The organism is Streptomyces sp. NPDC002130 (assembly GCF_040296465.1).
In the GTDB taxonomy this organism is placed as follows: domain Bacteria; phylum Actinomycetota; class Actinomycetes; order Streptomycetales; family Streptomycetaceae; genus Streptomyces.
On record NZ_JBEOXI010000025.1, the window covers coordinates 1 to 51247 of the forward strand.

Below are 51247 nucleotides of genomic sequence, written 5' to 3' on the forward strand. Positions count from 1 at the left end.
CTTCGCCCAACCACACTCTCCCCCCCCCCGCCGCTCTGCGGTGGGGGCGGGGGGCGCCGCCCCCCCCGCGGCGGGGTGGGGTGCCCCTGTGAGCGGCGGGGGCGCCCCACCCGGCCGACCGGTGTGCGGGGCGCCGGGCCTCAGACGTCCTGACCGTTGCCGCTGCCCGTCGACGCCTTGATGCCCTTGGTGATGTCGTCGAGCACCGTCTCCTTCTGGTCCGCGTCGACGCCGAACCGCACGACGACCATCAGCTTCGCGTTGGCGGGGGAGGGGAACGCGAGCGACTCCACGATGCCGTCGGCGCCCTTGCTCGTGACGGCCTTCCAGCGGACCAGGTAGCCCTGCTGCCCGGCCACCGTCACGGCCTTGGAGTCCAGCACGTCGTGGGAGGTGATCCCGCCGTAGGACTTGCCGCCGTAGGACTCCTCGGCGTTCTTCGCGATGTCCGCCTTCGCGATCTCCTCTGCGGTGGCGCCCTTGGTGCCCAGCGCCAGGGCCGGGGCCGAGTAGGCGCCGCCCTTCGTGCAGGTCGAGGAGGTGTCGCCGGGGCACTTGTAGGACTCGTCGGACGTCACCTGGGCGCCGGCGTCGGCCTGCTGGCCGTACCAGCCCTTCGGGATCGGCAGGCTGATGCCGCTGACCGCATCGGTCACCGACCCGCTCCTGATCTTCGGCGGCTGGGACTGCTCGGGCCGCGGACTCTGCCCACCGGACCCGCCGTCGCCCCCGGACCCGCCGGATCCGCCCGAGCCGCCGGACCCGCCCGGTCCGCCGAACGGCCCGCCCTGGCCCCCGGGCGTGCCCGGCCCGCCGGGCCCCTGCGAGGTGGGTGAGCCGCCCCCGCCGCCGTTGTCCGCCAGCGCGTACACGCCCACACCGATGCAGGTGAGGACGACCACCGCCGCGCCGACGGCGGCACCTATCCGCAGCCGCCGCCCTTTGCCGCCCGTAGGCGCGGCCGGATAGGAGGGGTAGGCGGGATACCCGGCAGCCGCCGGGTATGCGCCGCCGACGGGCTGTCCGCCGGCCCCCGGCTGCCCAGCAGCACCTGGATGTCCGACGGACCCCACGCCCCACGCCCCGGCCGGCTGCCCGCTCGTGGGCTGCGCGACGCCGCCGGGCCGTCCGGTGGTTCCCGGGGACTGGGCGCCTGAAGGATGTTCGACTGCGGGCTGTGTGGCGTCGCTGGGCGGCCCGGGGGTTCCCGGTGCCTCGGCGGCAGTCGGCGACCCGGCGTCGGCCGGTTCTCCGGCTCCCTGCGGGTCGGCCGGTGTCGTCGAGGTGTCTTCAGGGGGCGTCCGGTCCGTGGGTGCAGGACCGGCGGACGCCGGACCTGTCGGGGGACCCCAGGTCGCGGGCGGCTGCGCCGGGCGGATGCGGTCCGTCCAGGCCCGGCCGTCCCACCAGCGCTCGGTGGCGGGCCCGTCACTTGTCTGTCCGGGATCGGCGTACCACCCGGGAGGAGTCTCCTGCGTCATGCCCCCACCGTATGAGGCGTCGGTGAAAGAGGCATGAGAGGAGTCGGAACCGGCTATTCCAGCAGCAGCCGCGTCGGCCCGCCGGGCCGCCCGTGGCGGAAGCCGCAGCCAGCCCGTCCCGCACTCGCGTCGGGAGCGATGGCGACAGCATCGCAGGGCCCGGGCCCGCCATCAGCCCGGCACCCGCACCACCCTGGTCAGCATCACCGCCCGCCGCCTCGAATCCTGAATTGGCCAGCACCGTCGCCACCAGCGCCTGCTGGGACGTCGCGCCCGGCGAACTCTGCAGATACGACGGCAGTACGACGAGGAACTGTAACCGGCCGCGGCCCAGCCCATGATCCGCCGCGCGCCCAGCATGACGGCCCGACCACGTCCCGCGGCGGGGGAGTCTCCGCGGCCCGCTCCGCCACGAACACCGGCGTCTCGTCCAGCCGCAGCCTCAGCCGCAACGCGTCCAGCCCCAGCGGCAGGGTGAGCAGAAACGGCAGCGGCCAACCCCACGCCCCCAGCTGCTCCTCCCTCAGCACCGGGCGAGCAGCGCCGCCGCCCCCGCCCCGGCCAGCAGCCCCAGCGCCACCGTGAACGACTGCCACGACCACCACCCGGGAAGGTCAGCAGTCAGGGCGCCAGGGCGCCCGCCTGCGCACAGGTCGGCAGCACGCCGATCAGCGTCGTCGCCACCGTCGCCAGCACGATCACCAGGACCAGCACCGGACGCCGCCCGATCCGGTCGCCCAGACGGCCGAAAAGTGCCGCCCCGACGGGACGGAAGCCTCGGCCTCGCTGCCGCCCTCCGGCGTGAAGAACCGCGCCGCGACGATCGTCGCGAAGTAGCGGTAGACGTCGAACTCGTACCACTCGATGCAACTGCCCACCGACCCCGCGACCAGCGCCCGTCGGCCGCGCCGCACATCCCCCCGTTGCTGAATGGACGTCAGCTCTCGTGATTTTGCGCGGCGTTGACTCGAAGGCGGCTGGTGACGGGACAAGTGCGTCGCCCGGCCGCACCCGGTGTCACCCGTCACGGCAAGAGGTGCCCCGAGCACCCTCCACTCAGGCAATCGGGCGGCTACGCTCGATGTCTGTACGTCGTTCGGGCGACTTGGGGAGGTAGCGGGATGACGGAGGTACGGCCCACGGCCGCCGCCTCGGCTTCCCTGTGGGAGCGCGACGAGGAGGTCGCCGCCGTCGAGCGGGCGGTCGACAGCCTGTGCGCGGACCGTTCCTCGTCCGGCGGACTGCTGGTCTTCCGCGGCGAGGCAGGACTCGGCAAGACCGCGCTGCTGGCCGAAACCCGCCGCATCGCCGAGGCCCGCGGCTGCACGGTCTGGTCCGCGCGCGGCGGCGAGACCCTCAGATCGGTCCCCTTCAACGTGGTACGGCAGTTGCTGCAGCCGGCGCTGGTGTCGATGCTGCCGGAGGAGGCCCGTGAGTACCTCGGCGACTGGTACGACATCGCCGGCCCCGCCCTCGGCATCGCGGAGCCCGGCGACCGGCAGGCCGACCCGCAGGGCGTGTGCGACGGCCTGGTCGCGGCCGTGCGCCGGCTCTCCCGCCGCGACTGGCCGCTGGTGCTGCTGATCGATGACGCCCACTGGGCGGACCAGGAGACCCTGCACTGGCTCGCGGGACTCGCCGAGCGCATCGACGAGATGTCCGTCCTGGTCGTCGTCACGCGCCGCCCCGAAGAGGTCCCCGGCGCGAGCGCCCGCCACCTCGACACCGTCGCCGCCGCCGCGCACGGCCCCGTCACGACCCTGAGCGCCCTCACCCCGGACGCCACGGCCGGACTCACCCGCGCCACCCTCGGTGCACACGCCGACGCCGCGTTCTGCCGCGAGGTCTGGGCCGTCACCGCGGGCAACCCCTACGAGGCCGTCGAACTCCTCGCCCGAGTGCAGGACAGCGACCTCGAACCGGTCGAGGCCCGGGCCGGCGAACTGCGCGCCCTGAACCGATCCGCCCGCGGCGGCGGCCTCGTCGCCCGCCTCGAGGAACTCGGCATCGACGCCACCAGGTTCGCCTGGGCCGCCGCCATCCTCGGCACCGGCATCTCCATCGACCTGGTCGCCAAGCTCGCCACCCTGCGACCGGACGACGCCCGCCGCTGCGCCGAACTGCTGCGCACGGCCCGTATCCTCACCGCGCCCGACCCCGCGACCGGCCCCAGCGCCGACGGCGACCTCGAATTCGTCCACCCGCTGATCGCCACCGCCGTCTACAACTCCATCCCCGACGCGCTGCGCACCGCCATGCACGGCATCGCCGCCCGGATCGTCTCCGACGAGGGACACGGCGCCGCGGCCGCCGCCCGCCACCTCCTGGAGGTCCACCCGGACGACGACGAGGAACTCGTCGGGCAACTGCGCGAGGCCGCCCGCGAGCACCTCGCCGTCGGCGCCCCCGACGCGGCCCGCCGCTGCCTGGAACGCGCCCTGAAGGAACCGCCCCTGCCCGAGTCGCACCCGCAGGTGCTGTACGAACTGGCCGAGGCCACCTTCCTCACCGCGCCCGCCCGCACCATCGGCCATCTGCGGACCGCGCTCGGCATGCCCGGCCTCCAGGGCGGCCAGCGGGTCGACGCCGTCTTCCGGCTCTCCCAGGCGCTGCTCCACAACGACCAGCTGGAAGAAGCCGTCCGCACGGTCGAGGCGGAGGCCGCCCGGCTCCAACCGGGCCCCGACCGGATGCGGCTCCAAGCCGCGCAGTTCATGTGGGAGGGACTGCACGCCGGCGAGGCCGCCTCACCCGGCCGATCCCAGCGGCTCGCCGACCTCGCCCGGCCCTGCACCGGCCGGGACAACTCAGAACGTGCCCTGCTCATCCTGCGCGGCTTCGACGCCTTGATGCACGGCGAGAGCGCCGAGGAGGTGGCCGAGCTGTGCGACCGCGCCCTCGTCAACGGCCGCCTCGCCCCGGGCCTCGGCTGGACCGACACCGAGTGGGGCATCGAGCTGCTGCTGATGCTGGCCAACGCCTACGGCTTCACCGACCGCCTCGACCGCGCCGAGACCCTCTACAACGAAGCGCTGCGCGCCTACGAGACGGCCGGCTGGAGCGGCGGCCATCTCGCCCTGGCCCACGCCTACGTCGGGATCGGCCACCGCAGGCGCGGCCGGCTGAAGGAGGCCGAGACGTCCCTGCGCGAGGCGCTGCGCCTGGCCGAACGCGTCGGCCGCGGCCTGCCCCTGTACTGGTCCGCGACCTGCAGCCTCGTCGACACCCTGCTCGCCCGCGGCCAGGTCGAGCAGGCCTGGGAGGTCGCGGAACAGCACGGCTTCGCCCCGCCCTACCCGTCCACCATCGTCCTGCCCGATCCCCGCTCGGTGCGCGGCCGGCTGCTGCTGGCCGTCGGCCGTACCAAGGACGGCATCAACGAACTGGAGGCCGCGGAGAAGGCGGCGGCAGCCCGTGGCCACCACAACCCGGTGCTCGTCCCCTGGGCGACCGACCTCGCCCGCGCCCTGCGCACCGAGGACCCGGCCCGGGCCGCCCGGCTCGCCGTCGACGTCCGCCGCCAGGCCGAGCGCTTCGGCACGGACACGGCGATAGGGGAAGCCCTGCGCTGCGCCGCCGACCTGGAGACGGGCCAGCGGGCGGTCCGGCTCTACGGCCAGGCCGTCACCTACCTGGAGGCCTCGCCCTGCCAGTACGAACACGCGGCGGCCCGCATCGAGTTCGGCATCGCCGCCCGCTCGGCGGCCGACCTGCACCGCGGCCTGGACCTGGCGGTCTCGTGCGGGGCCGACGGACTGGCGGAGCGGGCACGTGCCGCGCTCAGGGCCGGTGTCGGCCCGGCGTAGTCCAGACGCGGAGCAACGGGCCGGTCCGTGCACACGCCGCCACGGCAGGCACGCGCGCGCGACCGCCCGGGCTCATGACCCGCCAGGGTCTCCGGCACGCGAGGCAGGCGTGCGAGGCCGGGCCGTGCTCGTGACCCGCCAGGGTCTCCGGCACGCGAGGCAGGCGTGCGAGGCCCGTCCGGGCTCATGACCCGGCAGGGTCGCCCTCCGGCCCTCAGGAGGTGCCGTCCTCTTCCGCCAGCACCCGCTGGGCCGTCGCGAACGCCGAGTTCGCCGCCGGCACCCCGCAGTACACGGCCGTCTGGAGCAGCACCGCGCCGATCTCCTCCGGGGTGAGGCCGTTGCGGCGGGCCGCGCGGACGTGCATGGCCAGCTCGTCGTAGTGGCCGTGTGCGACCAGCGCGGTGAGGGTGATCATGCTGCGCTCACGGCGCGACAGCGTCGGGTCGGTCCAGATCTCGCCCCAGGCATAGCGCGAGATGAAGTCCTGGAAGCGGGCCGTGAACGGTGTCTGGCGGGCCTGTGCCCGGTCGACGTGATGGTCGCCGAGCACCTCGCGCCGTACGGCCATGCCCAGGAGGGCGCCCTGGCCGAAGTGGGCGCGCAGGGCGGTCAGCACGGCCTGTGGGCACTGGGCGGGCGCCAGGTGCGAGGCGCCCGGCAGCTCCACGAGCGTCGCACCCGGCACGGCGTCGGCGATCTCCCGCAGATGCGCGGGCGGTGTCGCGGGATCCTCGCGGCCGGCGACCAGCAGGGTCGGCACGGTGATCTCCGGCAGCCGGTCGCGCAGGTCGAACGCGGCGAGCGCGTCACAGCAGGCGGCGTACGCCTCCGGGTCGGCTTCCCGGTGGTCCCGGACCAGGCGCGGCACGGTGAAGTCTCCGGCGAACCAGCGCGCGCCGGCGTTGTCCGCCAGCCCGGCCAGCCCTTCCCGCCGCACCAGCGTGGCCCGTTCCTGCCACGGCCTGGACCCGTTGAAGTGCGCCGACGAGCAGATCGCGGCCAGCGACGTCAGGCGCTCCGGGTGGTGCACCGCGAGATGCAGCCCCACGGCCCCGCCCAGCGACACGCCCGCGTACGCGAACCGCTCGATGCCGAGGGAGTCGGCGAGCGCCAGCACCTGCTCGGCGAGGTCGCCGACGCTCGCGCCCGCCCGGACGAGACCGGCCGCCGAACCGCCGTGCCCGGGCAGGTCCCAGCGCACCACCCGATGAGTGATCGACAGCTCGGGCGCCACGTCGTCCCACAGGGCGTACGACGTGCCGAGTGAGGGGCCGAGCAGCAGCGGGGGAGCGGAGGCGGGCCCCTCCGCATGGTGGTTCAGAAGTGTCAACGTCGCTCCAGGGCACGGTCGGTGAGGACTCCGGCGGAGCCCGTGTAATGGGCCGGATCGAGATCCACCTCGGCCAGCTCGGGTGCCTCGGCCAGCGGTTGCCCTTCGGAGGCCAGCCGCGTGAGGAGCTCCTTGGCGCGGGCGCGGCCCAGCACCGGGGTCAGTTGGGCGGACAGCCGCTCCGAGACGATCAACCCGCGGGTCAGATCCAGGTGTTCGCGCATGGCATCGGGCCTGACCCGCAGCCCCTCTACCAGTTCGGCGGCGTCCCGGGCGGCACCGCCGACCAGCCGCAGCAGATCCCGCAGCGGTTCCCACTCGGCGTGCCAGGCTCCGGCGGGGCGTTCGTCCTCCGCGGCCATCGCCCCGTACAGGGTCGCCGCGAGCTGGGGTGCCCGTCGCGCGGCGGAGGCGATCAGGGTGGACCGTACGGGGTTGGACTTGTGTGGCATGGCGGACGAACCCCCGCCGCTGCTCTCCGCGACCTCGGCGATCTCGGTGCGCGACAGGGTGAGGACGTCCACGGCGAGCTTGCCGAGCGCGCCCGCCGTGAAGGCCAGGCACCCGGCGAGGTCGGCGACCGGCGTCCGCAGGGTGTGCCAGGGCAGGCCGGGTGCCCGCAGGCCGAGTTCCCGGGCGTACGCTTCCGGCAGCCCGGCCGGGTCGCTCGCGCCGTACGCCCCGAAGGCCGCCAGCGTCCCCGCCGCACCGCCGAGTTGGGCGGGCAGCGATTCCCGGACGGCCCGCACCCGGTCCCGCGCGTCCAGCACCAGTGACCGCCACCCGGCCGCCTTCAGCCCGAAGGTGGTCGGTACCGCGTGCTGGGTGAGGGTCCGCCCCGGCATCGCGGTGTCGCGGTGTGCGGCGGCCAGCCGGGACAGCGCCTGTTCGGTGCGGCCGAGGTCGGCGAGGACCACGTCGAGGGTCCGCGCTGCGACCAGCATCGTCGCCGTGTCCATGATGTCCTGGCTGGTCGCACCCCGGTGGACGTAAGGCCCGTACGCCTCGCCCACGGCCTGGGTCAGATCCGCCACCAGGGGGATGACGGGGTTGCCGCCCGCGCGGGCGCGTTCGGCGAGGGACCGTACGTCGAAGGCACCGGCATCGGCCGCCTGGGCGACCGCCGTCGCCGCCTCGGCAGGGGCGAGCCCCATGGCGGCCTGGGCGCGGGTCAGCGCCGCCTCCGCATCGAGCAGCGCCCGCAGATACGCCTCGTCGCCGGCCGCGGCCGCGGCAGCCGAGTCGGCCCACCCGGGGGCGAGCAGGCCGGTGTCGCCGGGGTGCGCTGTCACTGGAACTCCAGGAAGACCGTTTCGCCTTCGCCCTGAAGGCGGATGTCGAAACGGTACGTGCCGTTGCCCTCCGCCGCGGCGATCAGCGTGTCGCGGCGAGCTTCCTCCAGCCCGGACAGCAACGGATCGGCGGCGAGCACCGCCGCGTCGCCCGGCAGGTAGATCCGGGTGTACAGGTGCACGAGCAGCCCGCGCGCGAACACGCACACACTGAGGTACGGGGCGCCGCGCCCCCGTGCGCCGGGCCGCAGCGTGCGCGCGTACCAGTGGCCGTTCGCGTCGGTCTGGATGCGCCCCCAGCCCGTGAACTCCACGCCGTTGCGCCCGAGGAAGCCTCCGGAGGCCGGGTCGCGCCGCATGGAGCCGTCGGCCGTCGGCAGGTTGCCGTCGGGGTCCGGTCCCCACAGTTCGATCAGGGCGTCCGGCAGCGGGTTGCCCTCGCCGTCGGTGACGTAGCCGTGCACGGTGACGGTGTCCGGATGCCCGAGCGGCGCGATGTCCTCGCCGCCGCGGAACGGCAGGGCGTGGCCGTAAAAGGGTCCGACGGTGTGCGACGGGGTGGGCAGCACGGCGTCGGGACGGCTGGTGTCGATCTTCGTCATGGCCGGTCAGCGCCCTTCTTCGATCCAGGTGGCCTGCGGGCCGTCCAGCACGATGTCCCAGTGGTAGCCCATCGAGAACTCCGGTACCGACAGGCTGTGGTCGTATGTCGCGACCAGCCGCTGCCGGGCGGCGTCGTCCGTCACGGACTGGATGATGGGGTCGTAGGGGAACAGGGGGTCGCTCGGGAAGTACATCTGGGTCACGAGCCGCTGGGTGAACGCCGTGCCGAAGAGCGAGAAGTGGATGTGCGCCGGCCGCCAGGCGTTGACGTGCTGGCGCCAGGGGTAGGGGCCCGGCTGGATCGTGGTGAAGCGGTAGTGGCCGTCGTCGTCGGTGAGGGTGCGGCCCACACCGGTGAAGTTGGGATCGAGCGGGGCGTCGTGCTGCTCGCGCTGGTGGGCGTAGCGCCCCGCGGAGTTGGCCTGCCAGATCTCCACGAGCTGGCCGCGCACCGGGCGGCCGTCGCGGTCCAGCAGCCGTCCGGAGACGGTGATGCGCTCGCCGATCGGCTCACCGTCGTGCTGCCGGGTGAGGTCGTTGTCGATCTCGGTGATGTCCCGCTCCCCGAAGGCGGGGGAGAACAGCTCCACCAGCTCGGGATCCTTGCTGACGTCGATGGTGACCGGCGGCTGCTTGGGGTGCCGGAGCACCGAGGACCGGTACGGCGCGTAGTCGCGGCGCGGCTGGTGCTCGACGGGCCCCCCGTCGGCGAGCCGCTTCTCGTACGCGGCCCGCTCGGCCGCGATCTCCTGATCGATGTCGTGCTGAGTGAGAGTCATGGAAATCCCTCAGGTTGGCCGCGCCCCGTCAGGGGCGCGGGGCTGGATCGATATGCGGCTCCGCCGCGCGGGCGCGACCAGCCACCTACGGCCCGCAGCCGCAGGGCTAACGTTCCAGGACGAGGGCAAGCCCCTGGCCCACCCCGATGCACAGCGTGGCGACTCCGACGCCACCGCCCTGCCGGGCCAGTTGATGAGCGACCGTCCCGGCCAGCCGCGCCCCGGACGCACCCAGCGGATGCCCCAGCGCGATCGCGCCCCCCAGCGGGTTGAGGATCGCGGGATCGAACTCGGGCCACTCGGCCACACACCCCAGCACCTGCGCGGCGAACGCCTCGTTCAGCTCCAGCACGGACAGGTCGCCGAACCCCCTGCCCGCCTTGGCCAGCGCCCGGTTCACCGCCTCCACCGGCGCCAGCCCGAAGTACTGCGGGTCGGTCGCGGAGACACCCGTCGCGCGGACCCGGGCCAGCGGTTCGCCGCCCGTCGCCCGCAACCCCTCCTCATCGACGAGCAGCAGCGCCGCCGCACCGTCGTTCAACGGGGACGCGTTGCCCGCCGTGACCGTGCCGCCCTCCTGGCGGAACGACGGCTTCAGCCTCGCCATCGCCGCCAGGGAGGCATCCACCCGGACACCTTCGTCGGCGGCGAAGACCACCGGCTCACCCTTGCGCTGCGGGATCGTCACGGGCGCCAGTTCACCGTCGAACAAGCCCTCCGACTGCGCCCGCGCCGCCTTCTCGTGGCTGCGCAGCGCGAACTCGTCCTGCTGCTCCCGGCCGATCTTGTGCTTGTCCGCGATGAGTTCGGCCGACTCGCCCAGCGGGATCGTCCACTGCGGCTCCATACGCGGGTTGACCATCCGCCAGCCGAGCGTCGTCGAGTACAGCTCGGTGTGCCCGGCCGGGAAGGGCTTGTCGTTCTTCGGCAGCACGTACGGCGCCCGGGTCATGGACTCGACGCCCCCGGCCAGCACGACGGACGCGTCGCCGAGCGCGATGGCCCGGGCCGCCTGGATCACGGCCTCCAGGCCGGACGCGCACAGCCGGTTGACCGTCACGCCCGGGACGGACGTGGGCAGACCCGCGAGCAGCGCGGCCATCCGGCCCACGTTGCGGTTCTCCTCACCGGCCCCGTTCGCGTTGCCGAAATACACGTCCTCGACCCGGGCCGGGTCCAGCTCCGGCGTGCGGGCGAGGAGTTCGCGGACGGCGTGCGCGGCCAGGTCGTCCGGGCGCACGCTCGCGAGGCTCCCGTTGTAGCGGCCGATCGGCGTGCGGACCGCGTCGAGGATGTAGACGTCCTTCACTTCAGGTCCTCCGGCACGGTCAGTTCGGCGTCGGTCCTGGTGACGATCTCCTCGGCGGTCACGCCCGGCGCCGTCTCCACCAGCACGAGCCCGTCGTCGGTGACGTCGAGGACGCCGAGGTCGGTGATGATCCGGTTCACGCACCCCTTGCCGGTCAGCGGCAGGGCGCACTCGGTGAGGATCTTCGGCGAGCCGTCCTTGGCGGTGTGTGTCATCACCACGATGACCGTGCGGGCGCCGTGCACCAGGTCCATCGCCCCGCCGATGCCGGTGATCAGTTTGCCGGGGACGGCCCAGTTGGCCAGGTCGCCCCGTTCGGACACCTGCATGGCGCCGAGCACGGCCACGTCGATGTGTCCGCCCCGGATCATCGAGAAGGACAGCGCCGAGTCGAAGAAGGAGGCGCCCGGCAGGACCGTCACCGTCTCCTTCCCGGCGTTGATCAGGTCGGGGTCGACGGCGTCCTCGGTGGGGTAGGGGCCGGTGCCCAGGATGCCGTTCTCCGACTCGAGCACCACTTCGACGCCGGGGGGGAGGTGGTTGGGGATGAGTGTGGGCAGGCCGATGCCGAGATTGACGTACTGGCCGTCCCGCAGCTCCCGCGCCGCCCGCGCGGCCATCTCCTCACGCGTCCAGGCCATCAGGACCTCACCGTCCGCTGCTCGATCTTCTTGTCCGCCGCCTGTTCGGGGGTGAGCGCGAGCACCCGCTGCACGAAGATGCCCGGCAGGTGCACCGCGTCCGGGTCGATCCCGCCGGGCTCCACCAGCTCCTCCACCTCGGCGATCGTGACCTTCCCGGCCATCGCGGCCAGGGGGTTGAAGTTCCGGGAGGACTTGTTGAAGACGAGGTTGCCGTGCCGGTCGCCACGCGCGGCCCTCACCAGGGCGAAGTCGGTGCGGATACCCCGCTCCAGCACGTACTCGGTGCCGTCGAACTCCCGGACCTCCTTCGGTGGCGAGGCGAGCGCCACCCCGCCCTGGCCGTCGTAGCGCCAGGGCAGTCCGCCGTCGGCGACCTGCGTGCCGACGCCGGCCGGGGTGTAGAACGCGGGGATCCCGGCGCCGCCGGCCCGCAGCCGCTCGGCCAGCGTGCCCTGCGGGATCAGTTCGACCTCCAGCTCCCCGGCCAGGTACTGCCGGGCGAACTCCTTGTTGGCGCCGATGTAGGAACCCGTGACCCGGGCGATCCGGCCGGCGGCCAGCAGCACCGCCAGGCCCGACTCCATCGCCCCGCAGTTGTTGGAGACCACCGACAGCCCGGCGACGCCGCGCTCGTACAGCGCCTCGATCAGCACGTTCGGCACACCGCTCAGCCCGAAACCGCCCACCGCGAGCGACGCGCCGTCCGGCACGTCGGCCACCGCCTCCAGAGCTGTGGCGACCACCTTGTCCATCCGAGAAGCCCCATCTCTTCCAAGCGACCCGACCAGATTAGTCAGGGCACTGAGTATTTCTGCGAGCCGCCCCTCACGCTGCCACCGAGACGGTAGGGCGTCAAGACCTCGGCACATGCGCCGTCGAACCTTTGCGAGACCGGCAGACAGTGGCCGTCGTGTTGAGTATCGTTCAGTGCACCGACGAACGAGTAAGGGGTGCACATGGCGGCCGCGGACCTCACCACCCACCCCGGGCACCTGGCCCGGCGGCTGCAGCAGGCGCACTACCTGCTGTGGAACGCGATGGTCTCCGAGGAGATCACCTCGCCGCAGTACGCGGTCCTCAACACCCTCGTCGCCGAGCCCGGCCTGGACCAGCGCACGGTGGGGGAGCGGGTGGGGCTCGACCGGTCCACCATCGCCGAGGTGATCAGCCGGCTCAGTCGGCGCGGACTGCTCGACAAGGTGCGTGACCCCCAGGACGGCCGCCGCTCCCTGCTGCGCCCGACGGACGAGGGGATGCGCACGCATCGCAAGCTGACCGTGCGCACCGCCCGGATGAACCAGGTGTTCCTCGCCCCGCTGACCGCCGACGAGCGAACCGTGTTCTTCGACCTCATCCGACGGGTCGCGGACGCGGCCGAGGGGCTCCGCAATCCCGAGGAGCCCCTGGCGGCGCCCCGCTGAGGGGGGCGGCCCGGGCGTAGAAGGCGGACAAGGCCGGGCCGGGACGTAGAACGGCGGACAAGGCCGGGCCGGACGTGCAGGGCCGGTCAGGGCGTCTTGGCGAACACCACCCACACCGGGCCCTCGGCGAAGTTCACCGGGGCGTCGTCACCCGTGGTGAACGCGGTGCCGTCCGTGGCCTTCTCCCGCTTCCAGTCCACGTCCCAGGCGCGTCCGTCGCGCAGCACCTGAGCCTTGCCCGAGCCGACCGTCTCGGTGTACGGCGTGTTGTTGCCGAGGAAGTCCCGGAAGGCGGACTCGCGCACCTTCACGTACTGCACGACCACCGTCGCCGCCGCCATCCGCTCGCCGTCGGCCGTCGTCGCGGGCGTGCCGTCCATGCCGACCAGCCAGCGCTCGCGGGAGTCCGACCAGGTGAAGGTGAAACGGGCGGCCGGGTAGCGCACGGTCCGGGAGTTCGTCGCCGTGCCGCCCTCAGGTGCCGGACCGTAGTGGAAACCGGTGGTCAGGGCCGCCTCGCCCGGGGGCTTGGGCACGATCCGCTCGGGCCGCAGGAAGAGGTTGTGCGGGGCGGGTCTGCCCGAGCCGCGAAAGTACGCGTCGGCGGCGTTGCCCGGTGTCTCCGCCCGCAGCGGCGCCTTGTCGATCAGCGGCAGGAGCTTCTTCTGCGCGCCGGAGAAGGCGAGCGTGGGCCGGTCGAACTGGCGCAGCAGCTCCAGGTCCGACTCGCGTGCGCTGCGCACCGGCCCCACCGTCTCCGGCAGCCGGGTCGCGTAGACCGCCATCAGCCGGCTCAGCCCGCCCTCGACCTGCTCCGCGTAGACCACATCGGCCGCGTCGACGCCCGTGTGCGGACGGGCAGCGGCCGCGTTGTCGATCTTGACGACGAGTGCGGAGGGGCCGGTGGCCGACGGGGAAGCGCCCTGTTTCGACTCCTTCGGGGAGCCCCGTCCGTCGTCGCCCGGCCCGCTCTCGGCGGTGCAGCCCGCCGCCAGGGCGGCCGTCACCGTGGCGGCCAGCAGCGCCGCCGCCGTGGCGGCACGCCGTCCGTGCGCCCCTCGTCTCGTGCTCACCGTCGCCACCGCGCCCCATGTCCTCGATGTGTCTTGATTGTGCGCTTATCTGAACATCGATGGCCATAGGCGATCGTTCCCGTCGGGGAGGTGTCTTCGCCTCGTCCGCCGATCGGCTCAAGGTTCAGCGCGGGGCGTCCGGGTACCCGGACGGCGCCGTACGACCGACGCGCACGCTGACGGAGGGAGCGCGAGGCGATGAGGGCAGTGACGTGGCAGGGCAAGCGGGACGTCCGGGTGGAGAACGTGCCCGATCCGACGATCCAGGAGCCGACGGACGCGATCATCCGCATCACCTCCACCGGGCTGTGCGGGTCCGACCTGCACCTGTACGAGGTGCTCACCCCGTTCATGACCCCGGGCGACATCCTGGGGCATGAACCCATGGGCATCGTCGAGGAGGTCGGTGCGGGCGTCCAGGACCTCCAGGTGGGGGACAGGGTCGTGGTGCCGTTCCAGATCGCCTGCGGCAACTGCTGGATGTGCCTGACCGGCCTGCCCACCCAGTGCGAGACCACCCAGGTGCAGGGCGAGGGCATGGGCGCCGCGCTGTTCGGCTACACCCGCCTGTACGGCTCGGTGCCGGGCGCCCAGGCCGAGTACCTGCGTGTCCCGCAGGCGCAGTTCGGCCCGATCAAGGTCCCCGAGGGCCCGGCCGACGACCGTTTCGTCTACCTCTCCGACGTCCTGCCCACCGCCTGGCAGGCGGTCGCCTACGCCGATGTCCCCGAGGGCGGCAGCGTCGCCGTGCTCGGTCTCGGGCCCATCGGCGACATGGCCTGCCGTGTCGCGCAGGTGCAGGGTGCCGGGAGGGTGTTCGGCGTGGACCTGGTCCCGGATCGGCTGCGCCGGGCGAAGGCACGGGGCGTGGAGACCTTCGACCTGAGGTCCTTCGACGACGAGAAGGAACTCGTCGAAGCGATCCGCGACCAGACCGACGGCCGCGGCCCCGACGCCGTGATCGACGCGGTCGGCACCGAGGCCCACGGCAGTGCGGCCGCGCGCATGGTGCAGAACGCCGCCGCGATCCTGCCCCGCAAGCTGGGCGGCCCGATCGCCGAGCGCTTCAGCGTCGACCGCCTCGCCGCGCTGCACACCGCCATCGAACTGGTGCGCCGCGGCGGCACCATCTCGCTGTCCGGCGTCTACGGCGGCATGGCGGACCCGCTGCCGCTGCTCACGCTGTTCGACAAGCAGATCCAGATGCGGATGGGCCAGGCCAACGTCCGCCGCTGGACCGACGACATCATCCCGTACCTGACCGACGAGGACCCGCTCGGCGTGGACGACTTCGCCACCCACCGGGTGCCGCTGTCGGAGGCCCCGCACGCGTACGAGATGTTCCAGCGCAAGCAGGACGGCGCGGTGAAGGTCATCATGCAGCCGTGAGGGCTGCCGGCGCTGCTAGTGCCGCGGCAGGCAACGTTCGCCCCGTCGCGACGCCCGGCACGCACTCTCGCCGCACCGGCCGAAAGCCCAAGTACATCCAGTACGAGGGTTTCCGGCCGGCACGCCGAGAGCACGCACCGGACGCCGCTCCTTACCGGGCAAACGTTGCCTGCCGCGGCACTAGCCGCCGAGGATCTCCGCCAGGTCGTAGCGGACCGGCTCCTCCAACTGCGCGTACGTGCAGCTCTCGGGGGTCCGGTCCGGGCGCCAGCGGCGGAAACGGGCAGTGTGCCGGAAGCGCTGCCCGTTCTCCATGTGGTCGTACGCCACCTCGGCCACCCGGTCCGGCCGGAGCGGCACCCACGACAGATCCTTGCGGCCGGACCAGCGGCTCGGCGCCCCCGGCAGCCGGGCCGTCTCATGCGCGGCCTCCTCGGACCAGGCCGCCCACGGATGCCCCGACACGTCGTCCAGACGCAGCGGCTCCAACTCCTCCACGAGTTCGGCGCGCCGCTTCATCGTGAAGGCGGCGGACACCCCCACGTGCTGGAGGGTCCCCCGCTCGTCGTACAGGCCGAGCAGCAGCGAACCCACGACCGGGCCGCTCTTGTGCAGGCGGTACCCGGCGACCACGACGTCCGCCGTCCGCTCGTGCTTGATCTTGAACATGGCGCGCTCGTCCGGCCGGTAGCGCACACTCAGCGGCTTGGCGATGACGCCGTCGAGACCGGCTCCCTCGTACTCCTCGAACCACTGCCGCGCCACCTCGATGTCGGTGGTCGCCGGGGCCAGGTGCACCGGCGCCCGCACCCCGGACAGCTCAGCGGTCAGCCGCTCCCGCCGCTCGGTCAGCGGGACGTCCATCAGCGACGCGTCGGCCACTGCCAGCACGTCGAACACGACGAGCGAGGCCGGCGTCCGCCCAGCCAGCGTCCGCACCCGCGAGTCCGCCGGATGGATCCGCTCCGTCAGCGCGTCGAAGTCCAGATGCCCCTCCCGCGCGATCACGATCTCCCCGTCCACCACGCACCGCTCGGGCAACCGCTCCCGCACGGCCGTGACAAGCTCGGGGAAGTACCTGGTCAGAGGCTTTCCCGTACGGCTGCCCAGCTCGACCTCGTCCCCGTCGCGGAACACGATCGCCCGGAAGCCGTCCCACTTCGCCTCGTACTGCATGCCCGCGGGGATCGCCGCCACCGACTTGGCGAGCATCGGCAGGACAGGGGGCATCACCGGCAGATCCATGGATCGATTCTGCTCCGACATCTCCCGAGTCGCCCGATATGCGAGGCGTGCGGGCTGCGCCTACCGTGGCGGGCATGGGTGACGCGGTGGAACTGGAGGTGGACGGCCGGACCGTACGGCTGTCCAGCCCGGACAAGATGTTCTTCCCGGAGCGTGGCTTCACCAAGCTGGACCTCGCCCGCTACTACATCGCCGTCGGCCCCGGCATCCTGCGCGCCCTGCGCGACCGGCCGACCACCCTGGAGCGCTACCCGGAGGGCGTGAACGGCGAGAACTTCTTCCAGAAGCGGGCGCCGAAGAACATGCCCGGCTGGATCCCCACCGCGCACATCACCTTCCCCAGCGGCCGCAGCGCCGACGAGATGTGCCCCACCGAGGCCGGAGCGGTGGTGTGGGCCGCCCAGTTCGGCACCCTCACCTTCCACCCCTGGCCGGTACGCCGCGACGACGTCGACCACCCGGACGAGCTCCGCATCGACCTCGACCCGCAGCCCGGCACCGACTACGACGACGCCGCCCGCGCCGCCCACGAACTGCGGCAGGTGCTCGACGAGTTCGGCGGCCTGCGCGGCTTCCCCAAGACCTCGGGCGGCCGGGGCCTGCACGTCTTCGTGCCCATCGAACCGCGCTGGACCTTCACCCAGGTCCGGCGCGCCGCCATCGCCGTCGGCCGGGAGATGGAACGGCGGATGCCGGAGCACGTGACCATCAAGTGGTGGAAGGAGGAGCGGGGCGAGCGCATCTTCATCGACTACAACCAGACGGCACGCGACCGCACGATCGCCTCCGCCTACTCCGTACGCCCCCGCCCGCACGCCCCCGTATCCGCGCCCCTGCGCTGGGACGAGGTCGGCATCGCGCACCCCCAGGACTTCGACCTCGCGACCATGCCCGCGCGCTTCGCCGAACTCGGCGACGTGCACGCGGACATGGACGACAAGCGCTACTCCCTCGAAGCCCTGCTCGACCTCGCCCGCCGCGACGAACACGACCACGGTCTTGGCGATCTGCCGTACCCGCCCGAGTATCCGAAGATGCCGGGGGAGCCCAGGCGGGTACAGCCGAGCAGGGCCCGCAAGGAGAAGGAGCCTCCTACAGCTCCTTGATCCGGATGTCCCGGTACGAGACCACGTCCGTCGTGCCGTGCACCTGGAGCCCGAGGTAGCCGGAGGCGAACCGCCGCCCGTCCGTGCCCGGGTCGTCCGAGCGGGGCGGGCTGAACTCCTGGCCGCCGGTGTTGTCGAACTCGTTGATCAGCACACCGTTGCGGAAGACCGAGTAGTGCTGGCCCTCCACCCGGATCTCGTAGTCGTTCCAGGTGCCCTTCTGCGTCACGCCCGCGCCGGCGAGGCCGACCCGGTCGAAGCCGTAGACCGAGCCCGTCTTGTACATGTCGCCGTCGGGCCGGTCGAGAACCTGCACCTCGTGCCCGTACTTGATGGCCACCCACTCCGGGCGCGACTCCTCCGGGTGGTCGTGGACCCACGGGAAGCGCACGAAGACGCCCGAGTTGGCGTTGCCGGTGCCCGGGGCGTCGTCACGCCACTGGAGCTTCAGCGAGAAGTCGCCGTACTTGCGCTGCGGGAACCACAGCATGCCCATGCCGGGCGTCGTGGTGCTGGAGGTGATCGTCCCGTCCGGGTTCAGCCCGAACGAACCGCCGCCCACCTGCTGCCACTTGGCGAGGGACTCCGCCGTGCCGTCGAACAGAGAGCGGTAGCCCTCGGTCTGCCCCGGCTTGCCGATGCCCGACTCGCGGGCCGCCTTCCGGATCGCCCTGGACTCGCGCTCGTCGACGACCCCTTCCTTGAGCAACCGGTCGAGCACGGCCGTCACGTGCTTGAGGAACAGCGCCTGGGACGTCCACTCCTTCTCGTCCTCGATCAGCTCGCCGATCCGGCACCGGTTGTCGGTGACCCGGTTGCGCACCCCGGAGTCGGCCGTGCCCACGATCACCGTCAGCCGCTCGTCGTACTCGGGGCAGTCCGGCGCCGGGACCTGACCGGAGACGACCGTGAAGGACACCGTGCGGGCCGCCGCGGTGTTCCCGGCCTTGTCCGTCGCCCGGTAGGCCACGGTGTGCGCACCCGCCCGGTCGACCACCACCGGCCCCGTGTACGCGAGGTAGGGCCCGCCGTCCAGCGAGTACTCGATCTTCTCGACGCCCGAACCGTGCGCGTCGGTCGCCGTGACCGTCACCCGGGCACTGTTGACGTACGCCCCGTTCGAGTTCTTCGTGCCCTCCACGGCCACGCCCGTCACCGGCGGCGTGGTGTCCTCGGGCGGTGCCGCGACGACCGTGAACCGCACGCTCTTCTCCGCCGCCACATTGCCCGCCTTGTCGGTGGCCCGGTAGCGGACGGTGTGCTCACCGACCTGGTGGACCATCACGGGCGCGGTGTACGGCTGCCAGGCGCCCGACCCGACCGCGTACTCGATCGTGTTGACCCCGGATCCCGTGTCGGACGCCGACACGGTGACCGTCGCCATGTCGATGTACGCCCCGCCGGCGTTGCGCTCACCGCTCACCGTCGCCGAGGTGTCCGGCGCGGTGGTGTCGTCCGACTGGGGCGCGACGACCGTGAACTGGGCGCTCTTCTCGGCGGACACGTTTCCCGCCTTGTCGAACGCCCGGTAGCGGACCTTGTGGCTGCCGACCTGGTCGACGACGACCGGCGCCGTGTACGGCTGCCAGGCACCCGCGTCGCCGACCGCGTACTCGATCCTCTCGACACCGGAGCCGCCCTCGTCGGTGGCGTGCAGCGCCACACTGGCCGAGCCGACGTACTGGCCCTGCGTGTTCTGCGTGCCGCTGACATGCGCCGACGCCTCGGGCGCGGTGGTGTCCTCGCCGGTGCCCTCGGTGACGACGAGGATGCCCTGCATCTGGCCGTGGCCGGGGATCGTGCAGTGGTAGAAGTACCGGCCGGGCGTGAGCGTGACCTGGGCGGTGTGCTTCCCGCCCTGGGCGTCGTTCGGGTTGGCCAGGATGTTGAGCTGCACATCGTCGTTGAACTCGGGATCGCTGGTGACGAAGGTGAGCGTGTGCGGCATGCCCGTGGTGTTGCCGGTGGCCGCGCTGTTCTCGAACACGATCGTGGCGGCACCGGCGACCGCCGTCTTCGGCGCCGAGAGGTACTTGTCGATGTCGTTGCCGGCCGTCCAGGTGAGCACCTGGTCGGCGGCTTCCGCCGTCGGCTGCCCGGCGGCGGGCAGCGCCTGCACGCCGAGCATCATCAGCAGGGCGGCCAGCAGGACGGCCCAGATTCTTCGTCGCCCGGTCACTCGGTCCCCCTCGCCAGCTGCCCCGCGGCCGGTGTGGGCCCGCCGCCCTTGTAAGTGATCCGCCACAGAGCCGACTTGGCGTCCGAGGTGAAGAAGCCGCGCCCGTAGTCGAGGACGTACAGCGCACCGTCCGGTCCGAACTTCCAGTCCATCAGGTTCCTGATGCCGTCGTTGCCGACCGGCACGATCTTCTTCAGCGACTCCGCGTGCACCGGCAGACCGCCGTCGCCTTGCGTCTTGGGGTCCATGAGCACCGCGTTGCGCGGCTGGTCGGCGTCGTAGAAGTCACCGACGAACCACTTGCCGTCCCAGTACGCCGGCCACTTCACCGCACTGTCGGCCGCGGCCGTCCCGTACCGGTAGACCGGCCCGTTCATCGCGGCCTGACCGCCGCCCTTCAGCCAGGGCAGCCGGTACGTGGCCTCCGCCGGCTTGTACGACGGGACACCGTTCGCGTCCCTCGGGTAGTCCGGTGCTCCGCCCGACGGCGAATACCAGATGTTGTTGCCGGTCACCGGCGGCAGGTTCACCAGGCCGTCGTTGTTCGGCGACTCGTTCTTCGGGTGGTCGCAGTCGTACCAGCCCAGCGGCTTGGACGGGTCCGGCAGATTGCGGTCCCGGTAGGGCTGATTGTTGCCCATGCAGTACGGCCAGCCGCGGTTGCCCGCCTCGGTGATGGCGGCGAAGGTGTCGTACTTGGCCGGGCCCCAGGTCGTCGAGGGCGCGCTCGCGTCCGGTCCGACCCAGCCCGCGTAGAGCACGTCGGTGGACTTGTCGACGGAGATGCGCGCCGGGTTGCGGACGCCCATCACGTAGATCTCGCCGCGCGTCTTGCCACCGCCCTCGTCGGGCTCCTTGCCGGTGAAGAGATTGCCCTCGGGGAGCGTGTAGGTCCCGTCCGGCTCCGGGTGGATGCGCAGGATCTTGCCGTTGAGGTTGTTGGTGTTGCCCGCGGTGCGGCGCGCGTCCGCGAAGGAGACGCCCTTGTAGTTCGGCTGCGGGTTGTTGCCGGAGTAACCGCTGCTGAAGCCACTGGAGTTGTTGTCACCGGTGGCGATGTACAGGTTGCCCTTGGAGTCCCAGGCCATCCCGCCGCCGGCGTGGCAGCAGCTGTGGATCTGCACCGGCCACTTCAGCAGCACTTTCTCACTGGCCGGGTCGAGCTTGTTCGTGGTCCGGTCGAGCGTGAACCGGGAGACCCGCCGCTCCGCCATCCGTGTCTCGCGGTCGATCCGCTCGTGCGGCGTGTAGTGCAGGTACACCCAGCCGTTCTGCGCGAACCCCGGGTCCAGCTCGATGCCGAGCAGCCCCTCCTCGACCTTGACCAGCTCGTCGCCGCCGCCCTTGTTGCCGAAGACCGTGAGCGCGCCGGCCAGGGTGACCTGCTTGGTCTTCGGGTCGTAGACGTGGATCTCGCCCCTGCCCTTGCCGATGTCGGGGTTGTTCCAGTCCGTGATCACGGGCTGTGAGGAGTCCGCGCCGCCCCGGCCGATGTAGAAGACCCGGCCGTCGGGCGCGGTCACCATCCCGTGCGGCTCGCCGATCTGGTCGTTCTGCCCCGGCTGGTTGGGCTTGGTCAACCGCTCCGCCGCGTAGTTGGCGTTGATGGTCGCCTTGCAGTCGGCCTGCTCGAGACGGGTCGTCCACATCAGGGCACCGCGCAGATGATCGCGGAAGTCGCTCTCGTCGTACGACGACACCGTCCCGCCCATGCCCGTGTAGAAGGACCGGCCGCCGTCGTAGTCCCGGCACCAGCTGACCGGATGGTCCCAGCCGTTGGAGCCCGTGCCCGGCTGGTACGTCGACTCGCGGACCCGGGCCACCGTGTGCACGTCGCCCGACGGGTTCTTCACCCAGTTCGGCCACCGGTCCGGGCGCTTCCATTGCACCGGCAGGTCCTTGGTGGCGGGGTGCCTGCGGTCGCCGACCTCGACGGTCGCGCGCTGCACGTTCGTGGGGCTCGACGTGGCCGGACGGGCGCCCACCAGCCCGGTGAACCAGTCCGAGTACGGCTCCGCACGCGCCGCGTCATGGATGCCGACGAATCCGCCGCCGGCCTCCATGTACGCCTCCAGGCCCGCCTCCTGCTCCGCGTCGAGGACGTCGCCCCCGCCGGTCAGGAAGACGATCGCGTTGAAGCGGCCCAGCCTCGTCTCGTCGGTGAACACCGAGGCGTCGCCGGTGGCCTGCACCTTGAAGCGGCGGTTCGCCGGGCCCGACAGGCCGATGTCCTCGATGGCCTCGATCCCGGCGTTCACGACCGGCGACTCCTCCCCGGCCGCCGCGGAACCGTGGAAGATCAGCACCCGTACGTTCGCGCCGCCCGGCGGCGACTTGATCGACATCGTTGTCAGCGGGGGTTCGGGTAAGGGGCGCGCGTCCGCGGCGGGGCCCGACAGCAGCCCGGCGGTCACGACCCCGGCGGCGACGGACGCCGCCCGGACGCGTCTTGACTTGCTCAACCCTCGTAAGTGCATGGGCACCTCCTCGGTCACAGCAACACCGCCAAGGAAGCTAAACCCCTTTGCATGTCTCGCCAATACCTATGACCGGGATGACGCCAACTTTGTCTTGAGTGTGGATAAACGGGAGCGAGGCCGGTACCGTCTCACAGGTTCATCACAGGTACGCCTCCGTAAAAGCCTTACCAGGGTGGGGAGTTCCGCATGGACAGACGCAGCTTCAACCGGCGGGTTCTGCTGGGCGGCGCGGCCGTCGCGACGTTGCTGTCCGTGGCGCCGGAGGCTGTGAGCGCCGCCGGGCCCGTGAGGACGGCTCCCGCCGGGGGCGAGGTGAAGCGCATCAAGCTCTACGCCGAGAAGCTGGCCGACGGGCAGATGGGCTACGGCCTGGAGAAGGGCAAGGCGTCCGTCCCGGGCCCGCTGATCGAGCTCAACGAGGGCGACACGCTGCACGTCGAGTTCGAGAACACCATGGACGTGGCGGTCAGCCTGCACGTCCACGGCCTGGACTACGAGATCACCAGCGACGGCACGAAACTGAACCGCAGTCACGTCGAGCCGGGCGGCACCCGCACCTACACCTGGCGCACCCACGCCCCGGGCCGCCGCAAGGACGGCACCTGGCGCTCGGGCAGCGCGGGTTACTGGCACTACCACGACCACGTCGTCGGTACGGAACACGGCACCGTGGGGCTGCAGAAGGGCCTCTTCGGCCCGGTCATCGTCCGCCGCAAGGGCGACGTCCTGCCCGACCGGACCCACACGGTCGTCTTCAACGACATGCGGATCAACAACAAGCCGCCGCACTCCGGGCCGAACTTCGAGGCCACGGTGGGCGATCGCGTCGAGTTCGTGGTGATCACGCACGGCGAGTTCTACCACACGTTCCACATGCACGGTCATCGCTGGGCGGACAACCGTACGGGCATGCTGACCGGTCCCGAGGACCCCAGCCAGGTGATCGACAACAAGATCACGGGCCCGGCCGACTCCTTCGGCTTCCAGGTGATCGCGGGGGAGGGGGTCGGCGCCGGCGCCTGGATGTACCACTGCCACGTCCAGAGCCACTCCGACATGGGGATGGTCGGACTGTTCCTGGTGAAGAAGCCGGACGGGACCATTCCGGGATACGAGCCGCACGAGCACGGTCAGGAGCCGCCCGGCGGCGGCCACGAGCACTGACGGGCGGTCGCTCTCCCGAGCGAACGAGAGCGCTCTCACCACGCTGCGTCCCGGGGCTATCCTGATCCGCAGCCGCAGGTGAGGAGCCCGAAGTGACCGACACAGCGCCGCGTCCCACCCTGGAGGCCGTGGCCGCCCGGGCCGGTGTCTCGCGGGCCACCGTGTCCCGCGTGGTCAACGGCGGGGACGGGGTGCGGGACGTCCTCGTGGAGCGGGTCCGCAAGGCCGTGGACGAACTCGGGTACGTGCCCAACCAGGCCGCCCGCTCCCTGGTGACCCGGCGCCACGACGCTGTCGCGGTCGTCGTCGCCGAACCGGAGACCCGGGTCTTCGCCGACCCGTTCTTCGCGCTCCAGCTGCGCGGCATCAGCAAGGAGCTCACCGCCCACGACAACCAGCTCGTGCTGCTGCTCACGGAGGGCAGGGACGACCACGCCCGGGTCGGCCGCTACCTCGCCGGCGGGCACGTCGACGGTGCCCTCGTCTTCTCCCTGCACCTGGACGACCCGCTGCCGGAGCTGATCCAGCGGGCCGGTGTCCCCACCGTCTTCGGCGGACGGCCCGGCTGGAGCGGTGACCGGCGCGACGTGGTCTACGTCGACAGCGACAACCGCGGTGGCGCCCGTGACGCCGTCCGGCACCTGGCGGGGCTCGGCCGTACCCGGATCGCGCACATCACCGGCGCCCTCGACCAGACCTCCGCCGCGGACCGCCTCGATGGCTACCGGGACGTCATGGTGGACGCCGACCCGCGGCTGATCGCCGAGGCCGACTTCACCCCGGCCGGCGGCGAACGGGCGATGCGCGAGCTCCTGGAGCGCTGCCCGGACGTGGACGCGGTGTTCGCCGCCAACGACCTCACGGCTTCCGGCGCGCTGCGCGTCCTGCGCGCGTCCGGCCGCCGCGTCCCCGACGACGTGGCCGTGATCGGCTTCGACGACATGCGGCCCGTCGCGGAACAGACCGACCCGCCGCTCACGACGGTACGTCAGGACATCGAGGAGATGGGCCGCCTGATGGCCCGCCTGCTGCTGCGCGGCCTCGACCGGGACGCCCCGCCCGAGGGCGTCGGGGCGCCCCCGTCGAGCGTGGTGCTGCCGACGACGCTGGTGCGGCGCGGGTCGGCGTAGGACCGGCCCACGCCGGCGGGGCGATCCGGCAGGCCTGCCCCGGTCCGCCTCAGCCCTGCCGTGGTTCGCTGCGGATCACCGCGAAGCGGGCGCCGTAGGGGTCGGCGAGTTTGGCGAGGCGGCCGACGGACGGCAGGTCCGTGGCCGGGAGGCGGACCGTACCGCCCAGCTCCTCGGCCCTGGCGACGATGGCGTCCGTGTCGGCGACCTCGAAGTACGGCAGCCAGTACGCCTCGTTCTCCGCCGGGTCCTCGGCGAGGGGCACGACACCGCCGAACATGGCGTCCTCACTCTGTCCGGCCGGGTTGAACGTGGTGTACGTGCCGCCGGCGAAGTCGGCGCCGAAGGTCTCCAGACCCAGCACGGAGTGGTAGAAGGCCGCCGCGGCCGGGACGTCCGCCGTGTACAGCTCCACCCAGCACAGCGAGCCGTGCTCCTGGACGACCTCCAGGCCCTTGTTGCGTCCCGGCTGCCACAGCCCGAAGGTCACCCCGGCCTGGTCGGCGAGGATCGCCATCCGTCCCAGGTCCTGGACGTCCATCGGCTGCACCGTCACGGCACCGTGCGCCTGCTCGGCAGCCCGCGCCGTGGCGTCGGCGTCCGGCGCCTGGAAGTACACCGTCCAGGACGGTGGGCCCTGCCCCGGCGTGGTCTGCATGCCCCCGGCGGCCGTCCTGCCGCCGAGCTGGAACAGGCCGTACCCTCCGACCTCCGGGCCGCCCGGCTGGAACCGCCAGCCGAACAGTCCGCCGTAGAAGGCGGCGGCGCCGTCGATGTCGGGGGTGCCGAGATCGATCCAGTTCGGAGCGCCGGTGACATAACGGGTGGTGAGCATCGTCGCCCTCCTCGCGCAGGGGCCCGTTCTCTGCACTGCCGAGTCTCGCACCGCCCGGTGACGACCGCCGCCGGAGCGCCGCCGAGGTGTGGCCCCCGGTGTTCGCGCGCGCCGCCGTGCGTCTTCCTGTCCGGCGGGCGATCATCGAGCGGCCGGGGGCCTGAACGCGGTGTTGATCCCGCGTTGATCGAACGTTTTTCGCCGCCCGCGACGCTCTCGGTCATGCACACCGACACCATCACCCCGCCCGAACTCGAATGGCAGCAAGAGGCGTTGTGCGCGCAGACGGGGGCGGACTTCTTCTTCCCCGAGCCGGGCAGTTCGGTGCGGGAGGCGAAACGGATCTGCGGTATGTGCCCGATCCGCGAGGCCTGCCTGGCGTACGCGCTGGAGCACGACGAGCGCTTCGGCGTCTGGGGAGGTCTTTCGGAGAAGGAGCGGCTGGAGCTGCGGCGGGTGCCGCGGTAGCCGCCACCGAGGCGGGGGCCTCCCGGTCCCGCACTGTCCGCCGCCGGTATCGCACGAGGCCCCGGCCGCTCGTGGCGGCCGGGGCCTCGTGTGCCGTGCGGGCCGGCGTCAGGCGCCGGCCCGGGCGGCCATGCGCGCCTTGCGGGCGGCCAGCTTCTCGTCGAACTTCGACGCCTCGGAGTCCAGACCGCCCATGAACAGGCCGAGCTCCTCCTGCGCCTTGCGGCCCTCGGGGCCCAGCCCGTCGATCTCCATGATCTTCAGGAAGCGCAGCACCGGCTGGAGCACGTCGTCGTGGTGGATGCGCATGTTGTAGATCTCGCCGATCGCCATCTGCGCGGCGGCCCGCTCGAAGCCGGGCATGCCGTGGCCGGGCATCCGGAAGTTCACGATGACGTCGCGCACCGCCATCATCGTCAGGTCGGGCGCCAGCTCGAAGGCAGCCTTCAGCAGGTTCCGGTAGAAGACCATGTGCAGGTTCTCGTCGGTGGCGATGCGCGCCAGCATGCGGTCGCAGACCGGGTCCCCGGACTGGTGGCCGGTGTTGCGGTGCGAGACGCGGGTCGCGAGCTCCTGGAAGGCCACGTAGGCGACCGAGTGCAGCATCGAGTGCCGGTTGTCCGACTCGAAGCCCTCGCTCATGTGGGACATCCGGAACTCCTCCAGCTTGTCCGGGTCCACCGCGCGCGAGGTGAGCAGGTAGTCGCGCATCACGATGCCGTGCCGGCCCTCCTCCGCGGTCCAGCGGTGCACCCAGGTGCCCCAGGCGCCGTCGCGGCCGAACAGCGAGGCGATCTCGTGGTGGTAGCTGGGCAGGTTGTCCTCGGTGAGAAGGTTGACGACGAGCGCGATGCGTCCGATCTCGGTGACCTTGGACTGCTCCTTCTCCCAGGCCTCGCCGTCCTCGAAGACACCGGGGAAGTTGCGACCGTCGGTCCACGGCACGTACTCGTGCGGCATCCAGTCCTTGGCGACCTTCAGATGCCGGTTGAGCTCCTTCTCGACCACTTCCTCCAGGGCGTACAGCAGCTGAGCGTCGGTCCAGGCGCCGGCCGGGCTGCCGAGGTGGGGAGTGGTGATCGTCATGGACTCTCCAGGGGGACAAGCGTACGAGCGGTGAGCAGTAAACCTACGGCATCGTAGGCTACGTATCCGTAGGTTACGAAGCCGTAGGCTAAGGGTGCTGTAAAGGCCGCTGATCAGCGGGGTCGCCCGGCGATGCGTCAGCTCCCCGGACCCGCAGGTCGACGGGACACGCGGGCCGCTCAGACGTACAGCTCCCGCAGCCGCACCGAGAGGCACGTCACACATCCCTCGAGCTTCTCGAACTCGCTGATGTCCACGACGACCGGTTCGTACCCGAGGTCGGCGAACAGCTCGGCGGTCTTCGGCGCGCTCGCCGCCATCAGCAGTTTGTCGCCGCCGAGCAGGACCACGTGCGACCCCGCCTCCTCCGGGACCGGCAGGAAGCGCGCGAACAGCGACGGCGTGTCCATCTTCGGGATGTGCCCGATGACCGTGCCGTCGGGCAGCGCCGTGACCGCCGACTTCAGGTGCAGCACCTTGCTCACCGGCGCGGAGACGACCCGCGCGCCGAGCGGCTCGAACGCGGCGCGCAGCTGCCGGACGCCGTCGGCGTTGGTACGGCCGCCCCTGCCCACGTAGACCGTGTCGCCGATCTTCAGGACGTCTCCGCCCTCCAGGGTGCCCGGCTCCCAGATCCAGTTCACCGAGCAGCCCAGACCGGCCACGGCCTCCTCCACCCCGGCGGTCTCCTCCCGCCGGGAGTCGGCGCCCGGGCGCGCGATCAGGGCCACGTTCTTGTACATCACGACCGTGTCCTCGACGAACACCGAGTCGGGGCAGTCGTCGGCCGGGTCCACCTCGATGGTCTCCCAGCCGTGCGTGCGCAGGGCCTCGACGTACGCCTCCCACTGCTCGACGGCGAGGTCGGCGTCGACCTTCTCCCGCTCGATGTGCGTCACCAGCCCTTCGGCCAGACGCGGGCTGGGGCGGCGGACGAGGGCCTTCTTGCTGGGCACGAGCGGGACTCCGTATCGGATGGGACGGTCGGGACCGCACCGACGGAGCCTCCGGGATCGACCGGAACCCATCGGGCGTCGGCCGACCATCATGCAGGGCGAACGAGGGCGAGGACAGCCCCGGGAGGGGCGGAGCTGGTGGAGGGGCCGAGCCACCGCCCGCCGGGTACCCGTCGAGCGCCCCCTCCAACTCAGCCCACCGACCCGGCCCCTTCCAGCCCACGCCCCGCCCGGCGCCCCGGCCGCGTTCCTCGGCTCAGCCGACCGACCCGGCCCCTTCCAGCCCACGCCCCGCCCGGCGCCCCGGCCGCGTTCCTCGGCTCAGCCCACCGACTCGGCCCCAGCCCTCGCCGCCCGGCGTTCCGACCGCGTTCCTCGGCTCAGCCCACCGACCCGGCCCCTTCCAACCCGCGCCGCTGTGCCGGTGTCACCGCGCCGGCGGCGGTCTTCTCCTGCTCGTCCGGACGCAGGCACTCGATCAGGTAGTCGCCCGTGTCGGGGTCGCGGGTCACCCCGTGGGTCTCGCTGCCGAAGCCGGGGAAGTGGCGGTCGAAGGACTCCAGGGCGCCGAGGTAGCGCAGGAGGGGGCCGTCCGCCTCGCCGGTGCTCTCGCCCGGCATGAGAACCGGGATGCCGGGCGGGGTCACCGTGACCATCGCCGCGGCGACCCGCCCCGGTGCGTCCGTCAGGCGGATCCGTTCCGTGCCGCCGCGGATCAGGCGCTGGTAGCACAGCTGGGGCGGGGCGACCGGCTCGGGCAGGTGCTGGAAGGCGCTGTCGAGCAGTTCGACCAGGCGGGCCGCGCGCAGATGGTCGTGCATCTCCTGGCACAGGTCGCGCAGCGTCAGCCCGGTGTAGCGCCGCGGGTGCTCCGTCACCAGCGCGGGCAGCACCCGGTCGAGCGGGGCGTCACCGTCGTAGAGGTCCTTGAAGTCCATGAGGGCGTCCAGCAGGGTGCCCCACTTGCCCTTGGTGATGCCCATGGAGAACAGCACCAGCGTGGTGTAGCTGTCGGTCTTCTCGACGACGATGCCACGCGTCGTCAGATAGGCGGTGAGCACCCGGGCCGGGATGCCCCGGTCGGACATCTCCCCGGTCGCGTCGAGCCCCGGGCAGGTCAGGGTGACCTTGATCGGGTCGAGCATGCAGTAGCCGTCGGTCAGCCCGGGGAAACCGTGCCAGTCCGCGCCGGGCGCGAGGTGCCAGCAGGACGGCTCGGTGCGCAGCAGGTCGGCCGGTGCCTCGTCGAAGGGCAGTCGTTCCCCGCTCGCGGGGTCCGTCACCTCGCCCGGCTGCCACACGCCGAAGAACCACGGCGGCCGGTCACCCGCCGCCTCGATCCGCCGCCCGATCCGCACCATCTCCTGGCGGAACCGGATCGCCTCGGTCACCGCCTCGTCGACCAGCCACTGTCCCTGCGGGCCGTCCATCATGGCCGTCGCCACGTCCAGCGAGGCGATCATCGGGTACAGCGGTGACGTGGTCCCGTGCATCATCAGTGCCTCGTTGAACCGGTCGTGCTCGACCGGTGCCCGCGGGGCCGGCCTGACGTGCACCATGGCTGCCTGCGACAGGGCTGCCAGCAGTTTGTGGGTGGACTGGGTCGCGAAGACCGTCGGCCGGTCGGGGCCGGGGAAGGCCTCCTCGTCCACCGACATGCCGTAGCGGCCGGCGTAGAGCGGATGGAAGCGGGCGTAGGCGAACCACGCCTCGTCGAAGTGCAGCCGGGGCGTGGCCGTGGCGAACGCCCGGGCCGCCGCCACCGCGTCGTAACACAACCCGTCGTAGGTGGAGTTGGTGAACACCGCGTACTGGGCGCGCGAGGAGACGGCGTCCGACGTCAGCGGATTCGCGGCGATCCGCGCGGCCACCGAGTCCGCCGCGATCTCGGCGGGCGGCAACGGGCCGGCGAGGCCGTAGCCGTTGCGGGTGGGGACCAGGTACACCGGGCGCGCACCGGAGACGACCAGGCCGTGCAGGACGGACTTGTGGCAGTTGCGGTCGACCAGGGCGATCTCGTCGCGGGTCACGCTGAAGTGGCCGACCAGGCGGTTGCAGGTGGAGTCGCCGTGCAGGACGAAGTAGGTGTGCGCGGAGCCGAAGACCCGCGCGGCGTTGCGCTCCGCCTCGCCGATCGGCCCGGTGTGCTCGAACAGCGAGCCGAGCTCCTCCACCGAGATCGACAGGTCGCTGCGCAGCAGCCGCTCCCCGAAGTACGCGTGGAACGCCCGGCCCACGGGTGACTTGAGGAAGGCGACACCCCCGGAGTGCGCGGGAGTGTGCCACGAGTACTCGTGCGCGTCGTCGAAGCGCCGCAGCGCCTTGAAGAACGGCGGGAGCAGCGCGTCCTGGTAGGCGCGAGCGGCGGTGCTGATCCGCCCGGCGATGAAGGCCGGCGTGTCCTCCAGCGGCCACACATAGCCCACCACCGACTGCGACACCCACAGCGGCAGCTCGCGCAGCCCCTCGTCCGCCATGACCAGGAACACCGGCAGGTTCTGGAACCGGCGCCCGATCCGGCGCAGCACCGTCGCACCACCCGGCCCGCCCCCGGCTCCCGCTTCGCCCGCGCCCCCGGCTCCCGCCTCGCCCCCGCCCTCGGCCCCGGCGAGGGCTCCGCCCCAGCCCCCGGCTCCGCCCGCCGCCCCGGACGGCAGGTCCCAGGCGACCACCGCTGCGGCCAGCCCGGCCTCGGTCCGCAGCACCGCCTCGGCGTCGGCGGCGCTCACCACCCACCGGACCTGTAAGCCGCGCGCCCGGATTCCCTCGGCGATGCACGTCAACTGCTCCGCGCCGACGCCCCCGTCGTCCGGATGCTCCGCCACCGCCACCAGTACCGTGCCGTCGGCCATGCCGTTCCCCCTCCCCGGTGGCCCGCGCCACCCCCTCCAGTGTTCGCGGGCCCCACACGCATGATCGGCCGGAGTCGGGTCAAACCACCCCATCGGTTCAACGCCCGGACCGCGCGTTGACGATCGGTCCGACCCCCTGACCGCTCATGGACTACCGGCGTGGGCCCCGGCTCACCGGCGGTGCCGCACCGCCCGCCGCAGATGCTCCCCGGTGAACGACCCCTCGGCCTCCAGCAGCTGCCGGGGCGTCCCCTCGAAGACGATCTCGCCACCGTCCCGGCCGCCGTCCGGGCCGAGGTCGATCACCCAGTCCGCCCGGGCGACGACGTCCAGGTTGTGCTCGACCACCACGACCGTGTTGCCCGAGTCGACCAGCCGGTCCAGCAGGGCGACGAGCCCCTCGACGTCCGCCATGTGCAGGCCGGTCGTCGGTTCGTCGAGCACGTAGACCGCCCCGGTCCGGTGCAGCCGCGTGGCCAGCTTGATGCGCTGCCGCTCACCGCCCGAGAGCGTGGAGAGCGGCTGGCCGAGCGTCAGATACGTGAGGCCGACGTCCCGCAGGGCGCGCAGCCGTCGCCGTACGCCCGTGTCGTCGAAGAAGCCCAGCGCCTGCTCGGCCGTCATCTCCAGGACGTCAGCGATGGAATGCCCCCGCACGGTCAGCCGCAGCACCTCCTCCTTGAAGCGCCGCCCCCCGCAGGCGTGGCAGCTCGTCGTCACCGGGTCCATGAAGGCCAGGTCGGTGTAGATGAGGCCCCGGCCCTCGCAGGTTCCGCACGCCCCGCCGGAGTTGAAGCTGAAGAGACCAGCCTCGGCCCCCGTCTCGCGGGCGAAGATCTTGCGGACCGTGTCCATGATCCCCAGGTAGGTCGCCGGGGTGGACCGGCCCGAGATGCCGATCGACGACTGGTCGACGACCACGGACTCGTCGTGCGCGGCGGTGAACTCCCCGACCAGGGTGCTCTTCCCCGACCCGGCGACCCCGGTCACCGCCGTGAGCACACCGGCCGGGAACCGTACGGTCACGTCCCGCAGGTTGTGCCGGCCGGCACCCTTGACCCACAGCTCGCCGACGGGCTCCCGCACCTCGCCCTTGACCGCCGTACCGCGGCGCAGACACCGCCCGGTGAGCGTGCCGGAGGCCGCCAGCTCCTTCGGCGTCCCCTCGAACACCACCGTGCCGCCCCCGGCACCGGCGCCCGGCCCCATGTCGACGACGTGATCGGCCAGCGCGATGACGTCCGGGTCGTGTTCGACGACCAGCACGGTGTTGCCCTTGTCGCGCAGCCGCAGCAGCAGGTCGCCGAGGCGGCCCACGTCTCGCGGGTGCAGGCCGACGCTCGGCTCGTCGAAGATGTAGGTCATGCCGGTCAGGCTGGAGCCGAGGTGCCGCACCGTCTTCAGCCGCTGCCCCTCCCCGCCGCTGAGCGTGGCGGTCTCCCGGTCGAGGCTCAGATAGCCGAGGCCGATCGCCTCGATGCGCTCCAGCGCGGCCACGGCGGCCGAGGCGATCGGCCGGGCCACCGGGTCGTCGATCTCCTTCAGTACGGTGATCAGATCCGTGACCTGCATGCGGGTGCAGTCCGAGATCGTCCGGCCGTTGACGCGGGTCGCGAGCGCCGCGGCGTTCAGACGTGCCCCACGGCACACCGGGCAGGGGCCCTCCACCAGGAACGCGCGGACCAGGTCCCGGGTCCTCTGGCTCATGGCCGACAGGTCCCGCTTCAGGTACAGCCGCTCGAAGCGGACGGCCAGCCCCTCGTACTCGGTGGTCCAGGTGCCGCCGCTGCCGCTGACGGTGACCTTGCTCCCCGGCCGCCCGCGCATCAGGAACTCGCGTTCGGCGGCGGTGAATCGTCCCACCGGCTTGTGCGGGTCGAGGTCGGTGCTGTTGGTGTACGCCTGCCCCTGCCAGGTGCCGGCGGCGAACGGCGGGAAGCGGACCGCCCCGTCCGCGAGGGAGCGGTCCGGGTCCAGGAACCGGTCCCAGTCGGGTCGCACCGTCCGGCCGAGGCCGTCGCACTCGGGGCACATGCCCGACGGGTCGTTGAACGAGTACGCCGTCGCCGGCCCGGCGCTCGGCGTGCCGTGCCGGGAGAACAGCACCCGGATCACCGAGTAGACGTCCGTCATGGTGCCGACGGTCGACCTGGAGTGGCCGCCGACCTGCCGCTGATCGACGACGATCGCGGGGGTGAGGTCCTCCAGGCCCTCCGCGCGCGGCCGCTCGAACTTGGGCAGCCGGTTGCGGACGAACCAGGGGTAGGTCTCGTTCAGCTGGCGCTGCGACTCCACCGCGATCGTGTCGAAGACGACGGACGACTTCCCCGATCCCGAAACGCCGGTGAACACGGTCAGCCGGCCTTTCGGGATGCGGAGGGTGACGTCCTTGAGGTTGTTCTCGCGTGCTCCGGTCAGGGTGATGGCATCGTGCGCGAAGTCGGTCATGCCACCGACGCTAGGAGGAAATCCCGACAGCCTCTGGCGTGATTTCCTTCAGTTCTCCTTCCTCCAGCAGCAGCCAGCGCGTGATGCCGATCGACTCCAGGAACGGCAGGTCGTGGCTGGCCACGACCAGCGCTCCCTCGTACGACTCCAGGGCCGTGGTGAGCTGCCGGACGCTCGCCATGTCCAGGTTGTTGGTCGGCTCGTCCAGCATGAGCAGCTGCGGCGCGGGCTCGGCCAGCATCAGCGCGGCCAGCGCGGCCCGGAAGCGTTCGCCGCCGGACAGGGTTGCCGCCTTCTGGTCGGCGCGGGCGCCCCGGAACAGGAAGCGCGCCAGCCGCGCCCGGACCCGGTTGTTGGTGGCGCCCGGAGCGAACCGGGCCACGTTCTCGGCGACGGACAGCTCCCCGTCGAGGACGTCGAGCCGCTGCGGCAGGAACCGCAGCGGGACGTGCGTCCGCAACTCGCCCGACTCCGGGGCGAGCTCCCCGGTGATCGTGCGCAGCAGCGTCGTCTTGCCCGCGCCGTTGCGCCCGATCAACGCGACGCGCTCGGGCCCGCGCAGCTCGAAACCGCCCTTCACCCGGGCGCCGTACCGGAGCCCGAGATCCTGGAGGGTGAGCACGGTCCGCCCCGGCGGCACGGCCGTGTAGGGCAGGTCGACGCGGATCTCGTCGTCGTCCCGTACGGCCTCCACCGCCTCGTCGAGCCGCTCCCGGGCCTCGGCGAGCCGCTCCTCGTGCATGATCCGGTGCTTGCCCGCGGACTCCTGCGCCGCACGCTTGCGCGCCCCCATGACGATCTTCGGCTCGCGCTTCTGGTCCCACATCTTCTGCCCGTACCGCTTGCGGCGGGCCAGCTTGACCTGGGCGTCGGCCAGTTCGCGCTTCTGCTTGCGGAAGTCGGACTCGGCGACGCGCACCATGCGCTCCGCCGCCTCCTGTTCGATCTCCAGTGCCTCCTCGTAGGCCGAGTAGTTACCGCCGTACCAGGTGATCTGGCCGGAACGCAGATCGGCGATCTGGTCGACGAGGTCCAGCAGTTCGCGGTCGTGGCTGACGACGACCATCACCCCCGGCCAGGCCTGGACGGCCGCGTACAGCCGCCTGCGGGCGTACAGGTCGAGGTTGTTGGTCGGCTCGTCCAGCAGCAGCACGTCGGGCCGGCGCAGCAGCAGTGCGGCCAGGCGCAGCAGGACGGACTCGCCGCCGGACACCTCGCCGATGGTGCGGTCCAGTTCGACGTGGCCCAGGCCGAGTTCGCCGAGCGTGGCGAGGGCGCGTTCCTCGACGTCCCAGTCGTCGCCGACGGTCTCGAAGTGCGCCTCGGACACGTCGCCCGACTCGATGGCGTGCAGGGCGGCGCGCTGTGCGGCGATGCCGAGGGCCTCGTCGACGCGCAGGGTGGTGTCGAGCGTGACGTTCTGCGGGAGGTAGCCGACCTCGCCGGCCACGCGGACGGTGCCGTCGGCCGGTGCGAGTTCACCGGCGATCAGCTTCAACAGGGTCGATTTTCCGGACCCGTTGACGCCGACCAGGCCGGTTCGGCCGGGGCCGAACGCGACGTCCAGGCCCTCGAAGACGGGGGTGCCGTCGGGCCAGGCGAACGCAAGGGACGTAATGGTGATGGAAGTGGACATGGGGCCTCACTCGCGGTTGCTTGAAGCGGTCAGGGGCAAACGCGTGTCGAGACACCTGCGACCAGGGGAGGAGGCTCCATGGGCACGTCACGGACATGAAAAATGCCCTGCACCGGGAGGACGGCTCGAACGCCGAGGTCGCACGCAGCGCACATCACAGAGGGATGTGACGCGGTGTCTCAGGACCTCAGACGAGCAACGTCCTTCTCCAATCGGCGGCAACAGGACGTTGTACACCGTACGAACGCACTGTGAGCCTGTCAACGCATTAACGCGCGACCCGATCTTCCTGCTCCGAGGAGGCCTCCCGTGACGCACGGCCCGCTCTCGTGCCGGCCCGGCTCTGCCTGCTGGCCTGGGACGCCGCACGACCTGCGGCCGGCCGCACCGCCCTGCGGCCCGACCTGGTGCGGGCCGGTGCCCTCGTCGAGCTGGCCCGTCGCGGCCTGCTGACCGACGAGGACGGCATCGCCACACCGACCGACCTGGATACGAGCACGGGCGACGCGGTCCTCGACGGGCTGCTCGAACTCGTCCGCGAGTCGTGCCCGCACCCCTGGCGGACATGGGTGACGCTGCGGGCGCGGGTGACCCTCGACGCCGTACGGGAGCAGCTGGTGGCCGAGGGGTATCTGCGGGCGGAGAAGAGACGGGTCCTGGGCGTGTTCCCGTCCGTGGAGTACGCACTGGAGCGCACAGCAGTCGTTGACGTGCTGCGGGAGGAGACCCGGACGGCCCTGCGCGGGACGCTGCCGGTCGCCGAGATCTCCGAGCGGGACGCCGCGCTCGCCGTCCTCGCCGCCGCGGCCGGCCTCTTCGGCGAGAGCACTCCCGGCCGGCGCATCGAGGAACTGACCGAACGGGCCGGGTCGGCGACGCCCGGGCTGCGCGGGATCATGCGCGAGCTGAGCACGGCGCCGGCGGCCGGGGCAGCGGCGGTGACCTCGCCCTGACGCCCGCCGGGCCCGGGTGCAGGCCTGGCCCGGCCGGCTACCCTGTCGGATTCCTGCCGGACCCGCACGCCCTCCCGCTGGTCCAGTCGCCCGCATGACGAACCAGAGCGACCGGGCCGGCGGGTGCAGAGCGGCCACGCCGAGGACGCCGAGGGCGTCGCCGGTACGGTCCTGGCGGTCGTCACCGCGGGGGCGGTAGGGGGGGAACATCGAGGACGCGCTGTACAGAGCGGGAACCGGCGGGCCGCCGCGGGACGTCGCCGAGCAGACGGAGCGGATCGCCGCCGCACGTGAGGCGGCCGACGCGACGGGTGTGCCGCTGTTCGTCAACGCCCGGACCGACACCTTCCTGAGCGGCGCCGGGGTGGGGGCACCTCCCACGCCTTCAGGGCAGTGGCGTCAGCTCAGCACGCGTCCCGCATCAGCTCGGCGAGACCGTGGTCCAGATCCAGCTGGAGGTGCTCCAGACCGACCGGCACGAGTTCGCTCGTGGCCTCGAGGAACCGGCGTATCTCGCTGGAGCGGACGTGGACCACGGCCGTGCCCTCGGGGGCGTGGAACTCCAGCACCGTGCGGTCGTAGCCGTAGGGGCGCACGCGCACGTCGCCGTGCCCCTCGGCGCTCTTCTGGCCCGCGGCGAGCAGCTCGCGGGAGAAGGTCCAGCAGACCTCGACGCCCTCCAGCGTGGCCGGGGCGGGGAAAGTCATGCGGACCGCGAAAGGGTCACGCCGGTCGTAGTGCAGCGTCGCGGGAATGCTCGGCATACGCGGCGCGGCGGCGACGAGGCGGGCCTCCACGGGCTGCTCGATGACGATGGACAACGCCTTGCTCCCTTGTGACGGCTGGACGGACACTTCCGGGCGGATGAGGCCGGGCACTGGAAGAGACGACGGAATCAGCCAATCCGTGCACACGAAATGCGAGTGACCTCTGTCACCGCGTTCATGCACCAGAGTGACGTGACTCTCCTTGTGTGCCCCCCAAGGCACTTGTGGTGCCCACCGCACCACCCGCAGCACCGGCGAGGCCATCTGGACGGCACCCGGGCGGTGGGCTAGCTTCCCCCGCCATGAGGCGCATGGGGAGCACGCGACGGACGGGACGAACACGAGGCAGGGCGACCGCGATGGCGGCCTGCGCGGCGGCACTGGCAGCCCTGACCGCCGTACCGGCGCAGGCGCACGAGCCGGAGCACCGGCCGCCGCACTGGGAACTCAAGGACACCGGCACCCCGCAGGCACGCTTCCGGGGCCTGGCCGCCGTCAGCCGGAACACCGCCTGGGTCGCCGGCACCGGCGGCACCGTGCTGCGCACCACCGACGGCGGGGAGAGCTGGCGGAACGTCTCGCCGCCCGGCGCGGGGGAGTTGCAGTTCAGGGACGTCGAGGCGTTCGACGCCCGCCGGGCCGTGGTGCTGGCCATCGGCGAGGGCGAGGCGTCCCGGGTCTACCGCACCGACGACGGCGGAGCGACCTGGACGGAGTCCTTCCGCAACACCGACCCGAAGGCGTTCTACGACTGCCTGGCCTTCTTCGACCGCCGCCACGGCCTGGCGATGAGCGACCCGGTGGACGGGAAGTTCCGCCTCCTGTCGACCGGCGACGGCGGCCGTACCTGGAAGGTGCTGCCGGACGGGGGCATGCCGGCCGCGCAGGAGGGCGAGGCCGGGTTCGCGGCGAGCGGCCAGTGCCTGGTGACCTCCGGGACGAGCGACGTCTGGCTGGCCACCGGCGGGGCGGCACGCGCGCGGGTCCTGCACTCCGCCGACCGCGGACGCACCTGGACGGCCACCGACTCGCCCCTGCCGGCGGGCGACCCCGCCCGGGGCGTCTTCGCGCTCGCCTTCCGCGACCGCACCCACGGTCTCGCCGTCGGCGGCGACTTCCGCCCCGACCAGCCCTCACCGCAGGCCGCCGCCCGCTCCTCCGACAGGGGCCGCACCTGGCGCCCGGCCGCCACACCCCCGCCCGCCTACCGCTCCGGCGTCGCCTGGCTCCCGCACAGCCGCACCGCCGCCCTCGCCGTCGGTCCCACCGGCACCGACCTCACCACGGACGCGGGCCGCACCTGGCGGACCGTCGACACCGGCTCCTACGACACCGTCGACTGCACCCGGGACCACGGGTGCTGGGCCGCCGGCGAGAAGGGCCGGGTGGCCCGCCTGGAGCACTGAGCATGCGGGGTGCCCTGATCGTTGGCAGGGTGGGTACTCGTTCACTGATCGGGAAAGGAAGTGAGCGGGAATGCCACGCGGTTCGAGCTCCAAGCGGGAGCGCCAGTACGAGCACATCAAGGAAAGTGCGAAGGACCGGGGCGAAAGCACCGGCCGCGCCAAGGAGATCGCCGCGCGGACGGTGAACAAGGAACGCGCCCGCTCCGGCGAGTCCAAGACCGCCAGCCGCACCTCCACGAAGGACATGTCCTCAGGCAAGCGGGGCGGCCAGCGGTCGGGGCAGGGCTCCCAGGGCCCCACCTACGACCAGCTGTACCAGGAGGCCAAGCGCAAGGGCGTCGAAGGCCGTTCCAGCATGAACAAGAGCCAGTTGCAGCGCGCACTGGGCAAGTGAGGCGGATGCCTCAGAGGGTCTCCCGGTAGGCCTCCAGAGCGGGCGCCGTCTTCGTCGCCGTGAACTCGGTGACGCGGTACGCGCACACGCCCGCGGTGACGAACGGGTCCTCCGCGGTGATCTCCTCGATCCGCGCGCGATCCCCCGCGACGGCGATGATCACCCCGCCGTCGCGGGGATTCTTGCGCCCGGACGCCAGGAACACCCCCTGCCGGTACTGCTCGTCGAGCCAGACCACATGCTCCTCCAGCACGGCGTCGACGGCTTCCAGCGGGGCGGTGTACGTCAGTTCCAGCACGAACATGACGGGGAGACTACCCCGGGTATCCGTCCGGCCCCCGGGGTGCCCGTAGGCTCGGGCCACCATGACGACCGTACGCATCCCCGACGACTGGCCCACGACCGAGGAGCAGGCCCGCGCGGTCCAGGACGCCCTGCGCGAGCGGGTGATCCTCGACGAGCCGGGCCCGCCGCCCGGGACCGGCCGTGTGACAGGTGTCGACGTCGCCTACGACGACGAACGGGACGTCGTCGCGGCGGCCGCGGTCGTCCTGGACGCGGCGAGCCTCGAAGTCGTCGCCGAGGCCACCGCGGTGGGCCGGATCTCCTTCCCTTACGTACCCGGGCTGCTCGCCTTCCGCGAGATCCCCACGGTCCTGGCCGCCCTCGACGCCCTCCCGTGCGACCCCGGCCTGGTCGTCTGCGACGGCTACGGCCTCGCCCACCCCCGCCGCTTCGGCCTCGCCGGCCACCTCGGCGTCCTGACCGGCCTGCCCACGATCGGCGTCGCCAAGAACCCGTTCACCTTCACCTACGACGACCCGGACACCCCGCGCGGCAGCACCTCCGCGCTCCTCGCCGGCTCCGAGGAGGTCGGCCGGGCGCTGCGCACCCGGGACGGGGTCAAGCCGGTCTTCGTCTCCGTCGGCCACCGCGTGACGCTGGACCACGCCTGCGCACACACCCTCGCCCTGACCCCCGCCTACCGCCTCCCGGAAACCACCCGCAGGGCGGACGCGCTGTGCCGCAAGGCGCTCCGGGAGACCTACTCCGTCTGATCGGCCACGTGCCAGCGGCCCACCTCCCGGTACTCCGAGTCGTGGATGGCCGACCCGTCCCCGGGGCGGAGCTCGTAGTGCCGGAGATTGCCGCCCCAGTACCTGAGGATCCGGCCCAGCTCGCCGGCCGGGTCCTTCGCCAACGCCGCGTCGTCCATGGTGACTTCGAGAAGGAACTTCATGCCTTCAATGGTTTCATTGAAGTCCTTGTTGGCACTTCTGGAGCTTCCGCCGAGGCCGGAGTGCGCAAAGCCTCAAGTCGGGGGATCGGCCGGGGCGGGGCGGGGGCGGCGCGATCTGAGTACCGGCTCTGAGTAGCTGTACGGATGCCCGCCCACCCCGCCCGCCGACAGGCTGGGACGCATGACGACGCACCGCGCACCCAAGCCTGTTGCCGCCCCGACCCAGACCGTCGAGCGGGCCGTCACCATAGGGCTGATCCTCGCCGTCCTGGCCGGGCTCGGCTGGATCGCCGGGATGATCTACACCCTCGCCGAGTGGCCGCTGTAGGCCCCCGGCGGGACCTCAGCGGGCCGACGCGACGCGGAAGCGGATGCCCGCCGCGCGCAGCCGGCCGATCAGCGCGTCTCCCATCGCCACGGCCGTGGTGACCTGACCCGCCGTCTTCGGAAGGTCGTCGAAGGCCAGGCACAGCGCCGACTCGGCGAACATCTTGGCCGTCTCGTCGTAGCCGGGATCGCCGCCCGAGACCTCCGTGCGCACCCGCTTGCCGCCGCCTTCGCCCACGAAGCGCACGGAGAACCAGCTCTTCGCCCGCTTCTCGGGGCTCGGTCCGTCCCCGGGCTTGAGCCGGTCCGACAACCAGCGCCGCGCGGGCGGCACCTGCGCCGCCGCGACCAGGGCCCCGACCGCCGCGACCCCGCCCACAGCGACCGGCAGGTGCCGGACGGCCGCGTATTGCCGGTAGCGGAAGTCGGGCCCGTACCGGTCGAGGGCCGACGCCGAGCGCCGCACGATCTGCGGGTCGATGGTCGGCATCGGCAGCGCCCACGCGCCGACCTCCTTGGCGAACCGTGGGCCCCCCAACGGCGCCGATGCCCGCCGGCCCACCAGCCGCGGCTCGTGCCGCCGCCGGTCACGGGCGGCCGCCGCCATCTCCCGCTGCCGGGCGAACTGGCCGAGCGCGGAGGCGAAGGTCCCGCCCGAGAACGCCGCGTCCGCGGTCACGAAGCCCTCCACGGACAGCGGCACGTCCTCCGGCAGCTGCTGCACGGTGAAGTACACGCCCAGGTCGTGCGGGATCGAGTCGAACCCGGCGGCGTGCACCAGCCGCGCTCCGGTCTCCCGCGCGCGTGCGTCGTGCCGGACGTACATCAGGTCCACGAACTCGGGCTCGCCGCACAGGTCCAGGTAGTCGGTCCCCGCGTCCGCGCACGCGGCGACGAGTTCCTCCCCGTACGTCACGTACGGTCCGACCGTCGTGGCCACCACGCGCGCGTGCTCCGCGAGGTCGCGCAGCGAGGCCGGGTCGGAGACGTCCGCCCGCAGCACGCCGATCTCCGCGTCGGCGGGCAGCCGCTCCCGCAGCCGCTCCAGCTTCTGCGCGCTGCGGCCCGCGATTGCCCAGCGCAGCCCCTCGGGCGCGTGGGCGGCCAGATACTCCGCCGTGAGCGCCCCGGCGAAACTGGTCGCTCCGAAGAGCACGATGTCGTACGGACGGTCCGTCCCGCTTTGCCTGCTCATGACACCCCTCGGTCGTGCAGCCCGTGCCGCTGTCGGTGGCCGAGGCTAGCGTGAGGAGTGCGGAGCCCGACGACGAGCCCGGAGGACGACGATGGCCGTGCCCAGGAATGCCCTGAAGAAGTGGGAGAAAGTGCGCGCGTTCGCGCTGGGGCTGCCGGACGCCGTCGAGGAGTTCCCCTGGGGCGAGTCCGTCGCGAAGGTCAACAAGAAGGTGTTCGTTTTCCTCGGCGTCCAGGACGGCAGTTACCCCCTGGGGGTGACGGTGAAGCTCAAGGACGAGACGGCGCACGCGCACGCGCTGGCCTGCCCCGGCGCCGAGCCCGCCGGGTACGGCCTGGGCAAGGCGGGCTGGGTGAGCGTCCCCCTGGAGCAACAGGGAGCCCCGGCCGCCGAGGTGCTCTGCGACTGGGTGGAGGAGAGCTACCGGGCCGTCGCCCCGAAGCGGCTGATAGTGGAGCTGGACGGGACCTGACCTCGTCCGGCAGATTGCTAAGCGCTTGCTCGTTCAGGGCTTGTGCCGAATGGAACACGTTCTTAGCATCGCTGGTGTTACATCAGATGTGTCACAGCACTGGGGGCTGGATGACCACGGCAAGGACGCCAGGACACGGCCCGCTCTCCGGCGTGCGCGTCGTCGAGCTGGCCGGCATCGGGCCCGGCCCGTTCGCCGCCATGCTCCTGGCCGACCTCGGAGCCGACGTGGTGCGTGTGGACCGCCCGGGCGGCCCCGGACTCGGCATCGACCCGGCGTACGACGTCACCAACCGCAACAAGCGCTCGGTGGTCGTCGACCTGAAGTCACCCGACGGCCGGGAACAGGTGCTCGACCTCGCCGACCGTGCCGACATCCTGCTCGAGGGCTACCGCCCAGGCGTCGCGGAACGCCTCGGCGTCGGCCCCCAGCCCTGCCACGCCCGCAACCCGCGTCTCGTGTACGGCCGGATGACCGGCTGGGGCCAGGACGGCCCGCTCGCCCAGCACGCCGGGCACGACATCGCGTACATCGCCCCCACGGGCACCCTCGGCATGATCGGCAGGCCGCAGGAGGCGCCGCCGGCCCCGGCCAACCTGCTCGGTGACTACGCGGGCGGCTCCCTCTACCTCGTCGTCGGCGTCCTCGCGGCCCTCCACCACGCCCGCGCGACCGGCACCGGCCAGGTCGTCGACGCCGCCATCGTCGACGGGACGGCCCACCTCACCACGATGATCCACGGCATGCTCGCCGCCGGCGGCTGGCAGGACCGCCGCGGCGCCAACCTCCTGGACGGCGGCTGCCCCTACTACGGGACCTACGAGACGGCCGACGGCCGGTACATGGCCGTCGGCGCCCTCGAACCGCAGTTCTACGCCGAGTTCCTCGGCCTCCTCGGTGTCGACGACCGGGCCGACGCCCGCAAGGACGTCACCCGTTGGGATGAACTGCGCGAAGAGATCGCCGCTCGCTTCAAAGCGCGGACGAGGGACGAGTGGACGGCCGTCTTCGACGGCTCCGACGCCTGCGTGGCGCCCGTGCTGTCGCTGCGCGAGGCCCCGCACCACCCGCACCTGGCCGCCCGCGGCACCTTCACCGACCACGGCGGCATAACCCAGCCCGCCCCGGCCCCCCGTTTCTCCGCGACCCCGACCTCCGTCCGCACCGGCCCGGCCCGGCCGGGCGCCGACACGGCGGACGTCGCCCGGGACTGGGCCCTCCCCGGGCTGTTCCCGTCGTCCCGCAACCCTCAGTGAAAGGCCTCCTCGTGAGCACCGAAGCGTATGTGTACGACGCGATCCGCACCCCGCGCGGCCGCGGCAAGGCGAACGGCGCCCTGCACGGCACCAAGCCCATCGACCTGGTCGTCGGACTCATCCACGAGATCCGCGCCCGGTTCCCGGACCTCGACCCGGCCGCCGTGGACGACATCGTCCTCGGTGTCGTCGGCCCGGTCGGCGACCAGGGCTCCGACATCGCCCGGATCGCCGCCATCGCCGCGGGCCTGCCCGACACGGTCGCCGGTGTGCAGGAGAACCGCTTCTGTGCCTCGGGCCTGGAGGCCGTCAACCTGGCCGCCGCCAAGGTCCGTTCCGGCTGGGAGGACCTCGTCCTCGCGGGCGGTGTCGAGTCCATGTCCCGGGTGCCGATGGCCTCCGACGGCGGCGCCTGGTTCAACGACCCGATGACCAACCTCCAGGTCAACTTCGTGCCGCAGGGCATCGGCGCCGACCTCATCGCCACCATCGAGGGCTTCTCCCGCAGGGACGTCGACGAGTACGCCGCCCTCTCCCAGGAGCGGGCCGCCACCGCGATGAAGGACGGCCGCTTCGACAGGTCCGTCGTCCCGGTCAAGGACCGCAGCGGCCTCGTCGTCCTCGACCACGACGAGTTCCCGCGTCCCGGCACGACGGCCGACTCCCTCGCCAAGCTGAAGCCGTCCTTCGCGGACATCGGCGAGCTCGGCGGCTTCGACGCCGTGGCGCTCCAGCAGTACCACTGGGTGGAGAAGATCGACCACGTCCACCACGCGGGCAACTCCTCCGGCATCGTCGACGGCGCCTCGCTCGTCGCGATCGGCTCCAAGGAGGTCGGCGAGCGCTACGGCCTCACCCCTCGCGCGCGGATCGTCTCCGCCGCCGTCTCCGGCTCCGAGCCGACCATCATGCTCACCGGGCCCGCCCCGGCCACCCGCAAGGCCCTCGCCAAGGCCGGACTGACCATCGACGACATCGACCTCGTCGAGATCAACGAGGCGTTCGCGGCGGTCGTCCTGCGCTTCGTGCGGGACATGGGCCTGTCCCTGGACAAGGTCAACGTCAACGGCGGCGCGATCGCGCTCGGCCACCCCCTCGGCGCCACCGGCGCGATGATCCTCGGCACCCTCGTCGACGAACTGGAGCGCCAGGACAAGCGCTACGGCCTCGCCACGCTGTGCGTCGGCGGCGGCATGGGCGTCGCCACCATCGTCGAGCGCATCTGACCCCCTCCCGACGGATCACACGGAGCACCTCCACATGAGCACTGAGTCCACCACCATCCGCTGGGAACAGGACCGCACCGGCCTCGTCACCCTCGTCATCGACGACCCGAACCAGTCCGCGAACACCATGAACCAGGCGTTCCGCGACTCCCTCGCCGCCGTCACCGACCGCCTGGAGGCCGAGAAGGACTCCATCCGGGGCGTCATCATCACCTCCGCCAAGAAGACGTTCTTCGCCGGCGGTGACCTGCGCGACCTCATCCGCGTGACGCCCGAGACGGCCCAGGAGCTGTTCGACGGCGGCATGGCGATCAAGCGGAATTTGCGCCGCATCGAGACCCTCGGCAAGCCGGTCGTCGCCGCCCTCAACGGAGCGGCGCTCGGCGGCGGTTACGAGATCGCCCTCGCCTGCCACCACCGTGTCGCGCTCGACGCGCCCGGCTCCAAGATCGGCTGCCCCGAGGTCACCCTCGGCCTGCTGCCCGGCGGTGGCGGCGTGGTCCGCACCGTCCGCCTGCTCGGCATCGCCGACGCGCTGCTGAAGGTGCTCCTCCAGGGCACCCAGTACAACCCCCGCCGCGCCCTGGAGAACGGCCTCGTCGACGAGGTCGCCGACAGCCGGGAGGACATGCTCGCCAAGGCCCGCGCCTTCATCGACGCCAACCCCGAGTCCCAGCAGCCCTGGGACAAGCCGGGCTACCGCATCCCGGGCGGCACACCGGCCAACCCCAAGTTCGCCGCGAACCTGCCCGCCTTCCCGGCCAGCCTGCGCAAGCAGACCAACGGCGCCCCCTACCCGGCCCCGCGCAACATCCTCGCCGCCGCCGTCGAGGGCTCCCAGGTCGACTTCGAGACCGCCCAGATCATCGAGGCCCGCTACTTCGTGGACCTGGCGGCCGGGCAGACGTCGAAGAACATGATCCAGGCGTTCTTCTTCGACCTTCAGGCCGTCAACTCCGGCGCGAACCGCCCCAAGGGCGTCGAGCCCCGCAAGGTCCGCAAGGCCGCCGTACTCGGCGCCGGCATGATGGGCGCGGGCATCGCCTACTCCTGCGCCCGCGCCGGCATCGACGTCGTCCTGAAGGACGTTTCCCTGGAAGCGGCCCTCAAGGGCAAGGCCTACTCCGAGAAGCTGTGCGCCAAGGCCGTCGCCAAGGGCCGCACGACCCAGGAGAAGGCCGACGCGCTGCTCGCCCGCATCACCCCCACCGCCGAGGTCCAGGAGCTGGCCGGCTGCGACGCCGTCATCGAGGCCGTCTTCGAGGACACCTCCCTCAAGCACAAGGTGTTCCAGGAGATCCAGCACGTGGTCGAGCCCGACGCGCTGCTGTGCTCCAACACCTCCACGCTGCCCATCACCGCCCTCGCCGAAGGCGTGGAGCGCCAGGCCGACTTCATCGGCCTGCACTTCTTCTCGCCCGTCGACAAGATGCCGCTCGTCGAGATCATCAAGGGCGAGCGCACCGGCGAGGAGGCCCTGGCCCGCGCCTTCGACCTGGTGCGGCAGATCAACAAGACGCCGATCGTCGTCAACGACTCGCGCGGCTTCTTCACCTCCCGCGTCATCGGCCACTTCATCAACGAGGGCGTCGCCATGGTCGGCGAGGGCATCGAGCCCGCCTCGGTCGAGCAGGCCGCCGCCCAGGCCGGCTACCCGGCCAAGGTGCTGTCCCTGATGGACGAACTGACGCTGACCCTGCCCCGCAAGATCCGGGCCGAGTCGAAGCGGGCGGTCGAGGAGGCGGGCGGCACCTGGACGGCCCACCCGGCCGAGGCCGTCATCGACCGCATGGTCGACGAGTTCGGCCGCACCGGCCGCAGCGGCGGCGCCGGCTTCTACGACTACGGCGACGACGGCAAGCGCACCGGCCTGTGGCCCGGACTGCGCGAGCACTACACCAAGCCCGGCCACCGGATCCCGTTCCGGGACATGCAGGAACGCATGCTGTTCTCCGAGGCGCTGGACACCGTCCGGCTGCTGGAGGAGGGCGTGCTGACCTCCGTCGCCGACGCCAACATCGGCTCCATCTTCGGCATCGGCTTCCCGGGCTGGACCGGCGGCGTGCTGCAGTACATCAACGGCTACGAGGGCGGCCTGCCCGGCTTCGTGGCCCGTGCGCGGGAACTCGCCGAGCAGTACGGCGAACGCTTCGCCCCGCCCGCGCTGCTGGTGGAGAAGGCGGAGAAGGGGGAGCGGTTCAGCGACTCAGCCCGCGGCTGACCCGCCGGACTCCGACGGCCCGGTGAGCCACTCGCCCAGCTCTTCCTTCAGCGACCGCTGAAACGCGGTGAGGAGGGCCTGCACCACCAGCGGGTGCATGTGCGCCGACAGGGACCGCACGTCCCGCGCGTCACGCTCCGCCACCTCCCCGCGGAAGAGGTGGGACAGCTCCCGGGCCGCGGCGCACGCGTGCTCGATGAGGACGTTGCGCGCCGTGGAGATCGCCTCCTGGGAGAGCGGCACGTCCAGCAGTCCGGCGCCGAGCCGGAGCAGACCGAGGTCGGCCTCGTACCCGCCGTCCGCGGGCCGGACCACGCCCATGGCGACGAGCCGCTCGACGTCCTCGTCGCCGAGCGGCCGTCCGGCCCGCCGCTCCAGCTCCGCCCGCGTGACCCTCTCGACGGTCTCCGGCGCCCAGGAGGCCACCACGGCCCGGTGGATGGCGAGGTCGTGCGCGCTGAGGTCCGGCGGCAGTTGCCGCAGGTAGCGCTCGATGCCGGCCAGCGTCATGCCCTGCTGCTGCAACTCCTCGATCAGCGCCAGCCGGGCCAGATGCTCGCGGCCGTAGTGCCCCACCCGCCGCGGACCGAGCACCGGCGGCGGCAGCAGCCCCTTCGTGCCGTAGAAGCGGACCGTGCGCACGGTGACACCGGCCCGGGCCGCCAGCTCGTCGATCGTGAGGGTCGGCTCCTCGGTGTCGGTCGTCATGTGCAGCAGTATCGCTGTCTCACCAGTGCTGTGAAACCTCCGGCGACTCAAGTGAGGGTCGTGTGAGAAGTAGCGCTCTGTGACGTATGCCACCGCGTGAGCCGTGCGGCGTGGGGGAAGGTGGCCCCTTGGTCTGTGCCTTTACCGAGGGCACGGACCTTATGTACGTCCGGAAGCCGAGCGCGACCCGCTCGGGAGCACCAGAGAGTGGATCCACCGTGAGCAAGGACGCCGTGAACACGGCAGCAGCCGCATCCCGCAGTGACGCGGCCCGGGTGCCCGCGGACGCGGGCGACGCCGGCTACAGCAAGGACCTCAAGCCCCGCCACGTCAACATGATCGCCATCGGAGGCGCGATCGGCACCGGGCTCTTCCTGGGTGCGGGCGGCCGCCTCCACAACGCGGGCCCGGCCCTGGCGATCGCCTACCTGGTCTGCGGCGTCTTCGCCTTCTTCGTGGTCAAGGCCCTCGGTGAGCTCGTGCTCTACCGCCCCTCCTCGGGCTCCTTCGTGTCGTACGCGCGCGAGTTCCTCGGTGAGAAGGGCGCGTACGTCGCCGGCTGGATGTACTTCCTGAACTGGTCGACCACCGGCATCGCCGACATCACCGCGATCGCGCTCTACACGCACTACTGGAGCCTGTTCACCGACATCCCGCAGTGGGTGCTCGCGCTGGTCGCCCTCGCGGTGGTCCTGGTGGTGAACCTGATCTCGGTGAAGATCTTCGGCGAGATGGAGTTCTGGTTCTCGATCATCAAGGTCGCGACGCTCGTCGGCTTCATGCTCATCGGCATATTCCTGCTCGCCACGCAGCAGAAGGTCGGCGGTGGGACGCCGGGCCTGAGCGTCATCACCGACAACGGCGGCGTCTTCCCGCACGGCGTGATGCCGGTCGTCCTGGTCATGCAGGGCGTGATCTTCGCGTACGCCGCGCTGGAGCTGGTCGGTGTCGCCGCGGGCGAGACCGCCGAGCCGGAGAAGGTCGTCCCGCGCGCGGTGAACTCGATCATGTGGCGTGTCGGTCTCTTCTACGTCGGCTCGGTCGTCCTGCTGGCCCTGCTCCTGCCGGGTTCGGTCTACTCGGCCGACCAGAGCCCCTTCGTCACGGTGCTGTCGAAGATCGGCCTCCCGGCCGCCGGCGACGTGATGAACCTGGTGGTCCTCACGGCCGCCATGTCCTCCCTCAACTCGGGCCTGTACTCCACGGGCCGCATCCTGCGCTCCATGGCGATGGCGGGCTCCGCGCCGAAGTTCACCGCCCGCATGAACCGCAGCCAGGTCCCCTACGGCGGCATCCTGCTGACCTGTGGGGTGTGTGTGCTCGGCGTCGGCCTGAACTTCCTCGTGCCGGCCCAGGCCTTCGAGATCGTGCTGAACGTGGCCTCCCTCGGCATCATCAGCACCTGGGTGATCATCATGGTCTGCCACCTGGTCTTCGTGCGCCGCGCCAAGGCAGGCCTGATCAACCGCCCCTCCTTCCGTCTCCCGGGGACCCCGGTCACGGAGATCGCCACGATCGTCTTCCTGCTGGCCTGCCTCGGCATGATGTGGAACGACCCCGAGGTCGGCCGAAAGACCCTCCTGCTGGTCCCGCTGATCGCGGCCATGCTGGTCGCGGGCTGGTTCGGCGTCCGCCGCCGTGTGTCGCAGACGGCGGACCAGGAGCTGTCGCAGCTGACGAAGTAGCAGGTCGCGGCCTGTCGGTCCCCGGCGCGGAACGGCCGGCTCAGCCCTGGCTGTCGAAGGCCCGTACCAGGCAGTCGCCGAGGCGCTGTGCGAGGGTGCCGTCGGGGTCCAGGCGAGGGTTGAAGATCGTGACGGTGAGTCCGACGGCGCCGCCGCCGGACAGGGCCGTGCGCAGGACGGTCTCCAGCTCCTGCCAGGTCAGGCCGTCCGGCTGCCGGTAGTCGACGGCGGGCATGAGCGCGTCGTCCAGCACGTCGACGTCGAGATGGACCCAGTACCCGGCGTCCGCGCCGCCGCCGATCAGCAGCCCGACCGCGCGGCGGGCAGCGTCGGCCGCCCCCAGCGCACGCACGGTGTCCAGTTCCATCGCGTGCAGCGCGGGCGGCAGCAGCTGCATGCCGTACCCCGCGGACTCCTCCGCGTCCCGGAACCCCAGGGCGACGACGTCCTCGTCCCGCACGAGCGGGCCCCGGCCCTCCAGGTCGGCCAGCGCGCGCGGGCCGCGCCCGGTGGCCAGGGCGAGTTCCATGGAGGCCACCTCGCCGGCCGGCTCGGCCGAGGGCTGGTAGAAGTCGGTGTGGCCGTCCAGGAAGAGCAGTCCGTGCCGGTCGCGGCGGCGCAGCGCGAGCAGGGTGCCGAGCAGCACGCTGCAGTCGCCGCCGAGCACGACGGGGAACCGGCCGTCGTCGAGGACCTCGCCCACGGCGTCCGCCAGCGCGACGGAGTACGCGGCGATGCCGCCCGGGTTCAGAACCCCCGTTACCGGGTCCCGCTCCGGCTGGTACGGGGGCGGCTCGACCCGCCCCGCGTGCACCGCCCCGAGCCCCTCGGCCAGCCCCGCCCCGAGGAGCGCCGCCGGCAGGTCCTCCACACCGGTGGGGCGCAGCCCGAGCACGGACGGGGCCTCGATGATCGCCAGTTTCCGCAACGCCGGCTCCCTCGTCAGCAGCCGCGGCCTCACTCGTCACGGCGCATGGGCCCACCGTAGACGGCCGGGCCCCGTCCGGCAGGCCGGGTGCCTCCTGACGGGGTGGGGCACCGACGCCCCGGCCCGGCGAGCCGCCAGGCGGCCGGGTTGGGCCGGACACTCCTGCGCGAGGACGACGTCAGTGCCCGTGGACGCCCCGGCGCGGCGAGCCGCCAGGCGGCCGGGTTGGGCCGGACACTCCTGCGCGAGGACGACGTCAGTGCCCGTGGACGCCCCGGCGCGGCGAGCCGCCCCCCCCGGCCGGGTTGGGCCGGACACTCCTGCGCGAGGACGACGTCAGTGCCCGTGCACCCCGTTCGTCGCGGCGAGCCGCTTCCACGACCTGGGCTGGGCCACGCCCTTCGCCGCCTTGGCCACCGCACCGGCCCGAGCCGCCGGCACCCCCGGCTTCGACGGCTGGAACAGCCACGTGTCGAACAGTGCGGCCAGCGGCTTGCCCGACACCTCCTCCGCGTACCGCTGGAAGTCCGCCACCGACGCGTTGCCGTGGGCGTACTTCGTCGGCCAGCCCTTGAGAATCGCGAAGAACGCCTCGTCGCCGATCTTGTTGCGTAGGGCTTGGACGGCCAGTGCGCCACGGTCGTAGACCGCGATGTCGAACTGGTTCTCCGGGCCGGGATCCCCGGGCTTCACCGTCCAGAACGGGTCGTCGGCGGGATGCGAGGCGTACACGTAGTCGGCGAGTTCCTGTGCCGTGCCCTCGCCCTCGTGCTCGGACCACAGCCACTGCGCGTACCGCGCGAACCCCTCGTTGATCCAGATGTCCTTCCAGCGCTTGAGCGACACCTCGTCGCCGTACCACTGGTGGGCCAGTTCGTGGACGACGACCGACACGTTCGACCCGTTCGCGAACTGCCGCGGGCTGGACCAGGTGCCTCGACGATGGGCGTCACCGGCGCTCGCGACGCCGTGTCCTCGATGGCTCCGGAACTGACCGCACGAATCCGCGCGCATTCCGACATTCCCGTCGGCGTCGGATTGGGTGTTCGGTCCGGCGCACAGGCTGCCGAAATCGCGGCATACGCCGATGCCGTCATTGTCGGCTCGGCTCTGGTCTCCGCGGTCGAGAACGGCTTGGGAGCAGTTCGCTCGCTCACCGAAGAACTCGCCGAGGGCGTCCGCTCGGCTACCGTGGCGTCGTGACCTCAACTGTGGACCTGCTGGCCTATATCCCCAGCCCGCCCCAAGGCGTCTGGTACGTCGGACCGGTAGCGCTGCGCGCCTACGCGCTCTTCATCATCCTCGGCATCATCGTCGCGATCATGTGGGGAGATCGTCGTTGGGTGGCCCGCGGCGGTGAGAAGGGGACTGTTCTCGACATCGCGATCTGGGCTGTTCCCTTCGGTCTGATCGGTGGCAGGCTCTACCACGTTTTGACCGACTGGCCCGCCTATTTCGGCGAGAACGGTCAGCCACTCGACGCACTCAAGGTGTGGCAGGGAGGCCTCGGAATCTGGGGAGCAGTGTTCCTCGGCGGCATCGGTGCGTGGATCGGCTGCCGTCGACGCGGCATTCCGGTGTCCGCGCTCGGTGATGCGATTGCGCCCGGAATCTTGCTCGCGCAGGCCATCGGTCGTATCGGCAACTACTTCAACCAGGAGTTGTACGGTCGCGAGACCACCGTCCCATGGGGCCTCGAGATCTTCGAGCGTGTGAACTCTTCCGGCCAGCTCGATCAACTGGCAGGTGTCTCC

The 51247-nt window shown here is 72.0% G+C and carries 44 protein-coding genes and 3 pseudogenes; 20 read left to right on the top strand and 27 right to left on the bottom strand.

Translation table 11 applies throughout. The features are described 5' to 3' along the window. Window positions 1–140: 140 nt before the first annotated feature. The 3 genes and pseudogenes from ABT116_RS07120 to ABT116_RS50835 form a co-directional block, all read right to left on the bottom strand. Complete coding sequence (locus ABT116_RS07120) at window positions 141–1073, bottom strand: hypothetical protein (RefSeq protein WP_351629082.1); 933 nt, start codon at window positions 1071–1073, stop codon at window positions 141–143. Between the two features lie 291 nt (window positions 1074–1364). Then, window positions 1365–1481: pseudogene (locus ABT116_RS07125) on the bottom strand (DUF2510 domain-containing protein); the annotation flags it as partial. A gap of 698 nt (window positions 1482–2179) precedes the next feature. Continuing rightward, the gene (locus tag ABT116_RS50835) at window positions 2180–2395 is read right to left on the bottom strand and encodes a hypothetical protein (RefSeq protein WP_502983830.1); all 216 of its coding nucleotides are present in this window, start codon (window positions 2393–2395) and stop codon (window positions 2180–2182) included. 207 nt (window positions 2396–2602) lie between these two features. Between ABT116_RS50835 and ABT116_RS07135 the strand changes: the two genes are divergently transcribed. After that, a complete protein-coding gene (locus tag ABT116_RS07135; RefSeq protein ID WP_351628980.1) occupies window positions 2603–5287 on the top strand; it encodes an ATP-binding protein in 2685 nt (894 codons plus the stop codon). Between the two features lie 214 nt (window positions 5288–5501). On the opposite strand, the gene pcaDC is transcribed toward ABT116_RS07135, so the two are convergent. The 7 genes from pcaDC to ABT116_RS07170 all read right to left on the bottom strand — a co-directional run bounded on the left by pcaDC (window position 5502) and on the right by ABT116_RS07170 (window position 11999). After that, window positions 5502–6620, bottom strand: coding sequence for a bifunctional 3-oxoadipate enol-lactonase/4-carboxymuconolactone decarboxylase PcaDC (gene pcaDC, locus ABT116_RS07140; RefSeq protein WP_351628986.1), 1119 nt, complete (start codon window positions 6618–6620; stop codon window positions 5502–5504). Beyond that, window positions 6617–7912 (bottom strand): 3-carboxy-cis,cis-muconate cycloisomerase, encoded by a 1296-nt coding sequence (pcaB, locus tag ABT116_RS07145; RefSeq protein ID WP_351628988.1) that lies wholly within the window; start codon window positions 7910–7912, stop codon window positions 6617–6619. Before pcaB ends, pcaDC begins: the two co-directional genes overlap by 4 nt. Beyond that, window positions 7909–8514: a protocatechuate 3,4-dioxygenase subunit alpha gene (pcaG, locus tag ABT116_RS07150; RefSeq protein ID WP_351628991.1), complete on the bottom strand. Its 606-nt coding sequence runs from the start codon at window positions 8512–8514 to the stop codon at window positions 7909–7911. The genes pcaB and pcaG overlap by 4 nt, the downstream gene beginning before the upstream one ends. Window positions 8515–8520: 6 nt before the next feature. Beyond that, window positions 8521–9294: a protocatechuate 3,4-dioxygenase subunit beta gene (gene pcaH, locus ABT116_RS07155; RefSeq protein ID WP_351628994.1), complete on the bottom strand. Its 774-nt coding sequence runs from the start codon at window positions 9292–9294 to the stop codon at window positions 8521–8523. Window positions 9295–9400: 106 nt separating this feature from the next. After that, a complete protein-coding gene (locus ABT116_RS07160; protein ID WP_351629001.1) occupies window positions 9401–10603 on the bottom strand; it encodes a thiolase family protein in 1203 nt (400 codons plus the stop codon). After that, on the bottom strand, window positions 10600–11244 hold the full coding sequence (locus ABT116_RS07165; protein ID WP_351629004.1) for a CoA transferase subunit B: 645 nt from the start codon (window positions 11242–11244) through the stop codon (window positions 10600–10602). Before ABT116_RS07165 ends, ABT116_RS07160 begins: the two co-directional genes overlap by 4 nt. Next, a complete protein-coding gene (locus tag ABT116_RS07170; RefSeq protein ID WP_351629006.1) occupies window positions 11244–11999 on the bottom strand; it encodes a CoA transferase subunit A in 756 nt (251 codons plus the stop codon). Before ABT116_RS07170 ends, ABT116_RS07165 begins: the two co-directional genes overlap by 1 nt. Before the next feature lie 204 nt (window positions 12000–12203). Here ABT116_RS07170 and ABT116_RS07175 point away from each other — a divergent pair, with 204 nt between their 5' ends. Continuing rightward, window positions 12204–12668, top strand: a complete 465-nt coding sequence (locus ABT116_RS07175) for a MarR family winged helix-turn-helix transcriptional regulator (protein ID WP_351629009.1) — start codon at window positions 12204–12206, stop codon at window positions 12666–12668. Between the two features lie 86 nt (window positions 12669–12754). Here ABT116_RS07175 and ABT116_RS07180 read toward each other — a convergent pair whose 3' ends face one another. Beyond that, a complete protein-coding gene (locus ABT116_RS07180; protein WP_502983831.1) occupies window positions 12755–13750 on the bottom strand; it encodes a DUF3048 domain-containing protein in 996 nt (331 codons plus the stop codon). A gap of 189 nt (window positions 13751–13939) precedes the next feature. Between ABT116_RS07180 and ABT116_RS07185 the strand changes: the two genes are divergently transcribed. Beyond that, window positions 13940–15130, top strand: coding sequence for a zinc-dependent alcohol dehydrogenase (locus ABT116_RS07185; protein WP_351629014.1), 1191 nt, complete (start codon window positions 13940–13942; stop codon window positions 15128–15130). Window positions 15131–15310: 180 nt separating this feature from the next. Here ABT116_RS07185 and ABT116_RS07190 read toward each other — a convergent pair whose 3' ends face one another. Then, window positions 15311–16375 (bottom strand): ATP-dependent DNA ligase, encoded by a 1065-nt coding sequence (locus ABT116_RS07190; protein ID WP_351629017.1) that lies wholly within the window; start codon window positions 16373–16375, stop codon window positions 15311–15313. Between the two features lie 74 nt (window positions 16376–16449). Between ABT116_RS07190 and ligD the strand changes: the two genes are divergently transcribed. After that, window positions 16450–17481: a non-homologous end-joining DNA ligase gene (ligD, locus tag ABT116_RS07195; protein WP_351629020.1), complete on the top strand. Its 1032-nt coding sequence runs from the start codon at window positions 16450–16452 to the stop codon at window positions 17479–17481. On the opposite strand, the gene ABT116_RS07200 is transcribed toward ligD, so the two are convergent. Both ABT116_RS07200 and ABT116_RS07205 read right to left on the bottom strand, forming a co-directional pair. After that, window positions 17468–19612, bottom strand: coding sequence for an OmpL47-type beta-barrel domain-containing protein (locus tag ABT116_RS07200; protein WP_351629086.1), 2145 nt, complete (start codon window positions 19610–19612; stop codon window positions 17468–17470). The genes ligD and ABT116_RS07200 overlap by 14 nt on opposite strands. A gap of 44 nt (window positions 19613–19656) precedes the next feature. Beyond that, window positions 19657–22137: a ThuA domain-containing protein gene (locus tag ABT116_RS07205; RefSeq protein ID WP_351629022.1), complete on the bottom strand. Its 2481-nt coding sequence runs from the start codon at window positions 22135–22137 to the stop codon at window positions 19657–19659. Between the two features lie 189 nt (window positions 22138–22326). Here ABT116_RS07205 and ABT116_RS07210 point away from each other — a divergent pair, with 189 nt between their 5' ends. Further along, window positions 22327–23304, top strand: coding sequence for a multicopper oxidase domain-containing protein (locus ABT116_RS07210; RefSeq protein WP_351629025.1), 978 nt, complete (start codon window positions 22327–22329; stop codon window positions 23302–23304). Between the two features lie 92 nt (window positions 23305–23396). Continuing rightward, on the top strand, window positions 23397–24434 hold the full coding sequence (locus ABT116_RS07215; RefSeq protein ID WP_351629028.1) for a LacI family DNA-binding transcriptional regulator: 1038 nt from the start codon (window positions 23397–23399) through the stop codon (window positions 24432–24434). Window positions 24435–24483: 49 nt separating this feature from the next. Here ABT116_RS07215 and ABT116_RS07220 read toward each other — a convergent pair whose 3' ends face one another. Continuing rightward, on the bottom strand, window positions 24484–25269 hold the full coding sequence (locus ABT116_RS07220) for a VOC family protein (RefSeq protein WP_351629030.1): 786 nt from the start codon (window positions 25267–25269) through the stop codon (window positions 24484–24486). A 222-nt stretch (window positions 25270–25491) separates the two neighbouring features. Between ABT116_RS07220 and ABT116_RS07225 the strand changes: the two genes are divergently transcribed. Further along, window positions 25492–25737, top strand: coding sequence for a WhiB family transcriptional regulator (locus tag ABT116_RS07225; protein ID WP_351629033.1), 246 nt, complete (start codon window positions 25492–25494; stop codon window positions 25735–25737). A 108-nt stretch (window positions 25738–25845) separates the two neighbouring features. On the opposite strand, the gene ABT116_RS07230 is transcribed toward ABT116_RS07225, so the two are convergent. From ABT116_RS07230 to ABT116_RS07250, 5 genes are all read right to left on the bottom strand, one after another. After that, window positions 25846–26823 (bottom strand): acyl-ACP desaturase, encoded by a 978-nt coding sequence (locus tag ABT116_RS07230; protein ID WP_351629035.1) that lies wholly within the window; start codon window positions 26821–26823, stop codon window positions 25846–25848. A gap of 179 nt (window positions 26824–27002) precedes the next feature. Next, entirely contained in the window at window positions 27003–27779 is a 777-nt protein-coding gene (gene ddaH / locus ABT116_RS07235) for a dimethylargininase (protein WP_351629038.1), read from the bottom strand. Window positions 27780–28159: 380 nt separating this feature from the next. Continuing rightward, window positions 28160–30631: an Orn/Lys/Arg family decarboxylase gene (locus ABT116_RS07240; RefSeq protein WP_351629040.1), complete on the bottom strand. Its 2472-nt coding sequence runs from the start codon at window positions 30629–30631 to the stop codon at window positions 28160–28162. A 171-nt stretch (window positions 30632–30802) separates the two neighbouring features. Further along, window positions 30803–33079: an ATP-binding cassette domain-containing protein gene (locus tag ABT116_RS07245; RefSeq protein WP_351629043.1), complete on the bottom strand. Its 2277-nt coding sequence runs from the start codon at window positions 33077–33079 to the stop codon at window positions 30803–30805. Window positions 33080–33089: 10 nt separating this feature from the next. Next, window positions 33090–34715 (bottom strand): ABC-F family ATP-binding cassette domain-containing protein, encoded by a 1626-nt coding sequence (locus tag ABT116_RS07250; protein WP_351629046.1) that lies wholly within the window; start codon window positions 34713–34715, stop codon window positions 33090–33092. A gap of 329 nt (window positions 34716–35044) precedes the next feature. Here ABT116_RS07250 and ABT116_RS07255 point away from each other — a divergent pair, with 329 nt between their 5' ends. After that, window positions 35045–35668 carry a GOLPH3/VPS74 family protein gene (locus ABT116_RS07255; protein WP_351629048.1) on the top strand — a complete coding sequence of 208 codons (624 nt, stop codon included), beginning with the start codon at window positions 35045–35047 and terminating at the stop codon, window positions 35666–35668. 123 nt (window positions 35669–35791) lie between these two features. After that, a pseudogene (locus ABT116_RS07260) lies at window positions 35792–36032 on the top strand (isocitrate lyase/phosphoenolpyruvate mutase family protein); the annotation flags it as partial. Window positions 36033–36072: 40 nt separating this feature from the next. Here the strand turns inward: ABT116_RS07260 and ssgD are convergent. Next, window positions 36073–36489: a spore wall synthesis regulator SsgD gene (ssgD, locus tag ABT116_RS07265; RefSeq protein WP_053674905.1), complete on the bottom strand. Its 417-nt coding sequence runs from the start codon at window positions 36487–36489 to the stop codon at window positions 36073–36075. Window positions 36490–36746: 257 nt separating this feature from the next. On the opposite strand from ssgD, the gene ABT116_RS07270 reads away from it, so the two are divergent. Further along, window positions 36747–37841, top strand: coding sequence for a WD40/YVTN/BNR-like repeat-containing protein (locus tag ABT116_RS07270; RefSeq protein ID WP_351629051.1), 1095 nt, complete (start codon window positions 36747–36749; stop codon window positions 37839–37841). A gap of 70 nt (window positions 37842–37911) precedes the next feature. Continuing rightward, the gene (locus ABT116_RS07275; RefSeq protein WP_062930312.1) at window positions 37912–38235 is read left to right on the top strand and encodes a hypothetical protein; all 324 of its coding nucleotides are present in this window, start codon (window positions 37912–37914) and stop codon (window positions 38233–38235) included. A 10-nt stretch (window positions 38236–38245) separates the two neighbouring features. Here ABT116_RS07275 and ABT116_RS07280 read toward each other — a convergent pair whose 3' ends face one another. Beyond that, window positions 38246–38539, bottom strand: a complete 294-nt coding sequence (locus tag ABT116_RS07280; protein ID WP_107453970.1) for a YciI family protein — start codon at window positions 38537–38539, stop codon at window positions 38246–38248. Window positions 38540–38600: 61 nt separating this feature from the next. Here ABT116_RS07280 and ABT116_RS07285 point away from each other — a divergent pair, with 61 nt between their 5' ends. Next, the gene (locus tag ABT116_RS07285) at window positions 38601–39293 is read left to right on the top strand and encodes an endonuclease V (protein WP_351629054.1); all 693 of its coding nucleotides are present in this window, start codon (window positions 38601–38603) and stop codon (window positions 39291–39293) included. Here ABT116_RS07285 and ABT116_RS07290 read toward each other — a convergent pair. After that, window positions 39281–39475 carry a hypothetical protein gene (locus ABT116_RS07290; protein WP_351629056.1) on the bottom strand — a complete coding sequence of 65 codons (195 nt, stop codon included), beginning with the start codon at window positions 39473–39475 and terminating at the stop codon, window positions 39281–39283. The two genes, ABT116_RS07285 and ABT116_RS07290, sit on opposite strands and share 13 nt — an antisense overlap. 181 nt (window positions 39476–39656) lie before the next feature. Between ABT116_RS07290 and mmpA the strand changes: the two genes are divergently transcribed. Continuing rightward, a complete protein-coding gene (gene mmpA / locus ABT116_RS07295; RefSeq protein WP_170320889.1) occupies window positions 39657–39803 on the top strand; it encodes a morphogenic membrane protein MmpA in 147 nt (48 codons plus the stop codon). 15 nt (window positions 39804–39818) lie between these two features. Here mmpA and ABT116_RS07300 read toward each other — a convergent pair whose 3' ends face one another. Next, window positions 39819–40997: a saccharopine dehydrogenase family protein gene (locus tag ABT116_RS07300; RefSeq protein ID WP_351629059.1), complete on the bottom strand. Its 1179-nt coding sequence runs from the start codon at window positions 40995–40997 to the stop codon at window positions 39819–39821. Window positions 40998–41088: 91 nt separating this feature from the next. On the opposite strand from ABT116_RS07300, the gene ABT116_RS07305 reads away from it, so the two are divergent. The 4 genes from ABT116_RS07305 (at window position 41089) to ABT116_RS07320 (ending at window position 46172) form a co-directional block, all read left to right on the top strand. Continuing rightward, window positions 41089–41469 carry an MmcQ/YjbR family DNA-binding protein gene (locus tag ABT116_RS07305; RefSeq protein WP_351629062.1) on the top strand — a complete coding sequence of 127 codons (381 nt, stop codon included), beginning with the start codon at window positions 41089–41091 and terminating at the stop codon, window positions 41467–41469. 110 nt (window positions 41470–41579) lie between these two features. Next, complete coding sequence (locus ABT116_RS07310; protein WP_351629065.1) at window positions 41580–42725, top strand: CaiB/BaiF CoA transferase family protein; 1146 nt, start codon at window positions 41580–41582, stop codon at window positions 42723–42725. Between the two features lie 11 nt (window positions 42726–42736). Beyond that, a complete protein-coding gene (locus ABT116_RS07315; protein ID WP_351629068.1) occupies window positions 42737–43951 on the top strand; it encodes an acetyl-CoA C-acetyltransferase in 1215 nt (404 codons plus the stop codon). 34 nt (window positions 43952–43985) lie between these two features. Continuing rightward, entirely contained in the window at window positions 43986–46172 is a 2187-nt protein-coding gene (locus ABT116_RS07320) for a 3-hydroxyacyl-CoA dehydrogenase NAD-binding domain-containing protein (protein WP_351629071.1), read from the top strand. Here the strand turns inward: ABT116_RS07320 and ABT116_RS07325 are convergent. Continuing rightward, complete coding sequence (locus ABT116_RS07325) at window positions 46158–46880, bottom strand: MerR family transcriptional regulator (protein ID WP_351629073.1); 723 nt, start codon at window positions 46878–46880, stop codon at window positions 46158–46160. The two genes, ABT116_RS07320 and ABT116_RS07325, sit on opposite strands and share 15 nt — an antisense overlap. Window positions 46881–47098: 218 nt before the next feature. On the opposite strand from ABT116_RS07325, the gene ABT116_RS07330 reads away from it, so the two are divergent. Beyond that, on the top strand, window positions 47099–48565 hold the full coding sequence (locus tag ABT116_RS07330) for an amino acid permease (protein ID WP_351629076.1): 1467 nt from the start codon (window positions 47099–47101) through the stop codon (window positions 48563–48565). 40 nt (window positions 48566–48605) lie between these two features. On the opposite strand, the gene ABT116_RS07335 is transcribed toward ABT116_RS07330, so the two are convergent. Further along, the gene (locus ABT116_RS07335; protein WP_351629079.1) at window positions 48606–49493 is read right to left on the bottom strand and encodes an arginase family protein; all 888 of its coding nucleotides are present in this window, start codon (window positions 49491–49493) and stop codon (window positions 48606–48608) included. Window positions 49494–49829: 336 nt separating this feature from the next. Then, window positions 49830–50417, bottom strand: a pseudogene (locus tag ABT116_RS07340) (M1 family aminopeptidase); the annotation flags it as partial. Between the two features lie 18 nt (window positions 50418–50435). On the opposite strand from ABT116_RS07340, the gene ABT116_RS07345 reads away from it, so the two are divergent. Both ABT116_RS07345 and ABT116_RS07350 read left to right on the top strand, forming a co-directional pair. Beyond that, window positions 50436–50696, top strand: coding sequence for a tryptophan synthase subunit alpha (locus ABT116_RS07345; protein WP_502983832.1), 261 nt, complete (start codon window positions 50436–50438; stop codon window positions 50694–50696). Then, window positions 50693–51247 (top strand): prolipoprotein diacylglyceryl transferase family protein (locus ABT116_RS07350; protein ID WP_502983833.1); only part of this gene is annotated, 555 nt, incomplete at its 3' end. The genes ABT116_RS07345 and ABT116_RS07350, both read left to right, overlap by 4 nt.

What these genes read in the sequence shown, in the direction of transcription:
- ABT116_RS07135 (WP_351628980.1), top strand. Translation starts at nt 2,603, where the DNA reads ATGACGGAGGTACGGCCCACGGCCGCCGCCTCGGCTTCCCTGTGGGAG.
- pcaG (WP_351628991.1), bottom strand. Translation starts at nt 8,514, where the DNA reads ATGACGAAGATCGACACCAGCCGTCCCGACGCCGTGCTGCCCACCCCG.
- pcaH (WP_351628994.1), bottom strand. Translation starts at nt 9,294, where the DNA reads ATGACTCTCACTCAGCACGACATCGATCAGGAGATCGCGGCCGAGCGG.
- ABT116_RS07165 (WP_351629004.1), bottom strand. Translation starts at nt 11,244, where the DNA reads ATGGCCTGGACGCGTGAGGAGATGGCCGCGCGGGCGGCGCGGGAGCTG.
- ABT116_RS07170 (WP_351629006.1), bottom strand. Translation starts at nt 11,999, where the DNA reads ATGGACAAGGTGGTCGCCACAGCTCTGGAGGCGGTGGCCGACGTGCCG.
- ABT116_RS07175 (WP_351629009.1), top strand. Translation starts at nt 12,204, where the DNA reads ATGGCGGCCGCGGACCTCACCACCCACCCCGGGCACCTGGCCCGGCGG.
- ABT116_RS07185 (WP_351629014.1), top strand. Translation starts at nt 13,940, where the DNA reads ATGAGGGCAGTGACGTGGCAGGGCAAGCGGGACGTCCGGGTGGAGAAC.
- ABT116_RS07190 (WP_351629017.1), bottom strand. Translation starts at nt 16,375, where the DNA reads ATGGATCTGCCGGTGATGCCCCCTGTCCTGCCGATGCTCGCCAAGTCG.
- ligD (WP_351629020.1), top strand. Translation starts at nt 16,450, where the DNA reads ATGGGTGACGCGGTGGAACTGGAGGTGGACGGCCGGACCGTACGGCTG.
- ABT116_RS07200 (WP_351629086.1), bottom strand. Translation starts at nt 19,612, where the DNA reads ATGATGCTCGGCGTGCAGGCGCTGCCCGCCGCCGGGCAGCCGACGGCG.
- ABT116_RS07205 (WP_351629022.1), bottom strand. Translation starts at nt 22,137, where the DNA reads ATGCACTTACGAGGGTTGAGCAAGTCAAGACGCGTCCGGGCGGCGTCC.
- ABT116_RS07210 (WP_351629025.1), top strand. Translation starts at nt 22,327, where the DNA reads ATGGACAGACGCAGCTTCAACCGGCGGGTTCTGCTGGGCGGCGCGGCC.
- ABT116_RS07220 (WP_351629030.1), bottom strand. Translation starts at nt 25,269, where the DNA reads ATGCTCACCACCCGTTATGTCACCGGCGCTCCGAACTGGATCGATCTC.
- ABT116_RS07225 (WP_351629033.1), top strand. Translation starts at nt 25,492, where the DNA reads ATGCACACCGACACCATCACCCCGCCCGAACTCGAATGGCAGCAAGAG.
- ABT116_RS07230 (WP_351629035.1), bottom strand. Translation starts at nt 26,823, where the DNA reads ATGACGATCACCACTCCCCACCTCGGCAGCCCGGCCGGCGCCTGGACC.
- ABT116_RS07240 (WP_351629040.1), bottom strand. Translation starts at nt 30,631, where the DNA reads ATGGCCGACGGCACGGTACTGGTGGCGGTGGCGGAGCATCCGGACGAC.
- ABT116_RS07245 (WP_351629043.1), bottom strand. Translation starts at nt 33,079, where the DNA reads ATGACCGACTTCGCGCACGATGCCATCACCCTGACCGGAGCACGCGAG.
- ABT116_RS07250 (WP_351629046.1), bottom strand. Translation starts at nt 34,715, where the DNA reads ATGTCCACTTCCATCACCATTACGTCCCTTGCGTTCGCCTGGCCCGAC.
- ABT116_RS07270 (WP_351629051.1), top strand. Translation starts at nt 36,747, where the DNA reads ATGGGGAGCACGCGACGGACGGGACGAACACGAGGCAGGGCGACCGCG.
- ABT116_RS07275 (WP_062930312.1), top strand. Translation starts at nt 37,912, where the DNA reads ATGCCACGCGGTTCGAGCTCCAAGCGGGAGCGCCAGTACGAGCACATC.
- ABT116_RS07280 (WP_107453970.1), bottom strand. Translation starts at nt 38,539, where the DNA reads ATGTTCGTGCTGGAACTGACGTACACCGCCCCGCTGGAAGCCGTCGAC.
- ABT116_RS07285 (WP_351629054.1), top strand. Translation starts at nt 38,601, where the DNA reads ATGACGACCGTACGCATCCCCGACGACTGGCCCACGACCGAGGAGCAG.
- ABT116_RS07290 (WP_351629056.1), bottom strand. Translation starts at nt 39,475, where the DNA reads ATGAAGTTCCTTCTCGAAGTCACCATGGACGACGCGGCGTTGGCGAAG.
- mmpA (WP_170320889.1), top strand. Translation starts at nt 39,657, where the DNA reads ATGACGACGCACCGCGCACCCAAGCCTGTTGCCGCCCCGACCCAGACC.
- ABT116_RS07300 (WP_351629059.1), bottom strand. Translation starts at nt 40,997, where the DNA reads ATGAGCAGGCAAAGCGGGACGGACCGTCCGTACGACATCGTGCTCTTC.
- ABT116_RS07305 (WP_351629062.1), top strand. Translation starts at nt 41,089, where the DNA reads ATGGCCGTGCCCAGGAATGCCCTGAAGAAGTGGGAGAAAGTGCGCGCG.
- ABT116_RS07310 (WP_351629065.1), top strand. Translation starts at nt 41,580, where the DNA reads ATGACCACGGCAAGGACGCCAGGACACGGCCCGCTCTCCGGCGTGCGC.
- ABT116_RS07320 (WP_351629071.1), top strand. Translation starts at nt 43,986, where the DNA reads ATGAGCACTGAGTCCACCACCATCCGCTGGGAACAGGACCGCACCGGC.
- ABT116_RS07325 (WP_351629073.1), bottom strand. Translation starts at nt 46,880, where the DNA reads ATGACGACCGACACCGAGGAGCCGACCCTCACGATCGACGAGCTGGCG.
- ABT116_RS07345 (WP_502983832.1), top strand. Translation starts at nt 50,436, where the DNA reads ATGGGCGTCACCGGCGCTCGCGACGCCGTGTCCTCGATGGCTCCGGAA.